The sequence below is a fragment of the Streptomyces sp. NPDC046900 genome, from assembly GCF_040644975.1.
Taxonomy (GTDB): domain Bacteria; phylum Actinomycetota; class Actinomycetes; order Streptomycetales; family Streptomycetaceae; genus Streptomyces.
This window is the reverse complement of sequence record NZ_JBEYXD010000063.1, coordinates 1-52,250: the sequence shown is the minus strand read 5'-3', so window position 1 is coordinate 52,250 and position 52,250 is coordinate 1. Positions and strand designations below refer to the sequence as shown.

The following is a 52,250-nucleotide window of genomic DNA, read 5'->3' as shown; positions in this document are numbered from 1 at the left end:
ACCCACAAGGCGCCGACGGTCCGCAAATGGCTGGAGACGCATCCCCGTTTCCACATGCACTTCACGCCCACCTACTCGTCCTGGCTCAATCAAGTCGAGCGGTGGTTCGCATTCCTGACGGACAAACAGATACGGCGCGGAGTCCACAAGAACCTCCAGGCCCTGGAACGGGACATCCGCGCCTGGATCGCCCGGTGGAACGAGGACCCCAAGCCCTTCGTCTGGACAAAGGACGCCGACGAGATCCTGCAGCGTCTCGCCGCATATCTTGATCGAATTCCCGGCGCGGGACACTAGACCCGTTCGAGGGCCCGTGGTCCCTGGTGGATCGGGCATTGGTCGCTACAGGAGAGGCCGGAGGGACAGGGCTGCCCGGGTTCAAAGCGGTCGCCGCCACTAAGATCCTCCACCGGAAGCGGCCCCACCTCGTACCGATCTTCGACCGCAGCATCTACCAGTTCTACCTCGAAGAGAGACCGGCCCCCGGCGCCTACAAGGACACGCCTCGCCGCCTGTGGCCGCTTCTGCAGGCTGATCTGCGCAGCCAGAGGCAGTGGATCACCGGCCTCACCGCCGCCATCCGCACACCCGACGGAAGGCCTCTCAGCCTTCTTCGAGCCGCAGACATCATTATCTGGGAGCACACGGCCAGTGGGTGCGACGGGTGACGGCCTGCAGCAGTGCTCGGCTGGGCACCCGCCAGCCTCACCTCATACGGCCGTCCCCAACGGGCGGTTGCCTGCCGGCCTGCTCGCCGCCGCCCAGCGCACAGCAGCCACTGGCCAACTCCCAGGCTTGATTGCCGTCCACGATGACGAGGACCAGTGGCTCATAGGGGATGGTGTCAGCAAACCGAACCAGAACGGTGCGTCCACCCTCTGCCACGCCCAACATGCTGCCCTGCTGTCCTTGCGATTGAGGAGCTTTCAGGCTTGCTCACGGATGCATGCCCGAACGGCCCCCGCACCGACGAGTTCTGATCAGCCCCCTTCGGCCCGACCCGGAAGTGCAGCCCCGCCCGCGCATCACCGCTTCCGGAGTTCTGCCGGAGTGCCGTGCGCGCTTCCGGGCGTCGTTGACGGCAGCCGTGGATGGTCAGAGGCCTCCTGACCCGTAGTCCTATCTAGGCCCGCCGAGAGCGGCCATTCCGATCCGCTTGATGCCTGCGGCTCCCTCACCTGACGGCAAGACCGTATGGGCAGCCCAGGCCGCGGCTTGCTGGTGGCGGCTACGGCTTCGGGAAGCTCTGGTCCAGCCACTGGCGCACGGCGTCGACGGTGGTGCGGCCATCCTGGCGCAGTGCGTCGACGATGTCCCGGCCGGAGACCAGCACGATGGGATGGCCGTCCTCGTGGACCTCCTCCTGAACCTGCTTGTGGAAGTAGGACGTGGTCACCAGGACGCCGAAGTTCCGGTGCCTGATCCTGGAGATCAGCCGCGAGACCTCTCGTACCCCCACTGAGTTGCCTGCCCCGTAGCATTTCGCTTCGAGGGCGAAGTCGATCGCGATGCGGCTGGAGGCCGGCCCCAGACCGTACGTGCCCACCGCATCGCGTCCCCCGTCCCGGCTGGGGCGCGTGACGTCTACCGGCCCTGTGTTCCGCGCGATCAGCCGCCAGATAGCCACGGCGCAGCTCTCGAAGTCGTGCTCGCGGCCGCGGAAGTACTCCCTGACCTCTTCCAGTATGGCCGCTCCCGCGGGGTCGTCCGGAAGCTGATCGGTCTTCGAACGGATGGCAGTCGTCGCCGGAGCGAGCATCGGGCGGTACACCCGGCCCTCCACCCAGGTACGCCATACATCCGGGCAACCGCCGCCGAGGGGGTCTCCGCCAGCGAGCAGGTGCTGGATCCAGATGCGGGGGATCCGGTCGTGGTCGAGGACGGTGAAGTGCGACCGGTAGTTCTGGAACCGCAGGCCGGCGGTCGACCGCCAGATGGCGGCCAGTTCATCGTCCGACGAGAGGGTGGGGCCGCCCGGGGCCAGCAAACCGCGGAAGAGCACGGAGCGGCCCGACGCCCCGGCCTTCTCGAACAGGAAGAACGGAGGAACCTTCGCCCGGTCGGCTGCGGTTCCGTGGGAGGCGGCGAACACGTCTCGCAGCAGGACGTTGCCCGCCCGGGACGTGCCGTGAAGGCTCTGGCCGGGCGTCTTGTTGTCGCCGTAGTACGTGAACGTGCCGGTCTCCACATCCAGGTGGTCAGGCCAGTCCGCTTCGCCCCCGCTTGTGTAGAGCACGGCGAGCTTCACGTTGCCCTTGGTCGGCCAGCCGGCGTACCGGAAGCCGCCCTGGTTGCCGACCCCCTTTATGAGCTTGGAGATCGGCTCGTCCCCTGTATTGCCGCTTGTCCCGCCCGCGTAGACCGCATCGAGGACGAGGTCTGCGGTCTCCAGGTCTGAGAACGCCACGTGCGGTCCAGAAGCGGCAGGAAGAGTCATGCTCCAAGACCTACCAGCCCGCACTGACACTTTGCGTGCCTGGGCGAGCGTGCAGCAGCCTGCGGCCGTGGTTCGAAGGAGGGAGCGTCGCCGGTGGTCCTGCATAAGATCCGCTCCACGGCTGGAACTCCTGAGAGCTGCCGTCGGTGGGGGCGCGTTGCACGGCAGGCACATGGACGCAGGACTGCTTCGTCTCAGAGCAACTTGGGGTAGGCGCTCGGCCTCGGGCTGGTGCACCTCTCTTCTGCTGGGATGGTCCGCAGGTGTGCGTGCTCGCCTACCGCTGTTTGCGGGGGCGTTGTTCGGCAAGCGGGCCGGCCCTGGGATCTGCGTCGGATAGAACATGGCGCTAGCGACCTGGGTCCAGGGCCGGGGCTGTTGCACTGGGGCTCTTGGCGGTTCAGGCGCCGGGTGCAGGGATGATCGCTTGGTCGGGGTGGCGGGAGTCCTTTGCGCGGAAGCGGACCAGCCGCCGGGAGGAGTCGATGGCGGACTTGGGCGGGTAGAGCGTGAAGGCCATGACGACCTTCTTGGAATCGGCCTTGCCGTTCGACACAGCAGACCGCACGTCCTCTTCGATTTCGCCTTCGACGATCGGATAGATCAGTGCGACACCGGTGTCTGGGCCGACCATGCTGTCCGGGCCGGGTGCCGCGGCAGCGGCGATGAGGGCCCCGGCCGCCCGCTGGTGGTTGACGCCAGCGATACGGCCGAACGCAGGCGTCCCCCGCTGGCGGGTCCGGCGGCTGAGCGAGAGCGGGGCGGATCCCGCTACAGAGGCCTCGACGCGGTTTCCTTCGGTGAGTTGCGATGCGATCAGCAGCCAGTCGGTGACAAGGGCCAGTCGGCCGTCGAGCTGAGCCAGGTAGTTCAGATGCGGCACGAAGAGGCGTTCGCCCGCCCACTCGAGACGGCTGAGCACGGCGAGAAGTTCTGCGTGCTTGATCCGAGAGATCTGCGCGGTGAAAGGCCGTGTCGCCACGCCGCCGCGGGCAGTCAGGCTGGGGATGGCGGTCGACTCGGTCGGGAAGGTCTTCAGCACCGGTGCCCAGCGATCGACGTTGCGGGCCAAAGCCGCTGGCTCCTGCGGGTAGGAGAGCAGCTCGATGGGCCTGCCTGGCGACCGGATCTCGACCAGTTCGGCGTTGAACATCTTGTTGCGCGCGGAAGGCTTGACCCAGGGCAGGTGCTGAGCGACCAGGGGCGGCACTTCGTCGGGAATGACCTGGGGCTTGCCGTCGATGAGTTCGGCGTACTGCTTGAGTTCCTGGCGGAACAGCTCCTCGTCGCGGCAGATCGCTTCGAAGGCTTCGTAGAGATCTACTGTCCTGGTCCGTGTGAGGGGCTCTTCGCGCCCGATGTAGAGGCGTACCAGGTCGCGGTAGCCGGGCCGGAAGCCGAACCAGCGACCCATCTGCATCAGCGTGTCCGCCTGGCGGGCGGTGCGGCGGTAGTAGGTGATGGTGAGGCCCTCGACGGTGAAACCGCGGGAGAGCTTGGTGCCGCCGATGAGGATCTTCCACACGTGCGGAGTGCGGTCGAAGTCGAGGTCGAGTTGCTCGAAGTAGCGGTCGGTGTCGCCATTGACGATCACGACCGGGTTTCCGCCGGAGCTGATCCTCTGGCGAGCGCGGCTGATATAGGGGCGGAGCTCGTCGTAGGAGTCCGGGTTGGGGAGGTCGGCTGCGCGGGCGGCGGAGACCTTCCTGAAGTCCCTCTCCCAGAGATCGGCGAGGCGGGAGTGGCCTTGCGTGGAGGCGTAGCCGGCCTGATGCCACATGGAGTTGATGCGCAGGGCCAGCTCGGCGTGGTCGTCGGTGCGCACGGACTGGTGGACCAGCATGGTGTGGTGGCGGAAGGGTTCGGCGTCTACCCCGCGGTCGGCGCGGAAGAGCTTCAAGGCGCCGGCGAGCAGGAAGCTGTCCATGGCTTCCTGCAGGAGGTCGCCGGTCTTCTCTGTGATCGAGCGGACGTGGGCCTTCTCCTGGGAGTTCGCTGGCGTGCGCTCGGAGTCGGGGAGGGGGGAGTCGAGGTCGTGGAAGTCCCGCACGCCCATGTATCCCGCAGGGGCCTCCAATGAGATGAGGAAGTCGCTGGGGAAGATGTCCTGGGCGTCGCCCGGGTCGACGAATACGTTCGCGAACGGTGTGGCGGTGTAGCCGACGTACTGCGCCCGGGGGAGCAGCTCCAGCAACTTCGAGATGAGCCCGTTGATGGTGCTCCGCTCGGTGGCGCCCTTGGCCCACTTTGACGGGTCTGATGTGTTCACCGAGGCCTGGTCGGACTCGTCATCGATGATCAGGGCGGGGATTTCGCCGAGGATGCCGTGGATCTTCTTGAGGTCACTGACCAGCTTGGTGAGGACGGCCTTGTTCTTCTTGACGACCATCACCCGGGCTGCGGCGTGGTGGAGGTTCACGGGGTCGTACAGCGGCTTCGTCGGATCCCGCTTCTCGAACTCCAGGGCGCGGATCCCTTGTTCAAGGCTCTTGTAGTCCTTGTCGCGGGTGGTGAGCCGCTCGATGTCGAAGGCGCGCTGGGCAGACGGACGGCCGCCGTGCTGCACGAACTTCGGCCAGTCCTCGTCTTCGACATAGTCGATGCCGACCAGCGAGTCCAGGTCGCTCAGATCGGCCCCGCGCAGGATGTTCTCCTGGCCGATCAGCTCCATGTCCAGGCGCCGCTGCGTCTGGGCGCGCAGCAGGTTCAGCGTCCCGCCGAGAACGATGACCAGACGGTAGCCAGCGTCGAGGGCTTTCGCGACGACGCCGGTGAAGTTCGCCGTCTTTCCGGACTGCACATAGCCCACGGCCAGGCCTTTGGCCTGCCGCCTGGCAGGCTGCTCGGGGTCGGTCAGGCGCTCCACGACGGCTCGGCTTGCCTCGTCGAGGTCAGCAATCGCCTCGGGGTGCCACTTCTTTTGCTGGAGCTTGCGCTCGTAGGCAGGCCAGTAGAACGAGCGGGCCGTTGCGCGTTCGCCGGTGTACCAGGGGACGTGCTCGCGGGCGATGACAGTGGCAGGCGGTGTGACAGCCACCGGGGCGGCGGTATCCAGGGCAGCGCGCAGCTCTGGGCCGAATCCGAGCCGGTCGTAGACCGCAAGGCGGCGCTCGCGGGTGCGGGCGACGGTGCCTGCGGACCAGTTTGGCGCCTGCTCCCGGTCCCAGGTGTTGAGGGCCTTTCCCCAAAGAGCGGCCAGCGGGCCGCCGCAGGCTGCATCCTCGGTAATGCGCTCGCGGAAGGCGTCTTCGCTGAGGTCACCGCCAGGGATGTCCTCGGCAATCAGCTGGGCGAGCGTGCGGAAGCTCCGCGGGTTGGGCCCCATGCCGCTCAGAGCTTGGGCGTGGATCTGCAGGATCGGGTCGGTCACGGCGGCTTCCTCGTAGTGGTCTGCGGCTTGTTCAGTACTCGGCGCGGGTGCGGCGCTCCCGCTGGGCGTGGACGGCGGCGAGCAGGACCGCGTTCCAGTACTCGATGCGGTCCGCGCGCTTCTTCTCCCAGCGGCCGAGGCCGAAAGAGTCCTGGAGAAGCAGGTAGAGCAGCGTCTTGGTGACGGGTGCGTCGTTCGAGCCGCCGCGTCGGCCGTCGTTGAAGTCCTCGCGGAAGGCCTTGTTGAGGAGGACGGCGTTGCTGGTGCGGTCGAGTTGGAAGAACTGGTCCGCGGGAAGGCTGGTCCACTCGATGCGGATCGGGTCCTCGCTGTCCTTGAGCGGGAGCTCCTCGCGCACGGCGCGCTTGATCTTCGGGTCGAACCCTTTGCCGGGTTCGATGACGGCGGGTCTGTCGACGGCTGAGCGCGACATGCCTTCCCGGTATGCGGCCTCTGCGTCCGCGAGGTAGGCCCGGAACATGTGGCCCGCGGCGTCGGCGGCCTGCTCCACGGCGAGGGTGAAGGCCGGGGTGACTTGGACCCCGTCCTTCTTGACGGTGAGGCTGAACACGTCGCTGTCCGTCTCGGGCAGGTCCACTGCTACGCGGGCCAGTGCGAGATGCGACTCGGGTGTGCGCAGGTTGCTCCAGCCGCCGGCCTGGACGAGGCGATCGTTGCGGTAGAAGTAGAAGCCCTGGCGGTCGTGGACCGGACCGATCTGCCGGAAGCCGGCGAGGTTGGATTTGGCGGGCCAGATATGGGCCTCCAGGTCGACCTGTCCTATGCCTTCGACCGGCGCGGCGAATTTCTTCGGGTATCCGGCTCTGCCCGGCACCTTGTAGCCGAAGGGGTCGAGCGGGTCCACGCTGATGTGGTCTGTCTCCTCTCCCGCAGCCACATCCCAGACTGCGATATCGAGTCGCAGCCCGCTGCTGAGGAAGCGGTGCAGGAAGAGGCCGAGGTGGGTCTCAAGGCGGGCTATGGCCTTCGACAGGAACTGCTCGCTCTGCCCTGGGGCGACGGTCTCGAAGGCGCGCACCCGGTCCCAGCGGACGATCGTGCCCTGCCACTCGATCAGCCCGTCGTAGGCGTCGACCTGCTCCTGGGCGAAAGCCGGATCGACCGTGTCGCAGCGGAAACCGTCCTCAAGCCCCTCGGCAGTGAGCTTCCGGCCCGCTGCACGGCTGCACTTGGTCCGGCTTATCAAGGTGAGGGAGCGGGCCTGCGACAGCGACGCCGCCTTCAAACCTGTGCCGTACATGCCCAAGGCGTGACTGCCGTACTCCCTGCGCCGACCCACGGTCATGGCGTGGTCGAGCCCTTCGGCATCCATGCCGCGCCCGTTGTCGACGACCAGCAGAGAAATGATCCGATCCGCGTCCCGCAGAAAGAGCACCACGACAGCGTCAGCGCCAGCGTCGATGGAGTTGTCGACCAGGTCCGCGACCGCAGCCTCGAAGCTGTAGCCCTGGTTGGTGAGCGCCCTCCCATACCCTGCGTCCGGCGGCAGGCGCTTGCTACCCGTCGTCGGTACGTCGTACTCCCAACCGCCGGGCAGCGAAGCAGAAAGCGGCATAGGTCCCCCCTTGTTGCAGATACCCCCCCATCACCCCCGCCTGGAGCGATCGCGGGCAGCGTGAGGGACCAATCGTATGGCGATTGCTCCATGTACGTCGGTAGTTGAGGACCGCTCCGGTCGTCTCAATCCGGTTGCGGGGCCGGAAGAAGGCCCAGGCCACGTGGACGCAAGCCGTCGCGAGGCGGCTTCGGTCGCCGCGAAGTGCGCCCCGGCGTCAGGCCCTGCCTCTGTCTGGGCGCCGTGCTCGCTCGGAGGAGGGTGGAACGCGGCCGTGCTCTCAGACGGCCGCCGGGGCATAGGTAACGGCCTCCGCAGGCGGCGCACGCTCCGGGAATCGCCGCTAGGGACAGGATTCGCCGAATTTGACGGCCGTGAACGTCACGGGCTGTCCGTTCAACTCGGTGCCGGCATCCGGGGTTTGGCTGCACACCTGCCAGTTGCTCTCCACCAGCACCCAACGATCCTGTGCTGAGGCGTCCTTGACGCTGATCGACGTGCTGCTGTCGAGGGCGGCACGAGCCGCCTTGAGCGACTTGCCCTTGAAGTTCGGCATCTTGCCTCCGGCTGCCGACGGCACCGCCTCGTCCGCGGCGGGGCAGGTCTCCTCCAGTTTGACCGCGCCGAAGTCCAGGGTGGTGCCGGTCGGCACCATCGTGCCGGCGGCCGTGTTCTGGCTGCAGACCTTCCAGTTGCGGTCGAAGGCCTGCATCCGGCCGCGTCCCAGAGCGTCGTGCGACGCCAGCGAGTAGAAGCCTTGGCTCTGGGCGGTGTCCTGTGCGGATTGCAGCCCCATGCCGACGAAATCGGGGACTGCCTCTCGTTTGCCTGCGGTCGGTTTGCTGTCCTGCGTGGGGGTGCTGGGGCTGGCGGCTGTGGGCGCCGGTGCCGGCGGGGTGGTGCCGTGAGAGGACGAGGTACTGGTTGCCGGGTCGCAGGCGACGAGTACGCCGGCTGCGGCGCACGCCAGGGCAGCGCTGATGATGCGAGTTTGCATGGATTTCCCCTAATTGGTGTGAGTGTAGGCGGATCACAGTGGAGCGTGGGAGGGACGCGTCCGGGACCGGGCGGGAATGTAACCGGCACCCGTGCCCGGATCGCCGACTACCACGGGGTCAGGCGGCCTGGGAGTGGCGGTAGTCGGCGAGGGCGCCGGTGGCCCACAGCGGCACCAGGCGCGGGAGTTCGGTGCGGGGGACGGTGCCGCGCAGGCAGCGCAGGCCGAGTTTGGCGAGGGAGTCGGCGGCTTCGTTGAGGGGGTGGCCGGCGTGGGCCTTCTCGTGGACGAAGGTCAGGTTGGGGGTGTATTCGGCGAGCATCTGCAGTTTGACCAGGCGGGGCTTGCGGCCCTGGGAGCGCAGGTGGGTGTCGTAGCCCTCGGGCATGTCCGTTCCGCCCTGCTGCCAGCTGTGCAGGTGCCGCAGTGCCTGCAGGTTGTCCACGCGGACCTCGATGGCGTGGCCGGGGTGTGCGGCCAGGACCGCCTTGAGTCCCCAGTACACGGCGCGCAGTTCGGTGACGACCACGCGGGAGTGCGGGCGCACGAGGTATCGGGGGTAGGGGTGGGCGCGCAGGCCGGTGTGGCCGGTGGTGGCGAGGTAGCCGGAGGCCACCCGGTCGGGGCCGACGGAGGCGTCGGTGGCCAGGACGATCGGTCCGGCCAGGGCCTTGACCTGCTGGTTGATGCAGATGCCGCGGCGCTGGCGGGTCTGGGGCCGGGGTGCGTGTGCGAGCGGTGAGCGCTGTCCCATGGCGATCCTCCTGTTCTAGGTGAGTGGCGGGCGGCGCGGTCCGACCACCGGGCGGGTGTAGTGCGGCGCGGGGTCGGTGCTTGGCGCGGGTTCAGGCGGTGCGGGCGGCGGTGGCGCGGACTTGCGCGTAGACGGTGAGGAAGAGCTCCAGGTCGGCGGCCTCCTCCGGGGCGGTGCGGCCGGAGGCGAGGTGGGCGCGGGCGTCGCGGTGGGCCTGGCGCAGGCAGGCGTGTCACCGGCCAGGTCCGTCACTAGGCGGCGAGGCGAAGCGCGGCGTGGTTCGAACTCTGGTGGCTGGGGGAGTGTGTGGCTGGCGGGGTGTGCCCGGGCCGTGGCTGGGGGGAGCTGGCGTCGGCGGTGTGGGTACCAATCCAGTAGCCGACCAGCAGGCCGATCACGACCAGGACCTTGTGCCGGTTCGCTTTCCACCAGGTGGGCTGGGGCGGTTCGGTCAGTACGCCTATGACGGCGGGAGCCTTCGCCACGACGACTTCTCCTTCTGCTCGGGTGAGGTGGTCCCGGCGGCCGGGCGGCCTGCGCCACAGCCGGGACCTGGGCAGGCCGGTGGGGCTTGGGCTGCGGAGCAGGAAGCCCGGAGACGGGAGGGGTCTGTTGCTTGGTGTCGGTGTGCGTCACGCTGGGAGCGACCGACGGCTGTTGGGGGAGTACTGGGCTGGTTTCGCAGTGATCCGCCGGTGGTGGATTTCGGGCTCTTCTGTCGCTTTCGCTTCCGTGAGTGCCTGACCTGGCCTGCCAGCGGCTGCGGCCCTCAGCGCGCCGCGAAGATCACGCATGTGTCGGCGGACGGCGCCGAGTGGATCGATGCCGTCGTTGCGACCCGCTGCCCGGACGCGGTGCGCTGCATGGACCCGTTCCACGTCGTGAAGTGGGCCACCGACGCCCTCGACGTCGTCCGCCGATCGGTCCGGCCAGGGCCTTGACCTGCTGGTTGATGCAGATGCCGCGGCGCTGGCGGGTCTGGGGCCGGGGTGCGTGTGCGAGTGGTGAGCGCTGTCCCATGGCGCTCCTCCTGTTCTGGTGGATGGGTGGCGGGCGGCGCGGGGCGGTCCGCCACCGGGCGGGTGTATTGCGGCGCGGGGTCGATGCTTGGCGCGGGTTCAGGTGGTGCGGGCGGCGGTGGCGCGGACTTGCGCGTAGACGGTGAGGAAGAGCTCCAGGTCGGCGGTCTCGTTCGGGGCGGTGCGGCCGGAGGCGAGCCTGGTGTGGGTGTCGCGGTGGGCCTGGCGCAGGTACCCGTTGCGGTCCAGGTGGTGCCACAGGAGCCGGAAGGCCTGCTGGTGGTCGTACAGGCCGGTCTCGTACTCGCCCCGCACGACGCGGCGCGCCTGTTCCAGCAGGGCGCGGAAGTTGTCGTCGTTGCTGCGCTTGAGCAGTGCGGCCAGGTGCCGGTAGTAGACGGTGAGCTCGGGCTCGCCGGACTCGGTCAAGCTGTGCTTCTCCCTGTCGCTGGGTGATGGTCGCGGGTTTTCGCGTCGGGGGTGCTGTGCGGTCAGCCGGCCTTGGCCCACTTCTGGCAGCCGGTGGTCTTGAAGACCTCGCCCTTGCGGACGGTCACCCGGCCGCTTCCCTGGAGGTTGTTGTTGGCGATGATCGATTCGAAGTCGCCGCTGGAGTCCTTGGCCCGCTCCCAGTAGCACAGGACCGAGTTGTCCGGGCCGGCGGTGCGGTAGGTGCCGGCCTGCATGTCGGTGCCGACCAGGTACTCGCCGTCCCCGGCGACGGTGGTGGCGGGGCCCTTGGGCTTGGGCGGCTTGGCGGTGACCGTCTTGGTGGCGGTCACCGTGGGGGCCGGGGCGGCGGCCGCCTTGGCGGTGGCGGGCACCGGCGCAGCAGGGGCGGCAGCCGCGTTGCCGTCGGCCTCGGCGCCCCCGCCGCCTGCCGCGGCGCCGAGACACAGGGCGACGACCCCGACCGCGCCGTGGGTGAGCCAGGCCTTGCGCCGCGTCGGCTTCACGGGCGGCTGCGGCGCCGGGGCGTAGGCGGTCGGGGGCTGCGCCGCCCAGTTCGGGGTGGCCGGGTTCGGCGGATACGGGGGCGTGGCAGGGCTCATGGCAGTTCCTTGGTGGAGTGGCACAGGATGCGCGAAGGGCGAGTCGGAGGTAGGAACCCGCTGCAGCCGGCGGCAGGGTGGGGCCTGACACGAGGCATGGCGAAGGTGTGCACAGGCTCTGCCCGAGCGGGGCGGGAGCCGTGCTGTTGCCAGGAGCGTAGCGCCATCGAGTCAAACTTTGGAACCCTTTGGAAGACATTGGAAAGGGTTGGAGTCTGGGCTATGCTGCCGCCATGCCCGAGTCACTCGAAGCACTCGAACAGCGGATGGCGGACCTGCGTGCCGCCCTCCGTGAAGCAACGCGCGCAGGAGACAAGGGCGCCGCGTCGAAGGCCCGACGTGAACTGCGCGCTGTCGAGCAGGCATGGAACGAGGCCCTGGATGCGGAAGCCGATACCGCCCTCGCGGAGCCGGACGAAAGTGCGGGCCGGCAGCGGTCGGATGCTGTCTCCGCCGCGGTGAGAGCCTCCCGCAGCGCCGGCGCCGTGATTCCCGTGCGCGAGCAGGTGCACCAGGCGCTCACCGTCCTCGGCGCCAACGCCGCACCCAAGCTGATCTCCGCCACGCACGAGGCATTCTTCGCCGACACGATCGTCACCACCCGGCTCGCGTCATTGCGGCGCGATGAGGAGCGCTCCTTCGCCGCACAGGCGTACGCGCGCCCCTACTACATCTGCGCGGCCCTGACCCACGACCGGCTGGCTCCGGCCAGAGGGCTTCTTGCCGTCTCCACCTGGCCCTTGGAGCAGCGCATCGTCGGGCCGCTCGGCCCGCGCACGGACTTCCTCACCCAGGCCGTCAGGGTGGCCGAGCAGATCCAGCGCATCCAGGCGACCGGCGAGCAACCCTCGGACGCCGCCTGGCGACTCCTGCACCGCTTCGCGCAGAACGTGCCGGGAGCGCACGAGGGTTTCGGCGCCCCCGACCCGGAGCGGGTCATCCGCGCCGCCACGGCGGAGTTCGAGGTCCACGCCGAGGAGGACGCCGCCCAGCGGCGTGCCGCGGCCGAGCGTGCCCGTGACCTGACGGACTCGCAGAAGCTTTTCGGCGCACCGTCGCTCGGTCTCGCCGGTGCCGCCGACCCCACCGGAACCCACGGCACCTAAGCAGCACTCCACCCCGGTTCCCGTCTGCCCACCCGCCCAGGAAGAAGCCATGGCGCCGCCCAGCTCCGAAGACAGGCTCTCGCGCCTGCGCGGACCGATCGCTCCGCAGGCGTACACCGCGCGGAAGATCACCGCGTTGACTGCCAACCCCGGCTGTTCCCGCCGCGCTGTGCTCGACGCCGCCGGCGTGGACAAGGACGTGCTCGCCGCCCGCGTCGGCTTCGGCGCCCGCTTCGGGCAGTCCCCGTTCGCGATATCCCGGGGCAACGCCTTCGAGGACCTGGTCAAGGCGGACGGCTACGCCGCCATGTTCACCCTGCTGCGCACGGAGCTCGACATACCGGTCCGCGAGGCCGGGGTGGCCGACCTGAACACGGTCGGCGCCAACACCGACCTCAAGCTCCGCGCCGCCGAGACCCGCCGGCTTCTCCGCCGCGTCGCCCAGGGCAGCGACGAGCGTCTGATCCTGGACCACCCCGTTCTCACGCTCCAGGTCGCAGGCCAGACCGCCTACCTCGAACCCGACGCCGTCACCCACCGCATCGGCGGCAGGTTCTACATCGCCGAGATCAAGTCGTTTGCCGCGATCGACGGCCAGGCCGACCCGGGCAAGGTCGCCGAGGCGGCCAAGCAGGCCGCCGTGTACGTCATCGCGCTGCGCCAGACCCTCGCCGCCCTCGGCCTCGACGCCCAGGCGGCCGCGGCCGCCGTCGCGGACCAGTTCCTGCTCATCTGCCCCAAAGACTTCGCCAACCAGCCCTACGGCAGACTCGTCGACCTGCGCCAGAAGCTGGACGCGATCGAGTTCCAACTCGGCCGCCTCGGCCGCGCCGAGGACCTCGCCGCCCTCCTCCCGGCCGACGCCACCTTCGACCTCACCGCAGGCGGCGACGGCAGGCCGGCCCGCACCGGCGAGGAACTCGCCCGTGCGCTCGACCACCTGGATGCCGCCTACCATCCCGCCTGCCTCGACTTCTGCGAACTGGCCCGGTACTGCCGCAACCAGGCCACCACTGCCTGCGAGCCGGCCCGCCTGGGCGCCTCGGTACGCAACGAGCTGCCCGGTATCGACTCCACCCGCACGGCGCTCAGGCTCATCGACGCCGTGCTCGATCCCGACCCCGCCCAGGCCGAGATCGTCGAACGGCTGCGCGCCGGCGACCGACTGCGCGCTCGCCGGATCGGAGGCGCCGCGTGAGTACCCTTACCGCCCTTGCCGCCTTGCGTGCCGAGCAGGTGGGCCGAGCCCAGCCGCTCACCATCGTCCGTCACACCCACATTGCCGAGCGGCCTTTCGTCTTCGTCCCGCTCAAGCTCGCCGGCGAGGCCTGCGCTCCGCTGGCCGCCATGGCCGGCACCGACCGCGACCGGCCCCAGCTGCTCGTCGTAGCGCAGCCGCGCAACCGCACCGAGCGCTTCCGCTTCACCGAGCAGCTCGCCGCGCTGCTCCTGCCGTACTTCGACTCCTGCCGCGAGCGGACGGAGTCCTATGCGGCGGCCCGGGGCAAGGAGACCCGCGAACGCTATGCCGAGGCCCCGCAGATCCTCCTGCCCAACCCCGCCGGTGTGGCCTTCACCCGGCTCCTCGGCCGCTCCACCCGGCTGCGCCGGACCACCGGCGAACACGCCGTCGATCCGGCCGTGCCGCTGCTCGGCAACTGGCTCACCTGGGCGTGCGACCAGAGCGAGTTCCCCGGCTCCAGCCTGCTGCTGAGCATGACCGGGCTGCTCACCGCGCACTGGGCCACGGGCCAGAGCAGCACGGAGGACGGCAACCTGGCCGCCGTCCTTGGCTGGATCGACCCGCCCGCCGGCCTGACCGGCCCCGAGGCGGCGCTCCTCGCTGAGGATCCCGACCGCCACCCGCCCGCGGGCCCGGCCACCGACCCGGTCTTCGACCGCACCCTGGTCGAGCTGATCGCGGCCTACGACGCCGCCTGCGCGACCGGCGAGGAGCAGCGCCAGACTGCCGCCGTCCGCGCCCTGGAGACCGAGCTGCGCTCCCAACTGCTGCCCACCTGGCACGACATGTGGCACGGCATCGGCCTGCTGCGCGACCTGCCGCCCGGCCGGAGCGTCTTTGACCGCTGGGCGTACGACCGCACCGTGTTCACCCTGCGCTCCGAGTACCTCGCCGAGGGCGGAGCACCGCAGCCGCGCCGCGACCACGCGGCCGGCGCCGCCCGCCGCCTGGCCCGCCTCGAGGACGCCGTCACCCGCTACCAGACCGCCCGCGCCTTCGACGATCCGCTGGTCATGGCCGAGTACGAACTCGACGGCGCCGCCTTCGCCGGACGGGTGGTGGCCAGGGACGCCGAACGCATGGTCCAAGGGCCCAAGCGCGCGGTGTTTAGGCCCCTGGTCACGCTGCAGACCGAGACCAGACCGCGCACCGGGGACGGCAAGGAATTGCGCAGCCCCGCCCGCCCCGGCCAGAAGGCCGTGGTCATCGACATCCGCGAGGCAGCAGAGGGCTTCCACGTCGACCTCGAACTCTCCGGCGGACTCGGGAAGCAGAAGCCTCCGGCACCTGACGGCGCCGTCCCCGAACTCGGCGAGGAACTCCTCTACACCGTCCTCGGTGGCCACTTCACCTCGGCCGCCGTGCCGGACGACAACGAGGTGCCCTGGACGCACGGCGGTGCCCACGAGGACTACCAGCCGACCAACGACGACGCCCAGGAGGCCTGGGAATGACCACGCCGACACTCCCCGCCTCCAAGGGCCCGGCGCCCGCCGGCCCGGACAGCCCTGGCGCCCGCGCTGATGCCGCGGTGGCCGGTGTGCTCCACGATCTCGACACCACTACCGAGCGCGGCATCGTCGTCGACTCGCCGCCCGGCGCGGGCAAGTCCACCCTTGTCGTGCGTGCCGCCGGACACCTCGCCGACCAGAACCGTCCCCTCATGATCGTCGCTCAGACCAACGAACAGGTCGACGACCTCGTCACCCGCCTCGCCACCGACCGACCCGACCTCGGCATCGGCCGCCTCCACGCCAGCGGATACGCCGCCCCGCGCCGCATCCTCGACCTGGTCAACGTGACTCTCTCCACCGACGTCGCCGACCTGCGGGACCTTCCGGTCGTCATCGCCACCGCCGCGAAGTGGGCCTTCGTCAAGGACGTCTCCTGGGACTGGGCCATCGTCGACGAGGCCTACCAGATGCGCTCCGACGCGCTGCTGCGCACCGGCAAGCTCTTCGAGCACGCCCTCTTCGTCGGTGACCCCGGCCAGCTCGACCCGTTCGCCACCATCGACACCGACCGCTGGGCCGGCCTCACATGGGACCCGCTGCGCAACGCCGTCGACGTGGCCCTCGCCCACAACCCCGGCATGCCCCTGCACCAGCTGCCCATCTCCTGGCGCCTGCCCGCCTCCGCTGCGCCCCTTGTCGAGCAGGCCTTCTACCCCTTCTACCCCTTCACCCCCGGCACCCGCGAGGGCGACCGGCTCCTGACCCTGGCCACCGCCGCCCTCGGCGCCACCCCGGTCGACCAGGTTCTCGACAAGGCCGCCGCCACCGGCTGGGGCTACCTCGAGCTGCCCCACCGCCATACCCTGCGCACCGATCGGGAACTCGCCGCCGCACTCGCCAACACCGCCAACCGCCTGCTCCAGCGCGGCGCCACCACCCACTCGTCCGGCAAGCCCGCCCACCTCACCGCCTTCCGCATCGCCATCGGCGCCGCTCACAACGACCAGGTCGCCGCCGTCCGCGAGCACCTCGACCGCCACGGCCCCCATCTGGCCGACATCACCGTCGACACCGCCAACCGCCTCCAGGGCCGCGAGTTCGACGTCACCCTCGTCTGGCACCCCCTCTCAGGCCGCGCCGACGCAAGCGCCTTCCACCTCGAAACCGGCCGGCTCTGCGTCCTCCTGTCCCGACACCGCCACGCCTGCGTGGTCGTCGGCCGCGCAGGCATCCGCGAACTCCTCGACCGCCACCCGTCCACCTCGCCGCTCTACCTGGACGTCCCGCCGAAGTTCCCCGACGGCTGGCGGGCCCACCAAACCGTGCTCGAGCACCTCGGGCGGGCGCAGTACAACGTCTCAGGGGCCTGAACGGACCGCGGAGTACGCGGACTGAGCGGAACCCTCGGGGTGTCCGACGTGGCGACGGCCCGTTGCCGCCTACGATCCGGTCCCAGGGTGGAGTCCGGGATCGCGGAACGGATCGCGGTGCGATGCGCGAACTAGACGAGTCTGTCCGAATACGTTCAGTGATCGTAGGCGGTTAGTGAGCGGCTGACCGCCTGGCCGGTGCGGAAGTTATGCCAGATCGCTGCCGCGAGTGCCAGCACGCGCTGGGCGACGCGCACGGCGATGCCCTCGACGGTGCGCCCACCGTGTTGCTCCAGGTCGAGCTGGCCTTTGAGGGTGTCGTTGACCGACTCGATCAGCTGCCGGACCTTCTTGAGCATCGGCTCGCCGGCCCGCATCACCTCCTTCTTGCGGGAGGGCCGCAGCAGGGTGATGCCCTGTGCGGACAGTGACCGCTCGAACGGCTTGGACGCGAAGCCCTTGTCGCTGATCAGCAGGAGACCTGGCCGTTCACGGACCAGGTCGGCGTCGACTTCCAGCATCGCGGCCAGGACCTCGCGCTCGCCGAGCTTCGGGTCAGCCAGCGCCCACAGGACGGGCATCCCGGCCGGGGTACACACCAGATACAGCCGCAGCCCCCAGAAGAACCGTGAATGCGACGCGCAGTAGCCGTAGTTGGCCCAGCCTGCCAGCTCGGAACGCTTGACTGTCGGACGGGACATACCGCACGGCACCGGGGTCGAGTCGGTGATCCACACGGTGTCGTGCCAGAAGTCCGTGTCCTTCGCCAGCATCCGGATCACCCGCTTGATCTGCGGCAATGCGGCCCGCAGACGCTTGTTGTAGCCGGAGTCCTGCGGGATGAACGGAAACATGTCCCGGTAGTGCGCCCGCAGGTGTCGCAGCCAGCGGGCCTCGCAGTGGAAGCCCAGCATTGCCTGCATGACCGCGAGGCACAGCAACTCCGAGTGAGTGAGCTTCGGCGGCCGTCCAGGCAAGCGCGCCAAGTCGGCCCACTCGTCATCGATCTTGACGTACAGTGCGGTCACGAGGGTGTCCAGGTTCGTCGTCACAAACGATCATGGACGCCCTCTCTTCGTGTCCGCAGGCATTTGGACAGACTCGTCTAGACGAGCTGGAGGACCAGTTGGCCAGCAGCTGGAGGAGGTGCGGGCCGAGCGCGACGAACTCGCTGTCGCCGAACGACGTTGACGCGGTCGCTGACACTCAGGAACAGGAAGACCAGGTCGGGCTTCTCGAGGGGGGCCGGTCGCGCTTCGGCCGGACGTACGCGGGTGAGCCCGACCGCATCGCCGAGGAGCTCGCGACGGACGAGGCGGTGAACGCGACCGACACGGTGCTGTTCACGGTGTCGAACCAACTCGGGGTTGCTTGGTGTGTGACGCAGTTGACCGCAGTGAAGGCGATCATGACGGAGGTCGACGCGATGGCACCAGCCGCATGATGACGCGTTAGGGTTGCAGCTCAACGGGACATCTGTCGGCAAATGTGCTGGTTACTGAGTCACCGTGTTGAGACTGCAGTGGGTTGTCCAAACCTGGCAACCTGGCTATACGCAACCGCCTGGGGGAACTCGCCATGACCGAAGCTCCGATTGACGCTGTCGACGTCGACGGTGACGACGATGCCGACCGGGAAGTTGTCGAGCATGAGCGGGACGAGATACGGGAGTTCGTCAAAGGGCTGAGCGCGGACGATATCAAGTCGGGCAGCTGGTTCACCAAGCTCATCGCTCAGGCCCTGAGCTCCTACACCGAGAAGGTCGACTGGCAGTACTTCCAGGAGCGGTATGAGGGCGTACCCCCGGATGCCATCGTCAATCAGCGGATCAAGATGGCGGCTCGGTACGCGGCGCTCGAAGGTGGGCTCTCCGCCGGGGCCTACTCGGCGGCCGTCGTCGCCACCCTCGGAAGCCTTGGTGGTGCCTCGCCGGCGACTGTCCCGGCCGCCGTCGCGACCCTGATGGTCGATGTCGCGTTCATCACCCGGCTCCAGCTTCGCCTGGCCTACGACGTCGCAGTCCTCTATCGGGTCCCGCTCGACCTGTCCGACCCCGATGACATGTGGAAGCTCATCCGAGTGGCCTTCACGATCAAGAGTGGGGAAGCGGTCCGGGAAGGTGTAGTCAAGGCGGTCCCGGCCATTGTGCGGCCGGTGATCAAGCGCTTCTACTCTGGAGCGGTACTGAGCGCCGGGAAGGGGCTCCCGGTCGTCGGGAAGTATCTACTTCAGAAGAACGTCATCAAGATCGGTATCCCCCTGGTAGGCGTTCCCCTTGCGGTGGTGTTGAACCGCTATACGACGCTGCTCGCGGGACGGCACGCGCAAGCCGTCTTCCGGAACGAGGCGCGGGTGATCGAACTCGCCGAGGGTCTGAGCAAGCGGAGTCAGCACCCGCAGTTGATGCTGTGGGTCGCGTGGCTCGTCATTATGGCGGACGACAAGATCGCTGACGATGAGGCGCTGTTGATTCGGCACCTGGTGAGGCTGGTCCGGGATCACCACCAGGTGGTCGACAAACAGCTCGCTCACCTTGTTGATATCGACCCCGCCGAGGTGTGGGGGCGCCTAGACGCCGAGCCGGGGGATCTGAGCGACATCCTCGACGTGGCCGATCGGGTGGCCACTGTGGACGGTCCCGTCAACGCGTCCGAGAAAGCCGTCATCTCCGAGATTCGAGATCGCTGCCGCCGCGTCTGACACCGTCATGCGCTCCCTCCCACAACGGCGGAGAGATGACGCGTGAGTTGTGGCCTGCTGACAGTCTCGCGGCTTGATTTCGGAGGTTCGCGCAGGTGTAACGAACCGAGCCGATAGGCCGTCAGGCAGCCGTCTGCGGCTTCCTAGAACTTTCGCCATCTTCGAACGTGCTCGTCGGAGAGGCTGGCGTGATGCTTGATCGGGTGTGCGTGTGCTGGTCGCGGCGGGAGTTTGCGGTCTTGATCGCCCGTCACCGGTTGCCTTCGAAGCTGGTCAGGACGAGCAGGCGCGCAGGAGCGCGGGGGCGTGGCCGGGGTCGGTGCGGAGCTTGGTGAGGACGCGCCAGGCCTCCGGGTTCGCGAAGCCGTGTTCAACGGGGGCGCGTGCGGCGGCCAGGACGCGGTTGGCCTGCTTCTGCCCCGGGGTGAGCTTGCGGGCGCGAGTGGCCTTGAAGCCGGTGACGATGACCAGGTCGTTGGGGTTCTCGGGTTTGTCCACGCCGAGGAACCCCAGGTCGGCGAGGTCCCCGAGGTCGGCCGTCTTCAAGTGCTCGACGAGCTTGTCGTGGCGGGCGGTGGTGGCGTCGTGGGTCCGCCCCGGCCGGGCGGCGGAGATCCAGATCAGCTTGCCCCCTCTCGTCGGTCAGAGCGAGGAAGTGCAGGCCGTGGCGGTGGTGCTTGCCGGAGTAGTTGGGCCGGGTCTCCGCTCCGGTGCGGCGCTGGTGCGGATCAAGGTGCCGTCGATGAGCACGACCTCGCCGCCCCGCTTGGCTATCGTGCGAAGCGCGCGGTCCAGGCGCGGGCTTCTGGCGGCGAGCAGGCTGATCATCTCGTCGCGCCAGCGTCGCAGGGTCGACTCGGGCACGCCGCTGCCGCCGGCCAGGTCGAGCAGGCGCTGGTCGTGCCGCAGCATCGCCAGCACGAGGCGGGCGCAGGCAGGGTTGGCGGTCACAGCGGTGATCTTGCGGGCGTGTACGACCGCGGGGGCAGGGGGCCGCGCAAGCGGGCAGATCTGCCCCCCGAAGGCCGTCCGGGTGCTGTACGGGCATGGTCTGGTCTTGGGTCTTCTCGGCGTTGGATCGGGCGGAAGCGGGGATGCCACGGTTGCGGTGTCAGGAGGTGCCGGTGTCGCGCAGTATGCGCAGCGACGATACGCCGAACAGCTCCTGGATATCGTTGAGTTGGGCACGGGCTCGGGTAGCTGCCGACCGGCGCTGGCTGTCATCGGTTTCCTGGTGCACGGCTGCTTCCTGGCGCGCGGCGCTGATGACCTGGCTGGGGTCGGGTTCGCCGCCCTCGTAGGCGCCGGGGATGTTGAAGGCGAAGCGGCGCAGCAGTCGCCATGCCTCGGCGGAAGGGGAGTGGCCGGCAGCGGTGAGGCGCTGCATATGCTCAGCCGCTCCGATGGCGTGGGTCAGGAAGTCGGTTCGGGGGCTGAGCGGGGCGATGATGCGGCGCTCCAGCGGCCAACTGGAGACGGCCAGCAGGCCCCGGGCAGGAGCGAGGCGGTCGTGGGTCAGGGCGGCACAGATGTAGTAGGGCCGTGCATACCGTTGAGACGTGAAGGACCGCTCCTCGTCACGGCGCAGTGAAGCCAGTTTCGTGGTGAGCAGAGGTTCTGCGAAGAACGCTTGATAGGTGGCGGAGATCAGCTTGGGCGCAGCCGGTGCGCCGAGGATTGCGAGGGACTGGTGTACCTGCTCGCGTACCGGGACCCCTTCGGGGGGCCGCGGAGGAACTGTCCCGGTGGGGCGGGGCGCGGCCTCGGCGCTCTCGGCTGCCAGGGCGGCTTCCCATGCGGCCTCCGCGATGCGCATCTCGGCGCGGACGCGGGATACGGTCGCCGTGTCGCGGGCGCGGTTGGCCTCGCGTAGACGGGCGCGCAACTTCGCCAAGCGTGCTTCGAGTTCTTCGATGGGCTCGGCCATGGAGTGGACTCTACTACGCACCCTGAATCTTCCAAATATTTTCCAGAGTTCTTCCAAAGTTGGGAGTGGTGGGGCTAGCCTCCTGCCCAGTCGCAGGAAGACCCCGACTCGAGCATCCGCTGCGAGCCTTTGGCGCTTCCCGAGCATCTGGAGCCGACGCCATGACGTCCGACCCCGAGAGCTTCTTGGGCCTGTTCCAAGCGAAGTTGGCTGAGTCCGGCCTCGCCCCCCAGGTACGCGAACTGCTCCTGGAAACCATCGGCACAGCCACCGCCGCCAGCGGACCCGCGCCTCGCGCATACCTGCAGTCCGTGACCGTCGGTGGATTCCGCGGCATCGGCCGCACCGCTCGCCTGGCCCTCACGCCCGGCCCCGGACTCACCCTGGTCACCGGCCGCAACGGTTCCGGCAAGTCCAGCTTCGCCGAAGCCATCGAAATCGCGCTGACCGGTGACAACGCCCGCTGGCGAGGACGCACGGACATCTGGCGAAAGAGCTGGCGCAACCTCCACCACGGGGCAGACCCGCAGATCGCCGTCGAACTCCTGGTGGAGGGGGACAGCGAGCCCACCTCAGTGCTGCGCACCTGGCACGGCCAGGACGTCGCCGACTCCACGGCCGAGCTTCAGCGGCCCACCGCCGACCCCATACCGCTCGCTGAGCTGGGATGGGACCAGGACATGGTCACCTACCGGCCGTTCTTGTCCTACTCCGAGCTCGGCCAGATGATCGGCGGCAAGCCGAGCGAGATGTACGACGCGGTCGCCTCCATCCTCGGCCTCGAGCAGCTGACCGACGCCACCAAGAAGCTGCAGCTGCTGGCTCGCGAACTCGAAGCGTCCACCAAAGCAGCCACGGCCGCACTCCCCGAACTGCTGCAGCGCCTTGCCTCGGTCGACGACCCGCGGGCCCAGGCCGCTCTTTCCGCGTTGGAAGGTCCCAGCAAGGACCTCGACCGCGCCGCCGCACTTGCCTCCGGGCTCACCGCCGCCGATGAGACCGAACTCGCCGAGCTGCGCCGGCGCACCGACCTCACCGGCCCCGACCTCGGCGCCGTCACCGCGGCCGCAGCACGATTGCGCGAGGCGCTGGCTGCTGCAGAGGACGCCAAGTCGAGTTCCGCAGAGGAGGCTCGCCGGCGGGCCGAGCTACTGGACCGCGCCCTTGTGCACTACCGGGCGCATCCGGAGCTGGACGCCTGCCCCGTCTGCGGCAGCCTCGGCCGACTGGACGTCACCTGGGCCGAGGCCGCCGCCGAGCAGGTCCTCCTGCTGCGGGCCGAGGCCGAAGCTGCCGAGGAGGCCCGACGTGAGCTGAACGCTGCCTCAACTGCCCTGCGCCACCTGATCACCCCGCCGCCGGCATGGCTCGATCCCTCGATCGCCGCCGCCTGGGATGACTGGCTGGCATGCCGCTCGCTGACCGAGGCGGCCGAGCTCGCCGCCCGCGCCGAATCCGCCGCCCGCATCGTCGTTGACGCCTGCCGGATCACCCGCGAAGAGGCTGCCAAGCGACTCACCGACCAGGACGACGCGTGGCGCGACTGCGCCGGCGCGCTCGCCACCTGGCTGGACAAAGCAAGCGCCGCACAAGCAGCCAAGCCCCGCTTGGCGCAGGTCAAGGCCGCTCAGAAGTGGCTCAAGACCGTCCACGACGAAGTCCGCGCCGAACGCATGCGCCCCATCGCCCACCAGGCGCAGGTCATCTGGGAGCAGCTGCGCCAGCAGAGCAACGTCACCCTCGGACCAGTACAGTTGAGCGGCTCCGGCACCCAGCGCAAGGTCGCCCTCGACGTCAGCGTCGACGAGATCGATGCGCCCGCACTCGGCGTGATGAGCCAGGGCGAACTGCACTCACTCGCGCTGTCCCTGTTCCTGCCGCGCACCTTGCTCGCGGAAAACCCCTTCCCCTTCCTGATCATCGACGACCCGGTGCAGTCCATGGACCCGGCCAAGGTCGACGGCCTCGCTCTCGTCCTCTCCTACCTTGCCCAGACCCGGCAGGTCATCGTCTTCACCCACGACACCCGGCTGCCGCAGTCGCTGAAATACCAGCGCCTGCCCGCCACGATCATCGACGTGATCCGCCGCGAGCACTCCCAGGTGCACACCCGCTCCGGTGACGACCCCGTCAAGCAAGCCCTGCGCGACGCCAAGGCCCTGGCCCGGACCCGTGACGTTCCCGCCGACGTCGTCGCCCGCGTTCTGCCAGGACTGTGCCGCACCGCACTGGAGGCGGCCCTGCTCGAGCCGGCCCGCCGCCGACTCCTGGCAGCCGCCGTGCCGCACGTGGAGGTGGAGCACCGCATCGGCAAGGCACGCAAGATCACCGAGCTCGCCTCCGTCGCTCTGTACGGAGTGGCAGACCGACCTCGCGAAGCACTGGGCGACCTCGACCGCGCCTTCGGCGAGGCCACCAGTGCGCTGATCCGCTGGTGCAACAAGGGCGCGCACGAGGCAGTTCCGGTACAGGACGCCGAGGCCGTCATCACCCGTACTACGGAGCTGGCTCGGAAGGTGCGTGCACTGTGACAACCCGCCCCGTACCCACTAGCGCCGCGAATTCCTCCCCGGCCGAGTTGCTAGCCAGCGCCGACCGCCTCCTCAGCGCGACCACCATCTCGACCACAGGCGTCTGGCCCCGTGCTGCGGCACTGCTCCTACGCCACGCCTTGGAAGAGGCGCTTCGCGGCTACTGGCGGCACGTGCGCCCACAACTGGCACGCGTACCGACGCACGCTCAAGTGCTGTGCCTTGAGAGCTACGCAGGAACCGAGGCGGCCCGTCGCTGGTCGTCGGTGTGGTCCAACCTCAGTCAAGCCTGCCACTACCACGGCTACGAGCTCTCCCCCGTACCGGCTGAACTCCGTGCCTGGAAAGAGGAGGTTGCCGCAGTGATCTCCCTCCTCCCCAGCTGACGCCGGGAGGCCCAGCAACCGCCATGGACCACGACACGCCGCTGATCGCTGGCTCGCCACCAAAGGTACGCGGCCGGACTCAGCCGAGGACTGTCGACGCAGGATGACACCGCCGCCCACCGCCGCCCACCGCCGCCCATGACAGAGAGGGGGTCCAGCTGCCCGATGCCCTCCGGCACGGAGCACTACAGCAGAGCAGGCTCAACAGAGCGCGCCTCACCCGGACCGGCCGGTGGGACATCCCGCCCACTCGCAGGCGGCCGCGCAGTCGACTGATTCGGGAACGGGGCTTCACTCATCGCTGTCGGTAGCGGGTGGCATCATCCCGGGCATGGGGAAGCGGGATGGAAGCGATGAGGCGTACGTCGTCGACCTGTGCAACCAGGTGCTGGGCGAGACGGCCTTGACGCAGCACAGGTTCGACTGGCTGCTGGGAGACGCGGGTTCTGGCGGACGGCGCATCAAGCTGCCGGTCGACGCCTACTGGGCGGGGCATCAGCTCGTGGTCGAGTACCGGGAGGTGCAGCACGATCAGCCGGTGCCGCACTTCGACAAGCCGGACCGGCTGACCGTCAGCGGCGTCCACCGTGGCGAGCAGCGGGCCCTTTACGACGCCCGACGCGAGAGCGAGATCCCCGCCCACGGCCTGCGGCTGGTGGTCATCCGCCCCGCCGACCTCGACGCGGACAGCCGCGGGCGCCTGCGCCGCAACCGGGAGGCGGACATCGCAGCACTCAGAAAGATCCTTGCCCGCGACAGCGACGAGGACAGGGTCAGGGACGCCTTCCGCACCTGGCTACTGACCCAGGGCTGGACACCGGTGACACCGACCGACCGCTGGACCGACATGGAGGCGGTCCGCGGAAGCGAACGACTGATATGCGAGGCCAAGGGGCGAACCAGCGAGAAAGGCATCGACGCCGATATCGCCTACGGGCAGCTGCTGCGCCGCATGACCGCTGACGCACCCGATGTTCGGTACGCCCTGGTCGTGCCGTCGTCGTCGGTCAAGGCCGCTGAGCGCGTCCCGGCTCGTGTGCGTCGACTGCTGCGGATCGACTTGTACGAGGTCACGGACGACAACCAGGTGCGTCAGCTGCCGGCATCACCGTTGTGAGCCGGTCGCTCCCCACCTTGTGCCTCCTCGGGGTTGGCCCGTGCCTGGAGCCTGCGGTGCTGCCCGGGCGCCAGCCAGGGCCTGTTCTCTTCACCGCCAACCAAGCAGCCCTTCAGTACCCGGAATTGCTCATCGATGTGCACGGCATCGACCCCGCCACAGGCGCCTGGGAAGCACGAGCACTGGTTCTACATGAGCATTCTTCTCGACGGGTTCCAAGAGGTTCATGGTCGTATTCACCGTGGGGACTTCGCACGCATGGCTCGCCACATGAAGATTCACGGCGACTCGCTTCGCCGGTTCCTGGCCGTGCCTGCGAACAGGGCTGGTTGGCAGGCCGTCAGAGGTCATTCCTACGGCGACTTCGAGCTGTTTCGTCGCCGCTGTCGACGCCCTCATCACCTACGAGGAAAACCTGAACACCAACCCGCATGAGTAGCTACCCCCGGCCCGGGGCTCCCGCCGGGCCTGCGACAGCGGCGGGCTCTGCGTCCAGGCGGGCGCCGACCAGCTGGCGCAGCTTTTCCTGGGTTTGAGGGTCGGGGGAGTACACGACAGTGCCAACCATGCCGCGGGTCAGCAGCACCTTGTAGGTGTTGCGGATCAGGCGGTCGACGTCGGCGTCCGTCGTCGCTTTCTTGAAGACCGGGTCCTTGGACGCGGTGCGGTCGGTGACCCAGCGGCCGTCGCGCCACAGGAGGTCGGGGCCGATGATGACGCCGGACCAGTCGTATTCGAAGCCCTGGGCGGTGTAGACGCAGCCGATCTGTCCGAAGCCGGCCGGGTCGGTCGCCCACAGCGCGGCCGGGGGCGCGCCCGAGACGGAGCGCTCCCCGCGCAGGTTCCAAGGGCGGGCCCAGGCGCCGATGACGACGTCCGCGGGGAGCGGCTCGCCCGGCTTGGGTTCCGGGGACCAGCGCCAGCAGTAGCCGGCGGACATGCGCGCGCCGTAGCCCTGGGCGCGGCGGGTCTCGAGGAACGCTTCCATCTCCTGCGGGCTGTCGGCGACCAGCAGCCGCATGCGGTCGTCGGGCTCCCACACCACCGGCCCACCGGGCTCAAGCCCCAGCAGGCGCACCACCCAGCGCAGGTAGGCGTCGCTGCCACCGCAGCGGAACTGGCTCTCCAGCGGCACCACATGGCAGTCAAGGCCCTTGGCCGCCGCGGCCGCCTTGATCTCCTCAACGGTGCCCATCTCGCCGGGACGCACCACCTGATGCTCGTCCAGGAGGAACACCGGGACGCGGGCGACGTCGATGAGCTCCTCGATCTGTCGCCTGCCGGTGCGGTGGGCGGCCGGGGTGTAGCGGTTGGCGGAGGTCTCGCGGATACGGTGGGCCTCGTCGCAGATCAGGACGTGGAGCGTGTTCTTCTCCGTCGTCATGAAGCTGTTGAAGTACTTGAACAGCTCCTGCACCTCGCGCTTGCGGCTGCCGGCGACCTTGCGCATCGTCTTGGTGAACGACTGCGAACCGGTCGCGTGCAGGGCCGGCACCCCCTGCCGATACAACTCACCGAGCAGGGACAGCGCGATCACGCTCTTGCCGGTACCGGGGCCACCGGTGACGACCACGACCTCCTTGTGATCGGACGTCTTCGCCCGGCGCACCGCGTTCAGCACCATGCGGTAGGCGACCTGCTGCTCGTCCAGCAGCACGAACTGCTCCCGCTCCCGCACCTCCTGGGCCGCGACCGCCATCAGCTGCTTGGACGGCACCGTCTTCGCCACCAGCAGTTCGTCGGCGGCGCGGGCGCCCGGCTGCTGGTCGCTGAGTCGGGCCCGCAGGTAGTCGAGGAACTCGCCGCGCCGCTCAGCGGTGAACAACTGTCCCCGCTCGTTATTCTCGACGGCTCGCAGGCCGCTCACGCCGAACTCGGTGGCGTTGTGCAGGTAGGCCACACCGTGGACCCGCTCGGGATGCTCGGCCACCGCACCGTTGAAATTCACGAGGTACTCGCAGTACCGGCGTACCTGCTCGATGGGATTGAGGACCGCATGCGCATAGGCGTCGACCCGGCACAGCTCCGGGTCGTCCTCGTCCGGCTCGGCCTGGCTCCACTGCTTCAACTCGACCACGACGTAGGACGGGTCGCCCGTGACCGGGTGCACCCCGGCCAGGACGGCGTCGGCACGCTTGCTGTTCAACGGGAGCGCGTACTCCAGCATCACCTCCACCGACCCAAGTCCGGCGTCGGTGAGCGCACTGGCCAGGGCTGGGATGCTGCGCTCCCAGGAGCGCATCTCCGAGAGACTGGGCCGGTAGCCGTGCATGTGGACGAACTGCTCGTGGAGGTGGAGGTAGAGCGGACCGTCGATCGCCATGGCGGCGACCGTCTTGGCAGACGCGCGGAACAGCAAGGACTTCCCCCAGGCAGCACGAAGTGACTCGTGCGGGTGGGGGCATGTCCTTTACGACTCCACCGGGGTGGAGCGGAAGCCCGTCGGGCCGCATGTGACGAGGTGTTCGAGAGTACCTGGCGCCACGGACAGCCCTGCGGGGAACCCCAAAACGCAGGGGCGCGGCCGCATACGGCCGCGCCCCTGCGCTTTGGGTCGTCGTCGTCAGCGCAGCGTGCGTGTCTCGGCGATGCCGGCAGGCCAATCGCCGGCGGTGTTCGCAGCCGCACTGCTCACGCAGTGACGGCCAGGACGGGCATCACTGCGGCTGTGGTTCGGTGAGGGTGGTGGTAGCGAGGCGGAGTCAGACCCGGCAGCTGTCGGTGTGGGTGACGTCGCGGAAGTCGGCGATGAGGGGGGTTGCCATGGATTCGCGGTAGACGACGGCGGCCCGGCCGTAGGGCCAGGTGGTGTCCTGGCCGAAGTCCTGTTGCGCTTCGGAGCAGCCGGCGAACATCAGGCTGCGGACGTCGTCGGTCCAGTTCGGGTCGTCGTGGTAGTCCTGTCCTTCGGGGAAGGTGCCGGGCCCGAAGGTGACGAACATAGTCTGCGCTTGAGGGTTGAAGGTGACGGCTACGTCGTCGCCCATGTACTGCTGTCCTGTGAAGAAGGAGGCTGTGTCGTTGACCAGCCGCTGCGCGGCGGCTTTCTCCGCTGGGGTGGCGGGCACCCGGGCGGCGGCCCATTCGTCGACGGTGGGCTGGGCGCTGTCGCTGCGGGTGTAGGCGGGGGCGGGGGCAACCGCACGCTGCGGGCTCGGCGACGCGAGCAGGACCGCGGAAGAAGGCGTGGGGGTGCCGGTAGGGCTGGGGGAGCGTCGGGGCGCAGCGGCGGCGGCGCTGTCCACGGCCGGGGGCCGGCTGCTCGAGGCGGAGGCGGCTTTCGGGTCGAGGGTGGAGGACTGGGAGGCGGCCACGGCCCCGCCCAGGCTGCCCAGGACGGCAGCGGCTGCGCCGACCGCCAGATACAGCCGGGCACGGCTGCGGCGCCGTGGCGGGGCAGGCCAGGCAGGATCGTCTTGGAGCGGCAGGTCCCAGTGCAGGCTGACTAGATCGGATATCAGCGTCGGCGGCTGCTGGCCGGCGGGGGAGAGGACGGCTGTTGGCTGCGCCGCCAGCAACTCGGTACAGCCACGTGCGAGTTCGGCAGCAGTCGGCCGGTCGGAGGGCTCCTTGGACAGGGCCTGTTCGACCAGGGGCCGAAGGTCGGTCGGTAGGCCGTCCAGGTCCGGGTCGGCGGATATGACGCGGAAGGCCACCACGTCAGGGGCGCCGTGGCCGAAGGGGAGACGGCCGGTTGCGGCGTACGCGGTGAGGGCACCCCAGGCGAACACGTCTCCTTCCGGGCCCACTGCGCCCGTTTGGTAGTGCTCGGGGCTGATCCAGCCCGGCGTGCCGGTCATCACTCCGGTGCGGGTCACGGAGGTGCCGTCCAGGGCGTGGGCGATGCCGAAGTCCAGCATCTGCGGCCCGAAGGGGGCCAGGATGAGGTTTTGCGGTTTGACGTCCCGGTGGACGATGCCAGCTTCGTGTATCGCGGTCAGTGCGGCTGCGGTGCCAGCCGCCATCGCGTACAGGCGAGCCCCCGCCAGGGGACCGTTGGCGGCCACATGCCGGTCCAGGGTGGGGCCGGGGACGAAGGGGGTGGCCAGCCACGGGGCCGGGGCGTCGATGGCGGCATCGCGGACTGGGATCAGGCACGGGCCCGCCACCCGCCTCGAGAGCTGCACCTCCCGCCGGAAGCGGGCGCGGAATTCATCGTCTGCGGCCTGCGCCGGATGCACGACCTTGACGGCCATCCGCTCTCCGGCGGCACCGAGTGCGGCGTACACCGTGCCCATGCCGCCGGCTCCGAGCCGCCCCACCACCCGGTAGGGGCCTACCTGCAGCGGATCGCCCTGCTGCACCGGCTGAACACGGCTGGACACCACAGCTCCCCCTGGTGGTCAACGGCATACATTAGCCGCAGCGGTGAGCAATGGTAACGGCCGTCCTCTTCCGTGATGGCCGGGTCCGGACCGGGCATTGCGCGAAGGGACCGGCAGCCGGCGCGCCGGCCGCGCCGGCCGCCGCTCTGACTCCGCCGCCCTCGTCGTCACCTACGCCCAACGGCGCCCCCACGACCTCGCACGGTTCGCGCAGCCCGAACGTATGATTGCCGGCGAGGTGCGGGCACCGATCGTTCCCGTCGACAACGTCCGCATCGACCGCCGCCACGCCCACTCCATCGCCCTTGCTGCGTTCTTCCGCGCGATGAAGGACGAGCGGGGCCGCATCTGGCGCAAAGCCGGCGAGTTCTTCCTGCCCGACGACACCACCGGCGAGATCGCCGCCCACACCGTGCGCGACTGGCTCACCCCCGTCCCCGACACCGTCATCACCTCCCTGCGCCGCGTCCTTCCTGACAGCGTCCAAAAGGACATCGACATCGACTCCGGCGCCTGGGTCGACGAACTCGACCGTCTCCTGCGGTCCGCCCAGCAAATCCTCGACCAAGACGTCACCGCCTACAGCGAACGCCGCGATCAGGCAGCCGCTACCCGCAAGTACCGGCTGGCGGAAATGTACAGAAGGTCATCCGCAACCTCACCCAGCGCGACCTGCTCGGCGTCCTCGCCAACCGCAACGTGCTCCCCAAATACGGCTTCCCCGTCGACACCGTCGAACTGCGCATCCCCCAAGACGGCGGCGGCGCCATCTCCGGCCACCTCGAACTCACCCGCGACCTCAGCGCCGCCGTCCACGAATACGCCCCCGGCGCCGAAATCGTCGCCGGTGGACAACTGTGGGCCTCCGCCGGCGTCTACCGCCTGCCCGACCGCGAACTGGTCAGCCGCCACTACGCCGTCTGCGCCACCTGCGGCCGTTACCGGGAAGCCACTGAACCCGTCGACCCTGCCTGCCCCGCTTGCAAAATCCACGCCACCACCGCACCACGCCGCTACGTCGAACCCATCTACGGCTTCGTCGCCGCACGAGGACCCCAACGCCGCCCAGGACAAACCCCACCCCGCCGCGCCTGGTACGGCGACACCCACATGTCCACCCACACCGCCGACCTCCACGACGGCGCCACCCTCTTCACCACCGGCCACACCACGACCTGGTCCGCCAGCACCCGCGGCGAAATGGTCGTCGTCTCCGAAGGGCCGGCCGGCGCCGGATACCAAATCTGCGACTGGTGCGGCTGGGGCCGCCCCCACGCCCCCATGCAACGCCCCTACGGACAGGCCACCCCCACCTGCTCAAGGACGCCCAGTGCACCGGCCCACTTCGGGTCGTCTCCCTCGCCCATCGCTACCAGACCGACTTCCTCCAAATCCACCTCGACCCCCTCACCGCCCTCACCGCCACCCCGACCGACTCCGCTCCGGCCTCTACGCACTCCTGGAAGGCGCAGCCACCCACTTGGAGATCAGCCGCGACGACATCGACGGCACCATCCACACCGGCAGCGACGGCATGCCCTCGCTGCTCCTCTTCGACACCACACCCGGTGGCGCAGGCAACGCCGTGCACATCGGGGAGCGACTCGAACCGGTCGTCGACGCGGCGCTTACTCGGGTGCAAGCCTGCGAATGCGGCCCCGAGAGCAGCTGCTACGCGTGCCTGCGCACCTTCCGCAACGAGCGCTTCCACGAACTGCTCAGCCGCCGTGAGGCCATCGCCCTACTGGACGCCCTGACGGGGAGCAACACCAGGTGATCGGTAGGGAGAGGTTCGCTGTGCCCCGCACAACCGGGTGAGGATCGCGACCAGGCGTCCCTGTGTGGGGCAGCGAGGGGAAGTCCAGCGTCCGAGTCGGCTCAGATCGATGTGAAGCGGCTACGCATCGATCCCCTGGTGGCCGACACCGCCGTCGGGAGGTGTAGTACCGTCGTCCGGGTCCGTCGTGTGCCGCTTGGACAGCCGGTCGATGTCGTGCGCGGTGACGATTCCGCGGAGTCGGCCGCCGTCCATGACCAGGATGGGCAGTCCGCCCCCGGAGCCGAGGCGTTCCAGGATGGAGATCAGCAGCTCGTCCGGTTCGGCGAGTGTGCATTGCGACAGTGGGGTCGCCACGTGCCGTACACGCAGCGACTGCCGCTGCCCGGACGGCACGGCGGCCAGTCGGTTAAGCCGTACGACACCGCTGGGCCGGCCCTCGAAGTCCAGCAACGGCAGCACCGCATGCCCTGCCTGGGCGGCCACCTCGGACAGGAAGCGGTCCACGGTCAGCCAGTCGGGGCCGGCGATCACCGGACTGGTCATCGCCTCCGTCACCCGTACGCCGCGCAAGGCCGTGGACAGTTGGGCCCACCGTCGTTCGGCTGCGGCGGTGCCCGTCACGAACAGGCCGATGACCACCAGCCACAATCCGCCCGGCACACCCCTGGCGAAGGCCACCCATCCCATGAGGGCCAGCATGATGCCGACGACCTGTCCGCTGCGTCCGGCCGCCCGTTGGGCCCGTTCGCGGTCCCGCGTACGCCACCACACCACGGCCTGCAGCACCCGGCCCCCGTCCAGTGGCGCGGCGGGCAGCAGGTTGAAGACGCCCAGCAGCACGTTCGTGCCGCCCAGCCAGCCCAGCACGGCAACCGGTACCCGCCAGCCGAGGGCCGCGTCCACCGCGGCCGAGCCTCCTATCGCAGCCCCGCCGAGCAGAAGGCTGGCGAGTGGCCCGCTGACGGCGACGGCGAACGCTGCCCGCGCCGTCCTCGGCCGGTCCATCCGGGTCAGTCCACCCAGCGCCCACAGCGTCACGTCCCGCACGGCTATCCCGGCCCTGCGGGCCGTCAGCGCGTGCGCCGCCTCGTGCACCACCAAGCTCACCAGCAACAGAAAAGCGCCGGCCACTCCGGCGACCGCGTACGCCGCCGGCGCCAGGCCCGGCGTGTACCGGGGCAGTGTCCGGCTGGCCAGACCGTATGCGAAGAACAGCATGATCAACGGCACACTCCAGTGCGACCTCACCGTCACCCCGCGCACACTCCCGATCCGGATCGAACCCTTCATCGCTCTCACCACCTCCTAATGCTGTTGTCAAGCGGCAGCAATGACGGGGAGTCCACGTTGGAAGCACTGTCCGTCACGGATGAGGGCCCACAGGACGTTGACGCGTCGTCGGGCCAGGGCGAGGACGGCCTGGGTGTGCCGCTTACCTTCGGCGCGCTTGCGCTCGTAGAAACGGCGGGACTCCTCGCAGCTGCGGATGCTGATGAGCGCGGAGGTGTAGAAGACGCGTTGCAGGCCGCGATGGTAGCGCCGGGGTCGGTGGAGGTTGCCGCTGACATTGCCGGAGTCGCGGGGCACCGGGGCGACCCCGGCGAAGCTGGCGAGGCGGTCGGCGCTGGCGAAGCGGCTCATGTCGCCGGCGGTGGCGGCCAGGAACTCCGCGCCCAGCAGGGGGCCGATGCCGGGCATGCTGGCGATCACTTCGGCGAGTTCGTGGCCGCGAAACCGGGCCGCAATGAGCTTGTCGATCTCGGCGATCTGCTCGTTGAGGCCCATCACCTCCTTCGCCAGGGTGTGGATCACCTGCGCGGCGATCTTCTCCCCGGGGACGGCGGTGTGCTGGCGCTCGGCTGCTTCCAGGGCGGCCTGGGCCAGGGCGTCGGCGCCGCGGACCTTGCGGTTACGCAGCCAGGTATCCAGGCGGCTGCGGCCGGTCCGGCGCAGGGCGGCCGGGGTCTGGTAGCCGGTCAGCAGGACCAGCGGACCGACGTTGCCCAGGTCCAGGCCTCGCTCCAACGCCGGGAAGATGCCGGTGAGTTGGCCGCGCAGGCGGTTGATCCGGCGGGTGCGGTCGGCGGAGAGGTCGGAGCGGCGGTCGGTGAGGATCCTCAGCTCGACGGCGTGCTCGTCGTCCGGCTGGATGACGGCCAGGTCCCGGCGCATCCGGGCCTGGTCGGCGATGACGACGGCGTCCTTGGCGTCGGTCTTGCCCATGCCCCGGTAGCCGGCCGAGGCCCGGTTGACCGCCAGGCCGGGTATGTAGACCAAGTGCTGGCCGTGGTTGAGGAGGACGTTGATCAGCAGGGCAGCCATGCCGTCCGCGACGTCGACCGCCCAGACCACGTCCTCGTCCAGCGCCAGCACCTCGGCGAGCAGGGCGAGCAGCTCCGGCTCATCGTTCAGCACCCGGCGCGAGAGCAGCTTCCTGCCCTCGCCGTCCAGGACCACGCAGTGGTGGTGGGTCTTGCCGACGTCCGCGCCCGCCCAGATCTGGGCCACCTGTTCCTCCGGTCGTTCGATGTGCGTTGCTCGTCCGGACGACCTCGCCAGCGTGGTCCTACTCAGCGATGCACCCGAGGGGCTCGCAGCTCCTAATCAGCGGTCGAGTCGTCGTGAGACACCGGGCGGCCAGGTGGAGGGAGCCATCGAGGGCAACCGACTGAAAGCCATACCCGGTGTCTCTGGATCTCTGGACCTTACGACGGCCCGTCCGACCCACCAACAACGTAGGACCGACTGATACACGGGGCGCAGCCGCGAACGCGCTCCGGGCCCCCTTCCATGGTCCGTCCGGCGCCGCACGATCGAAAGCAGCCCTTACGGCACCAGGCCGGCGCGGTCCGCAACCGCACCCGGATCCCCCCGCAGCGCCGCGATCGCCGCCGAGACAGAAGCAGTGCTGTGGACCTGCGGTGGTCTGACAGGGGCCGACAAGCCGAACCGGCGTTGCGCAGGAGGCTCATCAACTTCATTAGTTATCCCTAGTGTTGTGCATGTATGGTTGCGTGCATGGAGTTGCTGCGTATGTCCAAGGCTGCGAAGCGTCTCGGGATACACCCGATGACGCTTCGCCAGTGGGCTATCGACGGCAAGGTCCCGTTCACATGGGTCGGCCGGGAACGCCGGTTTTCCTTTGTTGACGTGGAGAACATGAAGCGTGGCAGCGGCTCCACGGTCTCCCGTCCGCGCCGGGAGTTGCTGTATGTGCGCGTGTCCGGCTCGTCGGGGCAGGAGTCCTCGCTGGAAGCCCAGGAGTCCGAGCTGCGGGCTACTCCAAGGGTGAGATCGTCAAGGTTGTCCGGGACCGTGGATCGGGCTTGAAGGAGAACCGGCCTGGTTTGAACCGGGTGTTGGCGATGGTGTCGGACGGCTCCGTGACCGTGGTGCGCGTCACGCATGAGGACCGGCTGGCCCGGTTCGGTGTCGGCTGGCTCAAGCGGCTGTTCGCCGTGTACGGCGTCACCGTGGAGGTGCTGCACCCGAAGAAGCTCGGCGGCCGGGACGAACTGCTGGAGGACTTCGTCTCGCTGGTCACCACGTTTGCCGGGCGACTGTATGGGATGCGCAGCGCGGACAACCGCCGCCGTTTGCTGGCCGAGTCCGGGCAGTGCAGCGACGAGGGCCAGGCCGCGTGAGCCGGAAGCTGCCGCTCGCCGAGGGCGAGGCCTCCCGCACCGCCTGCGCCCGCGCCCTGATCCGCTCTGGGGTGGATGAGAAGACCGGCGAAGTCCTCACTGATGCTGCTGTGCTGGAGCGTTTCGGCTGGTGCGTCGACCTCGTTGCCGAACTGACGAGCACACTGCTGGCCGAGCACTGGAACGCTGCCGACGTGAACGTGCTGGCGTCGGGTGTGGACGCCGGGGGCAGGAGGCTGCCGTCGAACGCGTGGATGGCGCTGCGCCGACTCGGCTGGACCGTCACCCCGGCCGAGGGCGTGAAGGTCAACGACCGGATTGTACGCATGGCTCAGGAGCAGGCCGGGCGCGCTTTGCGGTCGGTGAAGTGGCGGGCCGACGTGGCCGCCGGGGTCCTGGCCGCATGGCCCGCCGATCCGGGCAAGCGCACCCGCGAAGAGTGGGACGCGGTGCGAGACGCGGTGCCGGGCGGCGAGCACCTGCCGTCCAGTGTGATCCGCTCCCGCACTCGCCAGGTTGTCTCCTTCGAGCACAGACACGGTCGTCTTCCGTCCGACGTGTTCGAGCTGGAGGGCGAACCGCGTGTGGCGCGCATGCTGCTGCTGGCCGCCTGCGACGGGCAGCAGGCCGCCATCGAACGCACCGACGATGGCCGGCGGGCGCTGCTGCGGCTGAAGCTCCCGACGCGCCCCAGCCCGCAGAAGTATGCGGACTGGACGTGGGTCGCGTGCCCCGTCACCCTGCCACCCACGATCCCGGCGAACGCGGTGATCCACCTGCCCACCGTGCGGATTGCGGGCGGCAAGGTGCGCGCCGACCTCGCCTATACCCACCCGGTACCGAAAACGCGGCGCAGCGGGCACACGGTCGCACTGGGCGTCGACTGGGGCCTGAACACCCTGCTCAGCGTCGGCGCTGCCCGTCTCAACGACGACGGCCGTATCACCGCCCTCGGGACCGGGGCCCAGTTCCGGGCCTCCGGTGTGCTGGCCAAGCAGTACCGTCTGCGCCGCATCTTTGAACGCCTGCACGCCAAGACCGACCACTACGCCCGGCTCGCCGACCCCGCCTTGGACGGCAGGGCGGGAGTGCTGGCCGAGGAGATCCGGCGCGTGTCCGAGCGCCGCTCCCACCTCAACGACGCCTTGGCCCGGGGTGCTGCCCGCTGGGCCGTAGATCAGGCCATCGCCGCCGGGGCCACGGTCATCTACCTGGAAGACCTGCGGTCGATGGAAGCAGGCGGCATGGGCCGCACCCACAACACCCGCCTCTCTCAGACCGTGCGCGGACAGATCGCCGACCGCATGCGGCACCTCGCCGCCGAGATCGGTATCGCCGTCGTCACCGTGCCGCCGCGCAACACCTCGAAACACTGCCCGCACTGCCTCGCTCCGCTTCGGCACCGCAAAGCCCCCGACCGCCCATCCGTGTCGGGCTGGAAGTGGGCCATCTGCCCCAACACCGAGTGCGGTTGGGAGGGAGACCGTGACCAGGGCGCCTGGCGGCGTATCGCCGCACGCGGCCTCGCACACCAGAGCAAAACCGCCGTAGAGCGCAGCACGGGTGCGATGGTGATCCGTTCCGTGGTGGACACGATGGAGGCCAAGGCCGTCATCACGGCCACCCCGAAGACCAGCCGGACGGACCGGTCCAAGACTGGCCCCACCCGGCCGAGCACCAACCGCCCCGCGCCCAGGCGACGCGGGGTTCCCTCCCCGGCACGACCTACCCCTCGTGCCGGCCAGCGTCCGGGGGGACACGCACCAACGGACCGGACCCGGCTGCCTCGCGCAGCCCACCGGCACCAGGGCGTGACCACGATCAACACACCCACCACCAGCCGACACCGGCCACAAGGGGCAGCACTGGGCGCGGGCTTCCACCTGCACGCTCACGCTTCCCCGCCCAGGTGGGCAGAACCCGCACCGGACCTTACGGTTCGCATGGGATCGCTTAGCTGATCAGAGACGCTGCGATGGAGGAGCACTTCGTCTGGGTGACGACGCGCCGGCTTCAGCCGGGCACGTTGGGGGAGTTCGAGAAGGCATGGCGTCCCGACCCCTACCCGCAGGGTCTGCGCCGCGCCGTTGCGTACTGGTCCCAGGACGGACAGGAGATCACCGGGGTGTCGTTCTGGGACTCCCAGAAGGTATGCGGCTCCTGGCGGGCCTCTGAGCCGGAGGCCCGCCGGCGTACGGCCATGGCCCCGTACGTCGTCGAGGAGCGGGAAGGTTTCTACCGCGGCCGTGAACTGGCCATCCCCCAAAAGTAGCCTGTCCGCGAGCGGGTGCCACGGCACGCCGCGGCGCTCCCCTCGGGCGACGCATCGACGGCGGGGCAGTGGGCCACGACCGTCAGGTCGTCATCACGGCATCGCAGTCGGGGCAGACCACGGACGCGTACTCTGCGGGGTACCAAGGCGCCCCAGGGTGCTCGGATGGCTTCTGGCAGGCCGTCTCCATGGCGAAGGTGTCCTTGCCGCACAGAGTCCGCGGTCCCGTCGCGGTGGGCGTCCCCGGGGCGGTGGGCGCCGCATGCACCCGGCGGACGGTCCGTGCCCCACCAGGCGCCCCGCCCGGACAGGTGCGCGTGCCCACCGGCTTGTCGAGCTCGTACACGACGATGATCGCGTCCATGCCTCTACGGTAGACGGGCCCACGGCCGGTTAGCGGTGGGCCATCGTGCTCCGTTTGGGGCTGAGGGTGGGGTAATGGCGCTGCAGTGGGTCTTCCCTCAGAGGTGTGAGCACCGGCTTGGCTGGTGGAAGAACCGGTGGGCCTACCGCTACCGCCGGCGCCGGGAAGAAGACCCCCATCACCAGTCCCGGGCAGGCGGTGCTGGGCCGCCGTAGCGGCGTGGTGCGGGCTGGCTGTGGCTGGTCTGCGAGGACATCGCCGAGGGGCGCATCCGTCTGCCGTGCGAGCAACGCGGTGCGATGTGTCCAAAAAGAGCGGGAGCAGGCGGCCGGGTACCTGGACGCATCCGATGCCGGGGGCTGCCGTGTGCTCGGTTTAAAGGTGGCGGTGAGGAACGCCCGGGTCCCCTCGTGTGGGTCAGGCGTGGTCGACGAGCTCTGCCTTGCCCTGCTGGCGGGCGCAGTGCGCGCAGCAGAAGAACTGGCCGTCGGCCTGGAGGCCGTGGCCGAGGATGCGGGTTTGGCAGTTGGCGCAGGTCGGCGCCATCTTCTGGGCGGCGCACTCGAGGCTGTCGAAGGTGTGGACCGCTCCCTTGGCGTGGACTTCGAATGACATCTCGTAGTCGTTGCCGCAGACCTCACACACGGCCATGGACGCTCAACTCCTCAACGCTTCTCGGACAGGGCCGCTACCGGTACCTGCAACTGCCGGCGTTCCTCGACGGTAGTGAAGAGACACCGCCGTCCTTGGGCGGCACGTTGGTCTGCGGCCCGAGCGGCATACAGGAATCACTCGGTCGGGCGCGACGGTACGCGGCAGCCGCGCCTGTCCTGCCGGCCTCGTGGTGTCGAGCGCCTCGTGTGGTGACGGGAAGCCGATACCGCGCTTGCGGAGACCGGAGACGATGGAGATCAGGTCTTGGATCGAGCGCCCGAGGCGGTCGAGGGAGGGCACCGGGGCTGCGTCCTTGCGGGACGTGGTTGCCGTGGTTGGCCGCCTGGGCTCGGCCCGCGGTGTAGGGCCTCAACGTCTACGTCCAGCCGTCCAGCGATACCTGGGGTCCGTTGGTGAGGTAGCGGTGGAGGGCGCTGGCGGTGGTGTCGACGGAGTTTGCGGGGATGGCATCGATGTCGACCCAGCGGACCTGGGCGTGCTTGCGTGGTTCGCGGTTTTCGGGTTCGCCGGTCCATTCGTGGGCGGTGAAGACGACGGTGATGAAGCCGTTTGGGGCTTCGACGCCCCAGGCGCCGCGGATGATGTGGGCGACCTTCAAGGACTCCGGTTTCACGGTCAGGCTGGTCTCCTCATACAGCTCGCGCACCGCCGTCTCGGTGATGGGTTCGCCGGGTTCGCTCTTGCCGACGGGCAGGTCCCACATGCCTTGGGCGAATTTGGCGTTGTGGCTGCGTTGGAGGAGGACGACGCGACCTGTGGTTTGGTCGTGGACGATGACGGCGGCGACCAGCAGGGTCATGGACTGGTGGGCGGGCTTGAGGGCTTTGGGCTGGTCGTCGGTGGTCGGCTGAGCCACGGCTGGTGTCCCTTCGTCGGCCGGTTGGCGGGCAGCTTAGGCCAGTGCTTCGCGTGCGCGGCGGGCGAGTTCGGTGGCTCCGGGCACTTTGCGGCGCTGGTAGACGGCCAGGGTGGAGCGGAGCGAGGTGATGCCTTGCGGGTGCGGTCGGAGGTCACGCCGTCCATGAGGGTGAGGGCCTTTGACCAGGCGGCGACGGCCTCGTCGGCCGGGAGCCCCGGCATCAGATGCCGGGGCTGCCGTGTTCTCGGACCTCACAGTCAGCGTGGAGCAGGCAGAGCGGCGGGCGCGTCACCGGTCACCAGGGAGCCCCGACCAGCAACCAGTTCCGGCACGTACTTGTAGTGGGGGGTTACAAGCGGACGACGATCAGGGCGATGTCGTCGCTGCCGCCGCCGCTGACGCCGAGGCGGGAGAGCAGGGCGTCGGCCAAGGGTTCTGGGTCGAGGCGGACGTTGGCGGCGAGAGCGTTGGTGAGCCGGTGCAGGCCGGCGTCGATGTCCTCGCCGCGGCGTTCGACGAGTCCGTCGGTGTAGAGCACGAGGGTGTCGCCGGGGGTGTAGGGCTCGGAAGCCTGGGGGCGCGAGACATGCTGCGGGCGGGCTCCCAAGGGTGGATCGGTGGCCTGGTCGAGCAGGACGAAGGTGCCGTCGGCGTGGGTGAGGATTGGTGGGGGGTGTCCGGCGCTGCTGTAGGTGACGTACCGGCGGTGGGTGTCGATGACGGCTTTGACCGCGGTGGTGGCCAGTGCTCCTTCCACCGAGCGGGCATACAGGCCCAGGGTGTCCATGGCGGGGGCGGGCTCTTGCAGGGCGCGGACGGCGGCGGACAGGGCGCTGCGGGGCATGCCCATGGCGGCGGCGGCCTCCAGGCCGTGGCCGACGACGTCGCCGACCGCGACGGAGAAGCACTCGTCGGGCAGGTTCACCACGTCGTACCAGTCGCCGCATACGTTGAGTCCTTTGGCGGCGGGCAGGTAGCGCACCGCGATGTTCGGATGCCGGGCCAGGTCCGGGGCCTGCATCATGGCCTCCTGGAGGGCGACGGCGACCTTCCGTTCCCTGGCATGCGCCTGCCGCAATTGCTCATTCAGCCGCTGGAGCTCCTGGGCGCGCACGTAGAGTTCGGCCTCCATGGCCTGCCGCTCGCTGAGCGCTTGACCCGGCCGCGGGCGGCTGGCGGCATGGGAGAGTACGAAGTTGGTGACGTCCTCCATCCGGTGCAGGATCCATGCCACCTGTCCGTCCGGCCCGCGCACGGGGACGTTGGTCGGGGACCCCCACCGTTCCTCGAACAGCCCCGGACGGTCGGCCACGGGGATGTCGAACTTCTGCACCACCAGCGTCTCCGCCTCCCCCGAGCACAGAACCCGGTGCAGGGAGGCCCGCAGGTTCCGTAACCCCTCGGCATCGGGGTCTGCCGGATTCTCGGGGAACGCCTCGAAGAGAAACCGCCCGACCAGGTCTTCCCGAGGGCGGCGGACCTCACGGCAGAACGCCTCGTTGACATCGAGGATCACCAGATCGGGGCCCAGCACCAGATACGAACTGAGGGTGGCAGCGAACAACGCTCGATAGTCGATCGGCGGTGTGGTCACACGCGCACTCCACTCCCGTCCGGTGGCCCCTTCTCCAGTCCTACTATGCGCGTTACCGGTCACCACACTGCTTTGCTGCGCCCGGAGTGTCGCAGAGCCGCTGGTCGGGACGATGCTGGGACATCCGAGGCCGGGGTGTCGTGCGACCTCCACCGCCGTCGAACTGTGAGCTTTTGGGGCGGATCCCCTCCCAGCCTCCGCGGCTGATCCGGGACCGATAAGCCGATCCGGGGAGGATGGCAGGCATGACTCACTGGGTGTACGCGTTTGCGGGCTGTCCGGACACGGGGGACTTCCAGGAGAGCGCGGGCGAGGAAGAGCCGGGCGAGGTCGTCTTCCGTGACCGCGCGGGCGGGTTCGGTGTTATCGACGGGTTCGTGCGGGAGAGCGTCGACGGCCCGATGCTGGTGGCCCGCTACCGGTGGGTGGCCAGCGGAGATGCGCTCGCGGTGGCGCCGGCGGTGTTGCGGGCGGCCAGCGAACTCCCGCCGTGGGCGAGCGAGGCCGGCGGTCAGTGAGTGCGGACAGCGGGCCGGACATCGGCTGTGGGAAAGACGCAGATCTCTGTGATCTGTGCGGGACGCTGGTCTGGGACAGATAGGGGTTGCCGGGCCGGACCTTGGTGTTCTTGGTGCGGCCGGCGGACTCGTGGTGGCCGGGGCATACCCCGGCCCAGGACGCGAGCTGTTTGGCGGAGGCTAACCGGGTCATGTCCCCGCCGGTCTCCGCGATGATCACCTCGGCGGTGGCCTGGTTGATGCCGGGGATGGTGTCGAGCAGGTCGAGGGTTTCGGGTCCGCCGGGCCGGTGGCCTCCTGCGCTGCGGTCGCCGCATCCAGCAGGGACCAGCCTGTCCGGCGCGAAAACCTGGGCCCGCCGCAGGACCACCCATAGTGTCGGCTCGTGCCGAGCTTCCCGGCCAGAGCTGCAGCGCGCAGGGCGGGGCCCGCAAGGTTCCCAGGTGCGAGACCGTGACGCTCCTCTCTGCATAATGCAGCGCAGCCTGCTCGGCCAACTGCTGGCTCTCGCGGTCAAGGTCGCGCTGGTGGGCGGCATCGATGTCAGCGTTCTGCCGCCGGGCAAGCCTGGGCGAGCGTCGGCAAGGAGATGGCCCCGTGGAGGGGCCGGCGTCCGGGAGAGGGATGGTGGAGTACGTGTCTGGCGGCGCTGCGCGCACCGTCCACAGGCGAGGCCTGCCAAGAGGTATGGACCAATCCATTGACGGGGTGCGATCAAAACGCCACCGTGTGGTAAGTCCTCAACTCGCCCATCGCCAGGAGGCGTTCATGCGCGTGCTCAACGGACTTAACGTCAGTCTGTCCGCCGCCAACAACAAGATCGCACAACTTGAGGAGTCAGCACGCCGGACCACCGACCTCGGAATGCCCCGCTTCCACGACGTCGCCCCGCACACCATCATCCCGAAGACTGGCCCACAGCCCGCTCAAGGCGACTGAGTGGGCTTCGCGCTGGTTCAGATAATGACCAGGTGCCGGCATGCTCCCTCGATGATTCCGGTGGCGATCGGCCAGCCGCGTCCAAGGGCGGTGTCGTAGCGTAGGTGCTCGGCCTTGCCGGTCAGGTAGTTCACGGCCTCGTCGATGCCCTTGCGCTGGGCGTCACGCAGTTCGGCGGCGCGGACGGCTTCCTCGAGGGCGGCGGCGGTCTGCTGCACGCCGCCGTCCAACAGGACGCGGGCGTGACGGGCAACCCAGCTCTCGGCGGAGGCATCGCCGCTGTCGTGCAGGCACCAGGCCGCTCGCCACAGATATTCGAGCACGTGGATCAGGTCGACGATGATGTGGACGTCCACGCCGCGCTGCTGTGCTTCGGCCTTGATGAGGTCGATTTGATGGCGGGCCCCGTGGACCAGGACGACCCAGCAACGGCGGTGGCCGGGGTCGCGGTGCTCCGCCTGATCGAACACGGCGGCCACCACCTGCGCGGCGGTGTCGATCACCGAGCCGCACAACCACTTCGACCGGGCCTTCGGTCCCTGGCGGCGCTCGGGTGCCGCACCGTGGGCGTCGTCTTGCTGGTCGGGGTCGGCGATGATGTCGTCGACTGTGCGCGGCGCGGGTTCGGCGTCGTAGACGGCTCCCAGGGTGGCCATCCGTTTCCTGCCGTGCTTCTCCCCGGACGCCAGCCGGGTCTTCATCGCGTTGCCACCCTTGGCCGCCGCAGCCCTGGCGGTGTCCTCGCGCAGCGCTTCGGGCCTTATCACCACGCCCTTGCCGTCGACCGACAAGATCAGTGGCGTGGTGTCGGTGCAGGGAGCGGGCACCAGGACGTCGTAAAACGCGTCGATGTCCGCTGCGGCACTGACAGCGAGTTCCTGGACCTGCCGGCGCCCGATGCCGGAGCCGGTTACAGCGTTGATCCGCTCGCAGGCGTCGGCGAAGCTGCCGCGGGCGGACTCGATCGCTGCGAGCCTGGCCAGCCCGTGCGAGTGCATTGCGTCCGGAAGGTTCAGCACCGCGTCGGCCGGGTGCAGGTCCGCCACGCCGGTGCCGCGGTAGGCGATCCGGACCACGGTGACCTTGCCGAACACCGTGGCCAGCATCCGGTGCCGGTCCCGCTCGATCCGGGAGCGCCCGACACCGGCGGTGTCCACGACCTCCTCACGGCGAACCTCGTCCCTGGCCCGCAGGGTCAGGTGGTCCTGGAACAACTGCCGGGTGACCTCGCGCATCCGCGCTCCCAGCAGATCCTCCAACTGCGCATGCGTCATCACCGCGGCCTCCGGGGCCGCCAGCTCCGCGCACGCCGCAGCGAACATGCCCGCCGAGGCGGCGAAAGCGTCCTCACACTCCTCGAGCACACCGTCGGCCGGCCCCACCACGCTCACCACCCCAGCTTCCTGCCGTCAACCTTGAACAGCCCGGACGAAGGCTCGGCCAGGATCCCGCGCTCCACCAGCCTCTTCAGCTTCGAACGCATCCCCTCGACATGCCGCGGCTCGGTCCCCAGACCCAGGTGCTGGCAGACCTCTTTGCAGCGCATCGCCGCCCCCGAGGTTGCGAACAAGGCGGTGATCTCCCGGTACTCCGGCGACATCACCGTCACGTCCAGCTCGGCCTCGGCCTTCACCAGCGCCACGGCGACTCCGCCGGCACCCCCACCCGCGGCGTCCGTGCCCGGCAACGACGAAGACGGTGCGGCCAGCACCTCCTCCACCGTCTCCCGCGCGATCTGCAACCGCGCCAGCCGCTCCTCTGCCCGCGACAACTCTTCGGACAGGCCAGCGATCTGCTCACGCAGCCGCTCGGCCTGGCCCAGCACCTCAGCCCGCCTGGCCTCCAACGCCTCCATCAACGACGGCACCCCACACCCACCCTCGCTCAGCACCCCGCGCCTCAGGGCGGGCGCGATCCCGGCGACGGTAGAAGTCGGCACAACCGGCCACATCACGAACCTCTGCGAATCACCCCAACGAGGCACCCTCAGAAGATCTGCACCCATCGAGGTTCGGGACTTGATGGCCGCGACCCAAGCCTTGCGCCGTGGCTGAAGCCGAGATCGCCGGCTCAGCACGGTGTGCAGCACGCTGAGGTCATGGAGGTCGATCGCTGCCAGTAGCGGGATGGGGTCGGGGGCGCGTCGCATGGGTTCATGTGGCTTTTGGTGCTGGAGCGCGATGCGGACACGTAGTACCGCGGCCGGCGGCCAGACACGCAGGCCCGGCACCTCCACGGTGCCGGGCCGGTTCGGGCGCTGGGTCAGATGACGCGGATGTTCTCCGCCTGGGGGCCCTTTTGGCCTTGGGCGACGTCGAACTCCACGTGCTGGCCCTCCTGCAGTTCGCGGAAGCCCTGAGCGGCAATGTTGGAGTAGTGGGCGAAGACGTCCGGGCCGCCGCCCTCCTGCTCGATGAAGCCGAAGCCCTTCTCCGCGTTGAACCACTTCACAGTGCCCTTGGCCATGCCTGTCTCCTTCGAGGGGTTCGGGCCCGCACGGTGCGGGCCCGGAGGTAATCGCCCTGGTCCGGAGAGGGCTGCACAGCAAAGCGCCCGCGGGCAAGGTGTCCACGGGCGCACGACTTCGGAACCACGACTGCTTGGTGGATAACGCTATTGCTTCTGCTGGGGCACCGCTAGAGCGAAACGCGGCCAGCCCCGTCATGCGCCGGTGCAGGCACTGCCGCGAGCCGCTGAAGGCAACTGCCTGCTTGTGGCAAGGGCCTTTACGGCTCCTTCGGTGTCACAGTCCAGGACTGTACGGATAGCCCCCGCTCACCGTACAGATCACCGGACACCCTGTCTGAGACGGTGATCTCGCTGGTCGCGCCCTCTGCCCAAGCAAGACCACTCGTGTTCGTTGGGGATCCCCCAACGAACACACGCTTGTGGAAGGGACGTCTGGAGAGTTGTCGGGGTGAGTGGCTTTCAGGTGACGGGGTGTCCGAGGGTGAGGGCGGCTTTACGGAAGCGGTCGAGCTTGTCGGCGGGGACGCCGAGGTGGCGGTCGCCGAGGCGTGTGGCGAGCGCGCGGATGCGCCGGTCGCTGGCCAGCAGCGCGCAGGTGGCCGCGTCCGCGCACTCGATCAGGTGGACGGGGCCGAGATCGCGGGCCGCGCCGACGCGGCGCTCGGCGTCGGCCAGGAGCGTGGCGACGGTGTCCGGCAGGGCGGTGGCGGCGTGGTCGAGGTAGGCGCGCAGTTCGGCGAGGTCGCGTCCGGCGTGCACGGCGGCCAGCAGCGAGGCGGGGCTCAGAGCCCAGGTCCGGTCGCCGGTGCGGGTAGCGAAGGCATCCAGGAGCAGGGCCTGGGCCGGGGGCAGGCCATCGAGGGCGACCAGGTCGTGGTTGGCGAGGACCTTCAGCGCCGCGACGCTTGAGGCGGTGGCTGGTTCGGGGGCCGGCCCGGGGAGGTAGGTGGGGGTTTGCCCGGTGGCGAAGGCGCCCAGAGGGGTGAGACGGATCGCGTGCAGGCCGTCGTAGCGGCTGAGCCGCTCCAGCCAGTCGCCGCCCCAGTTGTGCCGGTAGTCGTCGCGTGCCCCGGCAGCGTCCACGTACTCGACGTCGATCAGTCCCAGCGATGCGGCGTACTCGAACAGCACGGCCATGGTGTAGCGGCCCTGGAGCAGTGCCCAGGGGTGGTGGCTGTCGTAGCCGAGGCTGCCGTACTCGGGGTCTTCCAGGTAGAGCTTCCACAGAGCCCGCTCGGAGCGTGCGACCGACGGGTCGTGCCCCGCTTTGCGCATGGTGGTGAAGAGCTGGGCGACGGTGGTCCACTCGCCAGCGGCCAGGGCAGCCAGCGCGGCGCCGACGTGGCCGCGCCGTGGTTTGAGTGCGCTGAGCACGTTCGCGGCGCGCTGGCCTTTGACCGCTTCGACGCGGGAGAACTCGTCCAGGATCGTGCTGGAAAGCCAGCGTTGCCACAGGTGGGCCAGCACCTGGTGCGCGGGCTGGGTGAGGGCTTGCTGGCCGCGCGTGGTCAGCGCGAGCTTGCCGACGGCCAGCTGGGCCAGGCCGCCGGCCTGCAGGAGCAGGGGCCAGGCGAAGGCGGCTATCGCCTCGTCGGGGTAGAAGTCGCCTGCGTCCAGTACCTCGGCCACCTGGGCGATGGTCGCGGCGGACGGGCGCAGTGTCTTGGCACTGCACTTCACCCGGCCCGCGGCGCACAGTTGCAGCAGTGTCCGCAGGTCGGCCTGGGCGTGGTGCTCGGTGAGGCGGATCTGCGGGGTCTCGGTGTCGTGCGGGTGGGTCACATCGGCCTCGAGGCGAGGAGGTAGTGGTAGTTGCCTGCGCCGCGGGTGCGCTCCAAGGTGGCCAGCACCGTGCGGGCGTCGTCGCGGGGACCGTTGAGATAGAAAGGCATGCCCTGGTTCCCGAAGCCGATCTGCGGTAGCGCGCCGGCTGGTTCCCCCAGTACTGCGGCGGCTTGTGTGAAGCCGGGGGCCGGCTCGAATCCGAGCCCGCGAGCGTAGGCGACGGCACCATAGACGATGGCTTGCGCCTGCTCGATGCCGATCGGCAGGGAGGGTTCCTCGAACGCGCTGTAGTAGGAGCGCCGGTGGGCCTCCAGCGAACCCGCACCCATGGTGTGGGGCTCGATCACGTTCTTGACGCCCAGGCAGTACACGTCCACCAGCACACCGGTCACCGTCACCCGGCTTGCCCGCTCCCGGCGTGCCACCAGCAGCTGCGCGAACCCCGCCCCAGCGGCGTCCTCACTCGCCGAGGAGTCCTGCGCCGCCCACCCAGGGCAGGCCGACAGGTCCAGCCCGCTGCTCCAGCCCGGGCTCACCCAGCAGCCCACCACCGGCCGGTCTCCCGGTTCCACCGCCTGGTCGGCTGCGGCGGCCCGCCGCATCAGCACCCCCGCCTGCCCGGGGCGAAGCCCCAACGCCCTCGCCACCTGCTTGGGGCCGCTGCCGGCTGCCCGCAACGCCCGTACCCGTTCGAGCAGCTCTGTGTCATCGTCTTCGCGCACCGCGTCATTGTGCCCGACCAGCCCGACCCCCTTCGCCGCCGACCGCGGACCCCGGCGGCGCCTGGTACCGTGCCCGGGAACAACCTTGGCCGTTTCGCACAACGGCTTGCTGCGCACGTTTGTCGCGCTGACCTGCGCACCCGCGTCCGCGCGATGGCTGGGATCACCGACGCCAGCGCACCACTGGATACCCAGGCCTTGCGCCGCCTGGGTACCTCCTCTTACCTGTTCCTGGCCTGGACGACGTCTCCCAAAAGGCCCGCGCAATTCACCTGGTTCCTCCGAGGATGCCCTGGCCTTCAGGCTGGGGAGGAATCGGACTCCTGCGGAGCAGGGCAGGCAACGGGGTTTCGTCTCCAGGGCGAAAGACCGTCCACGCGACCGGGTAGGCTGCTCGGTGTGCGTTGCGAGAACCAAGCGCGCACACCGTGCTGAGCGAGAGCCAGGCTGCCCGCGCGCACACCGTCGAAGTCGAGGCCTCCCACGCCGTCTCGGTCTCCCAGCCGGCTGCGGTCACCCGCCTGATCGAACAGGCCGCCCACGCCACCACCCGCTGAAACACGCCCCAGCCCTCAACAGGCAACCGAGCGCCCGCGGGCGGGCCGACCCGCGCAGCGAAGGACGTCGCACCCCCCCATTCGGGGCCCGCTCAATCCGCCAGCACGGCCGTGATCCCCATCAAACCGGCGAATCCGCCGCCTCGGCCACCTGCTGCCCGCACCCGCGCAGACGGCCCAACTCCCGGAAAAGCGCCGTCGGCTCCGGCAAGCTCGCACACCGCCCACCACTTATGCCGGTAGCCAGATCTCAGGGCCCCGGACGGCATGACAGGCCGTCCGGGGCCCTGTCGCATATTGCCTGGCCGGCTCCGCAACGACTCGTCCATGAACCCATCGATTGTTGAACAGTCCGGGATACGAATTCAGCATGCTCCATGGCATGCCCCGCCGGTGAATTCGCCGTCATGCTCACGCGTGGCGTGAGGTCTGGGTAGCGGCCAGCAGGTTCCGAATCTCGATGATGCTCGTGCCGGTTCGCTCGGCGATGCGAGTGACCGACTCTCCGGTTTGGTACGCGGTGACGATCGCCGCGGTCAGCCTCCGTCGGGCCACGTGAACTGCCGCTTGCGCCTCGCGCAGCGTCGTAGCCGCCGTCTCCAGTGAGTTCTCCTCGCTTGCCATGGCAGTCATCGTGCCAGCGGGCCTGCAGGGGCCGGTACGGTGGGTGTGTTCCAGCAAGAGGCAAGGGGTGGCGGCATGGCGGGCGAGACGCTGGTGACGGTGGTGGGCAACCTGACCGCCGATCCTGAACTGCGGCACACCTCCTCCGGCATCCCGGTGGCGGGGTTCACCATCGCGTCCACTCCCCGTGTGTTCGACCGCGAACGCAACGAATTCGTCGACGGAGAGCCGCTATTCCTGCGCTGCTCGCTCTGGCGGCAGGCCGGTGAGAACGCCGCGCAGTCGCTCACCCGGGGCATGAGGGTTATCGTCACCGGGCGACTGAGGCAACGCTCCTTCGACGACAAAGAAGGCATTCACCGCACCACCGTGGAAATCGACGTCGAGGAGGTCGCAGCCTCCTTGACCTATGCGACGGCCAAGGTCACCAAGGCCTACCGCCAAGGCATGCCGTCCCAGAGCGGGGCCACGCCGACGACCAGGCCGGCATCCGATTCCACTTCCGCGCAGTCCTCTCCGAGCCCGGCGCCCACCGAACCACACCCGTTCTGACCAAGAGCGCCGTTAGCCCCCGAACGCGGGAGGCCGCGGCCACAGCGCTGCCCACGCCCGTGGTGACGGCCGACGCGGTCGAACTTCAGTGGCAAAGCGTCAATCTCCACCGCAAAGGGTGCCGGAGGGCCGTCCGGGCACCTGGCGCGATGATGGACGTGAACGCCGAGGCGAGGAGCACCGCATGCAGACCAAGCACTTCGCCACGTTGCAGTTCGAGGCGGACGGTCCGGCCGTCGAGGGCGAGTGGACCGCATCGGGCACCGCCAGGACCGGTACACGGAGTGGGTCGGGCTCTACAGCAACAACCTGGTCGTGGTGGTCCGGCTCATCGAGGAGACCGACGGGACCCGCCGGGTGCTCAAGGCCTGGGGGGCGCAGGGTGAGGTCGAGGGAACCGGAGATCGGCCTCTAGGTGAGGGATCCAGCTCAAGAGGCGCGGCGGAAGGCGGCGGTGGGGCCGATCGCGCCGGGACCGTACTTGGCGCGGATGCGGTCCATGGCCGCTTCGGCGGCCAGGCGGTCCTCGCGGGCGTTGTCCAGGCTGATCTGCTGGGCGAGCTGGCTGGCGTCGATGAGGTCCTCGCCCTTGAGGACGAGTCTGGTCAGGCGGCCGCGCTGCAGGCCGGTGGCGTCCATGAGTTGGTAGGCGAGAGTGCGCAGGTCGCCGTCGTGGGCGGGCGGCTCCGGTGGGCGGCCGGTCTTGTCCCATGACGTTCCGCCGGAGAAGCGCAGGGTCAGGGCGCGGGCGGCCTGCCCTCGCTGGCGCAACAAGTGTCCGAGTTGGATGACCAGGTTCAGCAGGGCGGCTCGTACGGCGGCGTCGTCAGGGTGTGCCGGGGGAAGGCGCAGCGGACCGTGGCGGAGGCGGGCAGGACGCGGGGGATGACGGGGCGGGGGTCGGTGCCGCGGGCCCGGTCGGCGGCGAGCCGACCCGCGCGGCCCTCGAGCAGGCGCTGCGCGGTGGCGGGCGGGACCGCGGTGAGCAGGCCGACGCAGTGGATGCCGTAATCGCGCAAGGCCTTTGCCTGGCGAGGCCGATGCCGTGCAGGGCCTCCACGGGCAGCGGTGCGAGCCAGTCGGTGACCTGTTCGGGGTCGAACGCCGCCGGGGCCGGTGATCTGGCCGGAGGCGGTCGCCGCGACGGTGATGGACGGGCCGATGCCGACGCGCCCGTCGACACCCAGGCGGGAGAGCGTGCGCACCCGCAGCACCTCGCCACTCGTGATGAGCATGGCGGACTGCTCGTGGGCGGGGGAGTGATCTTCAGGGTTCCGGGCGGCGCGGTGACCATGTCCGGCTTGCTCGCGGTCTTCGGCCCGCTTCCTTGTGCGGTGAGGCCGCGCCTGGCTCCCGGCCGGGGCTTGGTCGCTCGTGTGGCTGTGTCTCGTCGTCCTGCTTGACCCGGCTGTCCGTAAGTCATAACTTACGTAAGTGGCGACTTACGGGGATGCCTTGTCCGCGCTGGCCGACCCGACCCGGCGGGCCATCTTCGAGCGTCTCGTCGACGGCCCCAAGACAGTGGGGCAGCTGGCTGAGGGCCTGCCCGTGAGCCGTCCCGCGGTCTCCCAGCACCTGAAGGTGCTCAAGGAGGCCGGACTGGTCGTGGACCGAGCGGTCGGCACGCGACGTGTGTACCAGCTCAACCCGGCCGGGCTGGGTGCTCTGCGCGCCTGGCTCAACCGGTTTTGGGATCAGGCGCTGGCCGCGTTCGCCGCGGCCGCCGAGAGCGAAGGAAAACACGAACATGACTGATGGACCCGTCCGCAAGAGCGTGACCGTCCAAGCGCCGATCGAGAAGGCATTCACCGTCTTCACGCAGAGCATGGACAGCTGGTGGCCGCGCGGCCACAAGATCGGCGAGGGGGAGCTGAAGCAGGCGGTCCTCGAGGGCAGGGAAGGCGGCCGCTGGTACGAGATCGACACCGACGGCAGCGAGTGCGAGTGGGGCCGGGTGCTGACGTGGAAGCCGCCCACCCTCCTGGTGCTGGCCTGGCAGATCGACGCCGCCTGGCGCTACGACCCGCAGCTGAGCACTGAGGTGGAGATCCGCTTCGTCTCCGAAGGGCCGGATCGCACCCGAGTGGAGCTCGAACACCGTGACCTGGACCGCTTCGGCGAAGCCCAAGACGAGGTCCGCGCCGCGTTCGATTCGCCGGGCGGCTGGCCGGGTCTCCTCGACGCGTTCGCCCAGGCAGCAGCTGCATAGCCGCCAAGGCGGCATCCCCCCGCGGTGCGGTGCCGGACATGGTCGCGGAATCTGTGGTGCACACGGCCCTCCCGTCTCGATCGGCAGCGATGTCGGGAGGGCCGTTCTGGTGCGGCCCAAGGGCGGGAATGCCGGCCGCGGGGTGGGCGTGGACACGGGTGAACGCCTGGGCCGATCCGTGGACTTCAGACAGTCCGGGCCGGGGAAGACTGGGGGTGTGCCTGTACTGTTGTCGCCGCCTGCCCTCGCCCCCGTCAGGCTTCTGGTGCCGCCGGTCCTGGAGAGCTGGGATGCGGCCGGCCATCCAAGCCGGCAGCGCCTTGGCGCCTATCTGGACTGTGTCGCGGCCCTGGCCCCTCAGGCCGTCGTCGCGGACGGTGCCCCGTTGGCGCTGGTGCTGGATGTCGGCCTGTCTCGCGAGGTGGCGCTGACCAGCGGTGGCCGCGACCTGGACAATTACCTGTTCCCGCTGGCCCGCCGATTCGGGGCCGGCCGCTTCGATGCGTTCTTCGCCCGCAAACGGCACGCCACCCACTCCACGATTGCCATCGGGCCGGCCGTTGTGCACGGCCCGGGCAACGCAGAACAAGCCGAGCCGCTTTTCTCCGTGCGCACGAGCATGTCCGCCACCTCTCCCGCCTGGAAACAGACACTCCATCAGGCGTGCCGTGCGGTGCGAAGCGAACCGATTCCCGGGGATGCACTGCACCTGGTGCTGTGCTTTGAGGTGTCCGGGCGGCGCAACTGGTCCACGCTGTGGAAGCCCGCGATCGACGCGCTGGGACCACTGCTGGGAATGCCGGATCCCAGCCACCCCTTCCGCCCCCTTGATGATCGTGTCGTCGACCTTGCCCTGCACCGTGTCGTGGACGACGCGCTGGGACACGACATCGTCGTCACCGTCTGGTGCAGCCCTGCCTGACACGGGGGAAGCCTTTGGCGCTCCACGAGCTGGGGGATATGGGGGCGAGGCACACGGGACTTCAGCGGATCGCTGCGCCCATGAGCACATGCAGCAGGCCGGCCACTGACCCGCCGGCGGTCGATCATGCCGCGCACGTTCGCCAGGCCCACGGCGGCCGCGCGGCCCTGGCAGAGCGTCGACCGCTCGGCCGGGCCGCAAAGGCGTCGACGGCTGCAGCCCGCCTGCACCGCCGGTACTCCTCCTCGCGGATCATGGCAGGGTGGGCGTCGTGATGGCACGGGACGAACTGATGAGCACGCTGTCCAGCGTCTCTGATCAGCTAAGCGATCCTGAATCGGATTGAGTTTCCGGGATCGTTTCCCACCGTGGCGGGGAGGCGTGGGCGTGGAGATGGAAGC

The 52,250-nt window shown here is 69.4% G+C and carries 55 protein-coding genes and 3 pseudogenes; 24 read left to right on the top strand and 34 right to left on the bottom strand.

Annotated elements, in window-relative coordinates:
* The coding region (locus tag ABZ904_RS37420; protein ID WP_361828634.1) for a transposase at window positions 1-297 on the top strand (297 nt) is incomplete at its 5' end.
* Between the two features lie 38 nt (window positions 298-335).
* Complete coding sequence (locus ABZ904_RS37415; RefSeq protein WP_361828632.1) at window positions 336-668, top strand: DUF6308 family protein; 333 nt, start codon at window positions 336-338, stop codon at window positions 666-668.
* A 37-nt stretch (window positions 669-705) separates the two neighbouring features.
* On the opposite strand, the gene ABZ904_RS37410 is transcribed toward ABZ904_RS37415, so the two are convergent.
* The 7 genes from ABZ904_RS37410 to ABZ904_RS37380 all read right to left on the bottom strand — a co-directional run bounded on the left by ABZ904_RS37410 (window position 706) and on the right by ABZ904_RS37380 (window position 9,619).
* The gene (locus ABZ904_RS37410; RefSeq protein ID WP_361828630.1) at window positions 706-885 is read right to left on the bottom strand and encodes a hypothetical protein; all 180 of its coding nucleotides are present in this window, start codon (window positions 883-885) and stop codon (window positions 706-708) included.
* A 343-nt stretch (window positions 886-1,228) separates the two neighbouring features.
* The gene (locus ABZ904_RS37405; RefSeq protein WP_361828628.1) at window positions 1,229-2,407 is read right to left on the bottom strand and encodes a restriction endonuclease; all 1,179 of its coding nucleotides are present in this window, start codon (window positions 2,405-2,407) and stop codon (window positions 1,229-1,231) included.
* A gap of 430 nt (window positions 2,408-2,837) precedes the next feature.
* Window positions 2,838-5,807 carry a Z1 domain-containing protein gene (locus ABZ904_RS37400; RefSeq protein ID WP_361828626.1) on the bottom strand — a complete coding sequence of 990 codons (2,970 nt, stop codon included), beginning with the start codon at window positions 5,805-5,807 and terminating at the stop codon, window positions 2,838-2,840.
* A 31-nt stretch (window positions 5,808-5,838) separates the two neighbouring features.
* The gene (locus ABZ904_RS37395) at window positions 5,839-7,383 is read right to left on the bottom strand and encodes an ATP-binding protein (protein WP_361828624.1); all 1,545 of its coding nucleotides are present in this window, start codon (window positions 7,381-7,383) and stop codon (window positions 5,839-5,841) included.
* A gap of 343 nt (window positions 7,384-7,726) precedes the next feature.
* Entirely contained in the window at window positions 7,727-8,380 is a 654-nt protein-coding gene (locus ABZ904_RS37390) for a PASTA domain-containing protein (protein ID WP_361828622.1), read from the bottom strand.
* A gap of 118 nt (window positions 8,381-8,498) precedes the next feature.
* On the bottom strand, window positions 8,499-9,134 hold the full coding sequence (locus ABZ904_RS37385) for a hypothetical protein (protein ID WP_361828620.1): 636 nt from the start codon (window positions 9,132-9,134) through the stop codon (window positions 8,499-8,501).
* Window positions 9,135-9,385: 251 nt separating this feature from the next.
* Window positions 9,386-9,619 carry a hypothetical protein gene (locus ABZ904_RS37380; RefSeq protein ID WP_359396838.1) on the bottom strand — a complete coding sequence of 78 codons (234 nt, stop codon included), beginning with the start codon at window positions 9,617-9,619 and terminating at the stop codon, window positions 9,386-9,388.
* Window positions 9,620-9,898: 279 nt separating this feature from the next.
* On the opposite strand from ABZ904_RS37380, the pseudogene ABZ904_RS37375 reads away from it, so the two are divergent.
* Window positions 9,899-10,057, top strand: a pseudogene (locus ABZ904_RS37375) (transposase); the annotation flags it as partial.
* A gap of 195 nt (window positions 10,058-10,252) precedes the next feature.
* On the opposite strand, the gene ABZ904_RS37370 reads toward ABZ904_RS37375, so the two are convergent.
* A complete protein-coding gene (locus ABZ904_RS37370) occupies window positions 10,253-10,582 on the bottom strand; it encodes a hypothetical protein (protein WP_361828618.1) in 330 nt (109 codons plus the stop codon).
* 62 nt (window positions 10,583-10,644) lie between these two features.
* Window positions 10,645-11,205, bottom strand: a complete 561-nt coding sequence (locus ABZ904_RS37365) for a hypothetical protein (RefSeq protein WP_361828616.1) — start codon at window positions 11,203-11,205, stop codon at window positions 10,645-10,647.
* 233 nt (window positions 11,206-11,438) lie between these two features.
* On the opposite strand from ABZ904_RS37365, the gene ABZ904_RS37360 reads away from it, so the two are divergent.
* From ABZ904_RS37360 to ABZ904_RS37345, 4 genes are read left to right on the top strand one after another with little or no spacing between them, the layout of a single operon-like run.
* Window positions 11,439-12,311 (top strand): hypothetical protein, encoded by an 873-nt coding sequence (locus tag ABZ904_RS37360; protein ID WP_361828614.1) that lies wholly within the window; start codon window positions 11,439-11,441, stop codon window positions 12,309-12,311.
* Between the two features lie 49 nt (window positions 12,312-12,360).
* Entirely contained in the window at window positions 12,361-13,509 is a 1,149-nt protein-coding gene (locus tag ABZ904_RS37355; RefSeq protein WP_361828612.1) for a hypothetical protein, read from the top strand.
* Window positions 13,506-15,008, top strand: a complete 1,503-nt coding sequence (locus ABZ904_RS37350) for a hypothetical protein (protein ID WP_361828610.1) — start codon at window positions 13,506-13,508, stop codon at window positions 15,006-15,008. The genes ABZ904_RS37355 and ABZ904_RS37350 overlap by 4 nt, the downstream gene beginning before the upstream one ends.
* A complete protein-coding gene (locus tag ABZ904_RS37345) occupies window positions 15,005-16,378 on the top strand; it encodes an AAA domain-containing protein (RefSeq protein WP_361828607.1) in 1,374 nt (457 codons plus the stop codon). Before ABZ904_RS37350 ends, ABZ904_RS37345 begins: the two co-directional genes overlap by 4 nt.
* Window positions 16,379-16,533: 155 nt before the next feature.
* Here the strand turns inward: ABZ904_RS37345 and ABZ904_RS37340 are convergent, their stop codons facing one another.
* The gene (locus ABZ904_RS37340) at window positions 16,534-17,430 is read right to left on the bottom strand and encodes an IS982 family transposase (protein ID WP_361828604.1); all 897 of its coding nucleotides are present in this window, start codon (window positions 17,428-17,430) and stop codon (window positions 16,534-16,536) included.
* A gap of 8 nt (window positions 17,431-17,438) precedes the next feature.
* Here ABZ904_RS37340 and ABZ904_RS37335 point away from each other — a divergent pair, with 8 nt between their 5' ends.
* Both ABZ904_RS37335 and ABZ904_RS37330 read left to right on the top strand, forming a co-directional pair.
* The gene (locus ABZ904_RS37335) at window positions 17,439-17,822 is read left to right on the top strand and encodes a hypothetical protein (RefSeq protein WP_361828601.1); all 384 of its coding nucleotides are present in this window, start codon (window positions 17,439-17,441) and stop codon (window positions 17,820-17,822) included.
* A gap of 134 nt (window positions 17,823-17,956) precedes the next feature.
* Window positions 17,957-19,078, top strand: a complete 1,122-nt coding sequence (locus tag ABZ904_RS37330; protein ID WP_361828598.1) for a hypothetical protein — start codon at window positions 17,957-17,959, stop codon at window positions 19,076-19,078.
* Window positions 19,079-19,351: 273 nt separating this feature from the next.
* On the opposite strand, the gene ABZ904_RS37325 is transcribed toward ABZ904_RS37330, so the two are convergent.
* The 3 genes from ABZ904_RS37325 to ABZ904_RS37315 form a co-directional block, all read right to left on the bottom strand.
* Window positions 19,352-19,693 (bottom strand): transposase family protein, encoded by a 342-nt coding sequence (locus tag ABZ904_RS37325; protein WP_361828636.1) that lies wholly within the window; start codon window positions 19,691-19,693, stop codon window positions 19,352-19,354.
* Window positions 19,694-19,720: 27 nt separating this feature from the next.
* Window positions 19,721-20,029 (bottom strand): hypothetical protein, encoded by a 309-nt coding sequence (locus ABZ904_RS37320; RefSeq protein WP_361828595.1) that lies wholly within the window; start codon window positions 20,027-20,029, stop codon window positions 19,721-19,723.
* 160 nt (window positions 20,030-20,189) lie between these two features.
* Window positions 20,190-21,005, bottom strand: a complete 816-nt coding sequence (locus ABZ904_RS37315; RefSeq protein ID WP_361828592.1) for a hypothetical protein — start codon at window positions 21,003-21,005, stop codon at window positions 20,190-20,192.
* Between the two features lie 161 nt (window positions 21,006-21,166).
* Between ABZ904_RS37315 and ABZ904_RS37310 the strand changes: the two genes are divergently transcribed.
* The 3 genes from ABZ904_RS37310 to ABZ904_RS37300 all read left to right on the top strand — a co-directional run bounded on the left by ABZ904_RS37310 (window position 21,167) and on the right by ABZ904_RS37300 (window position 25,039).
* Window positions 21,167-23,536, top strand: coding sequence for an AAA family ATPase (locus ABZ904_RS37310; RefSeq protein ID WP_361828589.1), 2,370 nt, complete (start codon window positions 21,167-21,169; stop codon window positions 23,534-23,536).
* Window positions 23,533-23,922 (top strand): hypothetical protein, encoded by a 390-nt coding sequence (locus ABZ904_RS37305; protein ID WP_361828587.1) that lies wholly within the window; start codon window positions 23,533-23,535, stop codon window positions 23,920-23,922. Before ABZ904_RS37310 ends, ABZ904_RS37305 begins: the two co-directional genes overlap by 4 nt.
* A 331-nt stretch (window positions 23,923-24,253) precedes the next feature.
* Entirely contained in the window at window positions 24,254-25,039 is a 786-nt protein-coding gene (locus ABZ904_RS37300) for a hypothetical protein (protein WP_361828585.1), read from the top strand.
* A 439-nt stretch (window positions 25,040-25,478) separates the two neighbouring features.
* On the opposite strand, the gene ABZ904_RS37295 is transcribed toward ABZ904_RS37300, so the two are convergent.
* From ABZ904_RS37295 to ABZ904_RS37280, 4 genes are all read right to left on the bottom strand, one after another.
* Window positions 25,479-27,398: a DUF2075 domain-containing protein gene (locus tag ABZ904_RS37295; protein ID WP_361828584.1), complete on the bottom strand. Its 1,920-nt coding sequence runs from the start codon at window positions 27,396-27,398 to the stop codon at window positions 25,479-25,481.
* 343 nt (window positions 27,399-27,741) lie between these two features.
* Window positions 27,742-29,364, bottom strand: coding sequence for a serine/threonine-protein kinase (locus ABZ904_RS37290; RefSeq protein ID WP_361828582.1), 1,623 nt, complete (start codon window positions 29,362-29,364; stop codon window positions 27,742-27,744).
* Window positions 29,365-29,395: 31 nt separating this feature from the next.
* Window positions 29,396-29,932 (bottom strand): hypothetical protein, encoded by a 537-nt coding sequence (locus tag ABZ904_RS37285; RefSeq protein WP_361000943.1) that lies wholly within the window; start codon window positions 29,930-29,932, stop codon window positions 29,396-29,398.
* Between the two features lie 29 nt (window positions 29,933-29,961).
* The gene (locus ABZ904_RS37280) at window positions 29,962-30,531 is read right to left on the bottom strand and encodes a hypothetical protein (RefSeq protein ID WP_361000946.1); all 570 of its coding nucleotides are present in this window, start codon (window positions 30,529-30,531) and stop codon (window positions 29,962-29,964) included.
* A gap of 163 nt (window positions 30,532-30,694) precedes the next feature.
* Here ABZ904_RS37280 and ABZ904_RS37275 point away from each other — a divergent pair, with 163 nt between their 5' ends.
* Window positions 30,695-31,141: a DUF1998 domain-containing protein gene (locus ABZ904_RS37275; protein WP_361000949.1), complete on the top strand. Its 447-nt coding sequence runs from the start codon at window positions 30,695-30,697 to the stop codon at window positions 31,139-31,141.
* 120 nt (window positions 31,142-31,261) lie between these two features.
* Here ABZ904_RS37275 and ABZ904_RS37270 read toward each other — a convergent pair whose 3' ends face one another.
* Together ABZ904_RS37270 and ABZ904_RS37265 are read right to left on the bottom strand one after the other, a co-directional pair.
* Entirely contained in the window at window positions 31,262-32,362 is a 1,101-nt protein-coding gene (locus tag ABZ904_RS37270; protein WP_361828579.1) for a site-2 protease family protein, read from the bottom strand.
* A gap of 99 nt (window positions 32,363-32,461) precedes the next feature.
* Window positions 32,462-33,652: an IS110 family transposase gene (locus ABZ904_RS37265; RefSeq protein ID WP_361828577.1), complete on the bottom strand. Its 1,191-nt coding sequence runs from the start codon at window positions 33,650-33,652 to the stop codon at window positions 32,462-32,464.
* A gap of 510 nt (window positions 33,653-34,162) precedes the next feature.
* Between ABZ904_RS37265 and ABZ904_RS37260 the strand changes: the two genes are divergently transcribed.
* The 4 genes from ABZ904_RS37260 to ABZ904_RS37245 are packed head-to-tail and all read left to right on the top strand — an operon-like array spanning window position 34,163 to window position 37,060.
* Window positions 34,163-34,474, top strand: a complete 312-nt coding sequence (locus ABZ904_RS37260; RefSeq protein WP_361828575.1) for an excisionase family DNA-binding protein — start codon at window positions 34,163-34,165, stop codon at window positions 34,472-34,474.
* Window positions 34,471-34,788 (top strand): recombinase family protein, encoded by a 318-nt coding sequence (locus tag ABZ904_RS37255; RefSeq protein ID WP_361828572.1) that lies wholly within the window; start codon window positions 34,471-34,473, stop codon window positions 34,786-34,788. Before ABZ904_RS37260 ends, ABZ904_RS37255 begins: the two co-directional genes overlap by 4 nt.
* Window positions 34,785-36,749, top strand: a complete 1,965-nt coding sequence (locus ABZ904_RS37250; RefSeq protein ID WP_361828569.1) for a zinc ribbon domain-containing protein — start codon at window positions 34,785-34,787, stop codon at window positions 36,747-36,749. Before ABZ904_RS37255 ends, ABZ904_RS37250 begins: the two co-directional genes overlap by 4 nt.
* Before the next feature lie 14 nt (window positions 36,750-36,763).
* Window positions 36,764-37,060: a hypothetical protein gene (locus ABZ904_RS37245; RefSeq protein ID WP_361000963.1), complete on the top strand. Its 297-nt coding sequence runs from the start codon at window positions 36,764-36,766 to the stop codon at window positions 37,058-37,060.
* 82 nt (window positions 37,061-37,142) lie between these two features.
* On the opposite strand, the gene ABZ904_RS37240 is transcribed toward ABZ904_RS37245, so the two are convergent.
* The 6 genes and pseudogenes from ABZ904_RS37240 to ABZ904_RS37215 form a co-directional block, all read right to left on the bottom strand.
* Window positions 37,143-37,424 carry a hypothetical protein gene (locus ABZ904_RS37240; protein WP_361000966.1) on the bottom strand — a complete coding sequence of 94 codons (282 nt, stop codon included), beginning with the start codon at window positions 37,422-37,424 and terminating at the stop codon, window positions 37,143-37,145.
* A 417-nt stretch (window positions 37,425-37,841) separates the two neighbouring features.
* Window positions 37,842-38,075 (bottom strand): hypothetical protein, encoded by a 234-nt coding sequence (locus ABZ904_RS37235; protein WP_361000969.1) that lies wholly within the window; start codon window positions 38,073-38,075, stop codon window positions 37,842-37,844.
* Window positions 38,076-38,081: 6 nt separating this feature from the next.
* Window positions 38,082-38,378, bottom strand: a complete 297-nt coding sequence (locus ABZ904_RS37230) for a recombinase family protein (protein ID WP_361828565.1) — start codon at window positions 38,376-38,378, stop codon at window positions 38,082-38,084.
* A gap of 76 nt (window positions 38,379-38,454) precedes the next feature.
* Complete coding sequence (locus ABZ904_RS37225; RefSeq protein ID WP_361000975.1) at window positions 38,455-38,955, bottom strand: NUDIX domain-containing protein; 501 nt, start codon at window positions 38,953-38,955, stop codon at window positions 38,455-38,457.
* A gap of 36 nt (window positions 38,956-38,991) precedes the next feature.
* Window positions 38,992-39,164: pseudogene (locus ABZ904_RS37220) on the bottom strand (tetratricopeptide repeat protein); the annotation flags it as partial.
* A 143-nt stretch (window positions 39,165-39,307) separates the two neighbouring features.
* Window positions 39,308-40,552 carry a SpoIIE family protein phosphatase gene (locus tag ABZ904_RS37215; protein ID WP_361000978.1) on the bottom strand — a complete coding sequence of 415 codons (1,245 nt, stop codon included), beginning with the start codon at window positions 40,550-40,552 and terminating at the stop codon, window positions 39,308-39,310.
* A gap of 245 nt (window positions 40,553-40,797) precedes the next feature.
* On the opposite strand from ABZ904_RS37215, the gene ABZ904_RS37210 reads away from it, so the two are divergent.
* Entirely contained in the window at window positions 40,798-41,070 is a 273-nt protein-coding gene (locus tag ABZ904_RS37210) for a hypothetical protein (protein WP_361828638.1), read from the top strand.
* 76 nt (window positions 41,071-41,146) lie between these two features.
* On the opposite strand, the pseudogene ABZ904_RS37205 reads toward ABZ904_RS37210, so the two are convergent.
* Window positions 41,147-41,335: pseudogene (locus ABZ904_RS37205) on the bottom strand (IS110 family transposase); the annotation flags it as partial.
* A gap of 503 nt (window positions 41,336-41,838) precedes the next feature.
* Between ABZ904_RS37205 and ABZ904_RS37200 the strand changes: the two are divergent.
* Window positions 41,839-42,009: a hypothetical protein gene (locus tag ABZ904_RS37200; RefSeq protein ID WP_361000985.1), complete on the top strand. Its 171-nt coding sequence runs from the start codon at window positions 41,839-41,841 to the stop codon at window positions 42,007-42,009.
* 17 nt (window positions 42,010-42,026) lie between these two features.
* On the opposite strand, the gene ABZ904_RS37195 is transcribed toward ABZ904_RS37200, so the two are convergent.
* The 5 genes from ABZ904_RS37195 to ABZ904_RS37175 all read right to left on the bottom strand — a co-directional run bounded on the left by ABZ904_RS37195 (window position 42,027) and on the right by ABZ904_RS37175 (window position 46,985).
* Window positions 42,027-43,400, bottom strand: coding sequence for an ISKra4 family transposase (locus ABZ904_RS37195; RefSeq protein WP_361828561.1), 1,374 nt, complete (start codon window positions 43,398-43,400; stop codon window positions 42,027-42,029).
* Entirely contained in the window at window positions 43,397-44,158 is a 762-nt protein-coding gene (locus ABZ904_RS37190) for a hypothetical protein (protein WP_361828558.1), read from the bottom strand. The genes ABZ904_RS37195 and ABZ904_RS37190 overlap by 4 nt, the downstream gene beginning before the upstream one ends.
* A gap of 113 nt (window positions 44,159-44,271) precedes the next feature.
* Window positions 44,272-44,475, bottom strand: coding sequence for a cold-shock protein (locus tag ABZ904_RS37185; protein WP_345125222.1), 204 nt, complete (start codon window positions 44,473-44,475; stop codon window positions 44,272-44,274).
* Window positions 44,476-44,937: 462 nt separating this feature from the next.
* On the bottom strand, window positions 44,938-46,260 hold the full coding sequence (locus tag ABZ904_RS37180; RefSeq protein ID WP_361828555.1) for a helicase-associated domain-containing protein: 1,323 nt from the start codon (window positions 46,258-46,260) through the stop codon (window positions 44,938-44,940).
* Window positions 46,257-46,985, bottom strand: coding sequence for a hypothetical protein (locus tag ABZ904_RS37175; RefSeq protein ID WP_361828552.1), 729 nt, complete (start codon window positions 46,983-46,985; stop codon window positions 46,257-46,259). The genes ABZ904_RS37180 and ABZ904_RS37175 overlap by 4 nt, the downstream gene beginning before the upstream one ends.
* A 428-nt stretch (window positions 46,986-47,413) precedes the next feature.
* Here ABZ904_RS37175 and ABZ904_RS37170 point away from each other — a divergent pair, with 428 nt between their 5' ends.
* Window positions 47,414-47,542, top strand: a complete 129-nt coding sequence (locus ABZ904_RS37170) for a hypothetical protein (RefSeq protein ID WP_361828549.1) — start codon at window positions 47,414-47,416, stop codon at window positions 47,540-47,542.
* 411 nt (window positions 47,543-47,953) lie between these two features.
* Here ABZ904_RS37170 and ABZ904_RS37165 read toward each other — a convergent pair whose 3' ends face one another.
* On the bottom strand, window positions 47,954-48,166 hold the full coding sequence (locus ABZ904_RS37165) for a hypothetical protein (protein WP_361006197.1): 213 nt from the start codon (window positions 48,164-48,166) through the stop codon (window positions 47,954-47,956).
* Between the two features lie 75 nt (window positions 48,167-48,241).
* Here ABZ904_RS37165 and ABZ904_RS37160 point away from each other — a divergent pair, with 75 nt between their 5' ends.
* The gene (locus tag ABZ904_RS37160) at window positions 48,242-48,718 is read left to right on the top strand and encodes a single-stranded DNA-binding protein (protein ID WP_361006195.1); all 477 of its coding nucleotides are present in this window, start codon (window positions 48,242-48,244) and stop codon (window positions 48,716-48,718) included.
* 429 nt (window positions 48,719-49,147) lie between these two features.
* On the opposite strand, the gene ABZ904_RS37155 is transcribed toward ABZ904_RS37160, so the two are convergent.
* Together ABZ904_RS37155 and ABZ904_RS37150 are read right to left on the bottom strand one after the other, a co-directional pair.
* On the bottom strand, window positions 49,148-49,492 hold the full coding sequence (locus ABZ904_RS37155) for a hypothetical protein (protein WP_361828545.1): 345 nt from the start codon (window positions 49,490-49,492) through the stop codon (window positions 49,148-49,150).
* Between the two features lie 23 nt (window positions 49,493-49,515).
* Window positions 49,516-49,953: a hypothetical protein gene (locus tag ABZ904_RS37150; protein ID WP_361828542.1), complete on the bottom strand. Its 438-nt coding sequence runs from the start codon at window positions 49,951-49,953 to the stop codon at window positions 49,516-49,518.
* Between the two features lie 199 nt (window positions 49,954-50,152).
* On the opposite strand from ABZ904_RS37150, the gene ABZ904_RS37145 reads away from it, so the two are divergent.
* From ABZ904_RS37145 to ABZ904_RS37135, 3 genes are all read left to right on the top strand, one after another.
* A complete protein-coding gene (locus ABZ904_RS37145; protein ID WP_361828539.1) occupies window positions 50,153-50,473 on the top strand; it encodes a metalloregulator ArsR/SmtB family transcription factor in 321 nt (106 codons plus the stop codon).
* Window positions 50,466-50,927, top strand: coding sequence for an SRPBCC family protein (locus ABZ904_RS37140; RefSeq protein WP_361006183.1), 462 nt, complete (start codon window positions 50,466-50,468; stop codon window positions 50,925-50,927). Before ABZ904_RS37145 ends, ABZ904_RS37140 begins: the two co-directional genes overlap by 8 nt.
* 385 nt (window positions 50,928-51,312) lie before the next feature.
* Complete coding sequence (locus ABZ904_RS37135; protein WP_361828536.1) at window positions 51,313-51,849, top strand: hypothetical protein; 537 nt, start codon at window positions 51,313-51,315, stop codon at window positions 51,847-51,849.
* Window positions 51,850-52,250: the final 401 nt, after the last annotated feature.

Coding starts and splice junctions, on each gene's coding strand:
- ABZ904_RS37395 (WP_361828624.1), bottom strand. CDS start 7,383: ATGCCGCTTTCTGCTTCGCTGCCCGGCGGTTGGGAGTACGACGTACCG.
- ABZ904_RS37390 (WP_361828622.1), bottom strand. CDS start 8,380: ATGCAAACTCGCATCATCAGCGCTGCCCTGGCGTGCGCCGCAGCCGGC.
- ABZ904_RS37385 (WP_361828620.1), bottom strand. CDS start 9,134: ATGGGACAGCGCTCACCGCTCGCACACGCACCCCGGCCCCAGACCCGC.
- ABZ904_RS37365 (WP_361828616.1), bottom strand. CDS start 11,205: ATGAGCCCTGCCACGCCCCCGTATCCGCCGAACCCGGCCACCCCGAAC.
- ABZ904_RS37360 (WP_361828614.1), top strand. CDS start 11,439: ATGCCCGAGTCACTCGAAGCACTCGAACAGCGGATGGCGGACCTGCGT.
- ABZ904_RS37355 (WP_361828612.1), top strand. CDS start 12,361: ATGGCGCCGCCCAGCTCCGAAGACAGGCTCTCGCGCCTGCGCGGACCG.
- ABZ904_RS37345 (WP_361828607.1), top strand. CDS start 15,005: ATGACCACGCCGACACTCCCCGCCTCCAAGGGCCCGGCGCCCGCCGGC.
- ABZ904_RS37335 (WP_361828601.1), top strand. CDS start 17,439: ATGGACGCCCTCTCTTCGTGTCCGCAGGCATTTGGACAGACTCGTCTA.
- ABZ904_RS37330 (WP_361828598.1), top strand. CDS start 17,957: ATGACCGAAGCTCCGATTGACGCTGTCGACGTCGACGGTGACGACGAT.
- ABZ904_RS37315 (WP_361828592.1), bottom strand. CDS start 21,005: ATGGCCGAGCCCATCGAAGAACTCGAAGCACGCTTGGCGAAGTTGCGC.
- ABZ904_RS37310 (WP_361828589.1), top strand. CDS start 21,167: ATGACGTCCGACCCCGAGAGCTTCTTGGGCCTGTTCCAAGCGAAGTTG.
- ABZ904_RS37300 (WP_361828585.1), top strand. CDS start 24,254: ATGGGGAAGCGGGATGGAAGCGATGAGGCGTACGTCGTCGACCTGTGC.
- ABZ904_RS37270 (WP_361828579.1), bottom strand. CDS start 32,362: ATGCTGTTCTTCGCATACGGTCTGGCCAGCCGGACACTGCCCCGGTAC.
- ABZ904_RS37260 (WP_361828575.1), top strand. CDS start 34,163: ATGGAGTTGCTGCGTATGTCCAAGGCTGCGAAGCGTCTCGGGATACAC.
- ABZ904_RS37245 (WP_361000963.1), top strand. CDS start 36,764: ATGGAGGAGCACTTCGTCTGGGTGACGACGCGCCGGCTTCAGCCGGGC.
- ABZ904_RS37240 (WP_361000966.1), bottom strand. CDS start 37,424: ATGGACGCGATCATCGTCGTGTACGAGCTCGACAAGCCGGTGGGCACG.
- ABZ904_RS37235 (WP_361000969.1), bottom strand. CDS start 38,075: ATGGCCGTGTGTGAGGTCTGCGGCAACGACTACGAGATGTCATTCGAA.
- ABZ904_RS37210 (WP_361828638.1), top strand. CDS start 40,798: ATGACTCACTGGGTGTACGCGTTTGCGGGCTGTCCGGACACGGGGGAC.
- ABZ904_RS37200 (WP_361000985.1), top strand. CDS start 41,839: ATGCGCGTGCTCAACGGACTTAACGTCAGTCTGTCCGCCGCCAACAAC.
- ABZ904_RS37190 (WP_361828558.1), bottom strand. CDS start 44,158: ATGCGACGCGCCCCCGACCCCATCCCGCTACTGGCAGCGATCGACCTC.
- ABZ904_RS37185 (WP_345125222.1), bottom strand. CDS start 44,475: ATGGCCAAGGGCACTGTGAAGTGGTTCAACGCGGAGAAGGGCTTCGGC.
- ABZ904_RS37165 (WP_361006197.1), bottom strand. CDS start 48,166: ATGGCAAGCGAGGAGAACTCACTGGAGACGGCGGCTACGACGCTGCGC.
- ABZ904_RS37160 (WP_361006195.1), top strand. CDS start 48,242: ATGGCGGGCGAGACGCTGGTGACGGTGGTGGGCAACCTGACCGCCGAT.
- ABZ904_RS37150 (WP_361828542.1), bottom strand. CDS start 49,953: ATGCTCATCACGAGTGGCGAGGTGCTGCGGGTGCGCACGCTCTCCCGC.
- ABZ904_RS37140 (WP_361006183.1), top strand. CDS start 50,466: ATGACTGATGGACCCGTCCGCAAGAGCGTGACCGTCCAAGCGCCGATC.